This window comes from Psychrobacter sp. WY6 (assembly GCF_018448495.1).
Classification (GTDB): Bacteria; Pseudomonadota; Gammaproteobacteria; order Pseudomonadales; family Moraxellaceae; genus Psychrobacter.
Window position 1 is genome coordinate 1730144 of the sequence record NZ_CP049902.1, and the last position, 57671, is coordinate 1787814.

40 protein-coding genes and 15 pseudogenes (2 of these 55 running past the window's edge) are annotated in these 57671 nt (G+C 42.8%); 27 read left to right on the plus strand and 28 right to left on the minus strand.

The window, feature by feature from the left end:
• The 12 genes and pseudogenes from G7Y90_RS08570 to G7Y90_RS08625 all read left to right on the plus strand — a co-directional run.
• On the plus strand, positions 1 to 178 hold the 3' portion of the coding sequence (locus tag G7Y90_RS08570; protein ID WP_250162158.1) for a hypothetical protein. Its footprint begins 623 nt before the window's first position; the window shows 178 of its 801 coding nt (coding positions 624-801); its start codon lies beyond the left edge, outside the window; the stop codon is at positions 176 to 178.
• Between the two features lie 101 nt (positions 179 to 279).
• The gene (locus G7Y90_RS08575) at positions 280 to 687 is read left to right on the plus strand and encodes an ATP-dependent Clp protease adaptor ClpS (RefSeq protein WP_201559852.1); all 408 of its coding nucleotides are present in this window, start codon (positions 280 to 282) and stop codon (positions 685 to 687) included.
• Between the two features lie 719 nt (positions 688 to 1406).
• Positions 1407 to 3976, plus strand: a pseudogene (locus G7Y90_RS08580) (AAA family ATPase).
• Between the two features lie 180 nt (positions 3977 to 4156).
• Positions 4157 to 4893 (plus strand): annotated as a pseudogene (locus G7Y90_RS08585) (uracil-DNA glycosylase).
• 123 nt (positions 4894 to 5016) lie between these two features.
• Positions 5017 to 5472: a tRNA adenosine(34) deaminase TadA gene (tadA, locus tag G7Y90_RS08590; RefSeq protein ID WP_349773327.1), complete on the plus strand. Its 456-nt coding sequence runs from the start codon at positions 5017 to 5019 to the stop codon at positions 5470 to 5472.
• Positions 5473 to 5651: 179 nt separating this feature from the next.
• Positions 5652 to 6434, plus strand: a complete 783-nt coding sequence (cmk, locus tag G7Y90_RS08595; RefSeq protein WP_087816139.1) for a (d)CMP kinase — start codon at positions 5652 to 5654, stop codon at positions 6432 to 6434.
• A 310-nt stretch (positions 6435 to 6744) separates the two neighbouring features.
• Complete coding sequence (gene rpsA / locus G7Y90_RS08600) at positions 6745 to 8433, plus strand: 30S ribosomal protein S1 (RefSeq protein WP_250162159.1); 1689 nt, start codon at positions 6745 to 6747, stop codon at positions 8431 to 8433.
• Positions 8434 to 8758: 325 nt separating this feature from the next.
• Positions 8759 to 9064: an integration host factor subunit beta gene (locus tag G7Y90_RS08605; RefSeq protein ID WP_045445047.1), complete on the plus strand. Its 306-nt coding sequence runs from the start codon at positions 8759 to 8761 to the stop codon at positions 9062 to 9064.
• Positions 9065 to 9236: 172 nt separating this feature from the next.
• Complete coding sequence (locus G7Y90_RS08610) at positions 9237 to 9710, plus strand: lipopolysaccharide assembly protein LapA domain-containing protein (protein WP_250162160.1); 474 nt, start codon at positions 9237 to 9239, stop codon at positions 9708 to 9710.
• A 13-nt stretch (positions 9711 to 9723) separates the two neighbouring features.
• Positions 9724 to 10422, plus strand: a complete 699-nt coding sequence (gene pyrF, locus G7Y90_RS08615) for an orotidine-5'-phosphate decarboxylase (RefSeq protein ID WP_201559850.1) — start codon at positions 9724 to 9726, stop codon at positions 10420 to 10422.
• A 155-nt stretch (positions 10423 to 10577) separates the two neighbouring features.
• Positions 10578 to 11375: a metallophosphoesterase gene (locus tag G7Y90_RS08620; RefSeq protein ID WP_227675924.1), complete on the plus strand. Its 798-nt coding sequence runs from the start codon at positions 10578 to 10580 to the stop codon at positions 11373 to 11375.
• A gap of 145 nt (positions 11376 to 11520) precedes the next feature.
• Positions 11521 to 12384 carry a histidine phosphatase family protein gene (locus tag G7Y90_RS08625; protein ID WP_349773328.1) on the plus strand — a complete coding sequence of 288 codons (864 nt, stop codon included), beginning with the start codon at positions 11521 to 11523 and terminating at the stop codon, positions 12382 to 12384.
• A gap of 156 nt (positions 12385 to 12540) precedes the next feature.
• Here G7Y90_RS08625 and rpsT read toward each other — a convergent pair.
• Positions 12541 to 12814: pseudogene (gene rpsT / locus G7Y90_RS08630) on the minus strand (30S ribosomal protein S20).
• A gap of 741 nt (positions 12815 to 13555) precedes the next feature.
• Here rpsT and G7Y90_RS08635 point away from each other — a divergent pair.
• The 6 genes and pseudogenes from G7Y90_RS08635 to G7Y90_RS08655 all read left to right on the plus strand — a co-directional run bounded on the left by G7Y90_RS08635 (position 13556) and on the right by G7Y90_RS08655 (position 21486).
• A complete protein-coding gene (locus tag G7Y90_RS08635; protein ID WP_045451854.1) occupies positions 13556 to 14257 on the plus strand; it encodes an NAD-dependent epimerase/dehydratase family protein in 702 nt (233 codons plus the stop codon).
• Positions 14258 to 14360: 103 nt separating this feature from the next.
• Positions 14361 to 14893 (plus strand): annotated as a pseudogene (gene rraA, locus G7Y90_RS08640) (ribonuclease E activity regulator RraA).
• A gap of 238 nt (positions 14894 to 15131) precedes the next feature.
• Entirely contained in the window at positions 15132 to 18857 is a 3726-nt protein-coding gene (gene mfd, locus G7Y90_RS08645) for a transcription-repair coupling factor (RefSeq protein WP_250162161.1), read from the plus strand.
• Between the two features lie 277 nt (positions 18858 to 19134).
• Complete coding sequence (locus tag G7Y90_RS08650) at positions 19135 to 19566, plus strand: HIT domain-containing protein (RefSeq protein WP_045445060.1); 432 nt, start codon at positions 19135 to 19137, stop codon at positions 19564 to 19566.
• Positions 19567 to 20210: 644 nt separating this feature from the next.
• Positions 20211 to 20909, plus strand: a complete 699-nt coding sequence (locus G7Y90_RS17850; protein ID WP_284143702.1) for an adenylate/guanylate cyclase domain-containing protein — start codon at positions 20211 to 20213, stop codon at positions 20907 to 20909.
• Positions 20869 to 21486, plus strand: a complete 618-nt coding sequence (locus G7Y90_RS08655) for an adenylate/guanylate cyclase domain-containing protein (RefSeq protein WP_284143703.1) — start codon at positions 20869 to 20871, stop codon at positions 21484 to 21486. The genes G7Y90_RS17850 and G7Y90_RS08655 overlap by 41 nt, the downstream gene beginning before the upstream one ends.
• A 120-nt stretch (positions 21487 to 21606) precedes the next feature.
• On the opposite strand, the pseudogene fdx reads toward G7Y90_RS08655, so the two are convergent.
• From fdx to G7Y90_RS08695, 8 genes and pseudogenes are all read right to left on the minus strand, one after another.
• Positions 21607 to 21936: pseudogene (fdx, locus tag G7Y90_RS08660) on the minus strand (ISC system 2Fe-2S type ferredoxin).
• Between the two features lie 89 nt (positions 21937 to 22025).
• Positions 22026 to 23903 (minus strand): annotated as a pseudogene (gene hscA / locus G7Y90_RS08665) (Fe-S protein assembly chaperone HscA).
• A 274-nt stretch (positions 23904 to 24177) separates the two neighbouring features.
• Positions 24178 to 24759: a Fe-S protein assembly co-chaperone HscB gene (gene hscB, locus G7Y90_RS08670; protein ID WP_250162162.1), complete on the minus strand. Its 582-nt coding sequence runs from the start codon at positions 24757 to 24759 to the stop codon at positions 24178 to 24180.
• Between the two features lie 119 nt (positions 24760 to 24878).
• Positions 24879 to 25199, minus strand: a complete 321-nt coding sequence (iscA, locus tag G7Y90_RS08675) for an iron-sulfur cluster assembly protein IscA (RefSeq protein WP_045445072.1) — start codon at positions 25197 to 25199, stop codon at positions 24879 to 24881.
• Positions 25200 to 25446: 247 nt separating this feature from the next.
• On the minus strand, positions 25447 to 25857 hold the full coding sequence (gene iscU, locus G7Y90_RS08680) for a Fe-S cluster assembly scaffold IscU (protein WP_055124404.1): 411 nt from the start codon (positions 25855 to 25857) through the stop codon (positions 25447 to 25449).
• A gap of 202 nt (positions 25858 to 26059) precedes the next feature.
• Entirely contained in the window at positions 26060 to 27283 is a 1224-nt protein-coding gene (locus G7Y90_RS08685; RefSeq protein WP_250162163.1) for an IscS subfamily cysteine desulfurase, read from the minus strand.
• A pseudogene (locus tag G7Y90_RS08690) lies at positions 27280 to 27788 on the minus strand (Rrf2 family transcriptional regulator). Before G7Y90_RS08690 ends, G7Y90_RS08685 begins: the two are co-directional and overlap by 4 nt.
• Positions 27789 to 28217: 429 nt before the next feature.
• Positions 28218 to 28943: a hypothetical protein gene (locus G7Y90_RS08695; RefSeq protein ID WP_250162164.1), complete on the minus strand. Its 726-nt coding sequence runs from the start codon at positions 28941 to 28943 to the stop codon at positions 28218 to 28220.
• Between the two features lie 516 nt (positions 28944 to 29459).
• Here G7Y90_RS08695 and G7Y90_RS08700 point away from each other — a divergent pair.
• The 3 genes from G7Y90_RS08700 (at position 29460) to G7Y90_RS08710 (ending at position 31988) form a co-directional block, all read left to right on the plus strand.
• Positions 29460 to 29732 carry an HU family DNA-binding protein gene (locus G7Y90_RS08700; protein ID WP_045445077.1) on the plus strand — a complete coding sequence of 91 codons (273 nt, stop codon included), beginning with the start codon at positions 29460 to 29462 and terminating at the stop codon, positions 29730 to 29732.
• Between the two features lie 382 nt (positions 29733 to 30114).
• Positions 30115 to 31416 carry a SurA N-terminal domain-containing protein gene (locus G7Y90_RS08705; RefSeq protein ID WP_250162165.1) on the plus strand — a complete coding sequence of 434 codons (1302 nt, stop codon included), beginning with the start codon at positions 30115 to 30117 and terminating at the stop codon, positions 31414 to 31416.
• Positions 31413 to 31988: a hypothetical protein gene (locus tag G7Y90_RS08710; protein ID WP_250162166.1), complete on the plus strand. Its 576-nt coding sequence runs from the start codon at positions 31413 to 31415 to the stop codon at positions 31986 to 31988. Before G7Y90_RS08705 ends, G7Y90_RS08710 begins: the two co-directional genes overlap by 4 nt.
• A 202-nt stretch (positions 31989 to 32190) precedes the next feature.
• On the opposite strand, the pseudogene purH (G7Y90_RS08715) reads toward G7Y90_RS08710, so the two are convergent.
• The 11 genes and pseudogenes from purH (G7Y90_RS08715) to G7Y90_RS18975 all read right to left on the minus strand — a co-directional run bounded on the left by purH (G7Y90_RS08715) (position 32191) and on the right by G7Y90_RS18975 (position 40396).
• Positions 32191 to 33350: pseudogene (purH, locus tag G7Y90_RS08715) on the minus strand (bifunctional phosphoribosylaminoimidazolecarboxamide formyltransferase/IMP cyclohydrolase).
• Positions 33338 to 33770, minus strand: a pseudogene (purH, locus tag G7Y90_RS18955) (bifunctional phosphoribosylaminoimidazolecarboxamide formyltransferase/IMP cyclohydrolase); the annotation flags it as partial. The pseudogenes purH (G7Y90_RS18955) and purH (G7Y90_RS08715), both read right to left, overlap by 13 nt.
• A gap of 151 nt (positions 33771 to 33921) precedes the next feature.
• Positions 33922 to 34138, minus strand: a pseudogene (locus G7Y90_RS08720) (helix-turn-helix domain-containing protein).
• A gap of 415 nt (positions 34139 to 34553) precedes the next feature.
• A complete protein-coding gene (locus G7Y90_RS08725) occupies positions 34554 to 35630 on the minus strand; it encodes a DUF3426 domain-containing protein (RefSeq protein ID WP_250162167.1) in 1077 nt (358 codons plus the stop codon).
• Entirely contained in the window at positions 35596 to 35742 is a 147-nt protein-coding gene (locus G7Y90_RS08730; protein ID WP_250162168.1) for a hypothetical protein, read from the minus strand. Before G7Y90_RS08730 ends, G7Y90_RS08725 begins: the two co-directional genes overlap by 35 nt.
• 296 nt (positions 35743 to 36038) lie before the next feature.
• A pseudogene (prmA, locus tag G7Y90_RS08735) lies at positions 36039 to 36963 on the minus strand (50S ribosomal protein L11 methyltransferase).
• A gap of 122 nt (positions 36964 to 37085) precedes the next feature.
• Positions 37086 to 37889: a tetratricopeptide repeat protein gene (locus tag G7Y90_RS08740; protein WP_250162169.1), complete on the minus strand. Its 804-nt coding sequence runs from the start codon at positions 37887 to 37889 to the stop codon at positions 37086 to 37088.
• A gap of 154 nt (positions 37890 to 38043) precedes the next feature.
• Positions 38044 to 39444 carry a transglycosylase domain-containing protein gene (locus tag G7Y90_RS18960; RefSeq protein ID WP_502937425.1) on the minus strand — a complete coding sequence of 467 codons (1401 nt, stop codon included), beginning with the start codon at positions 39442 to 39444 and terminating at the stop codon, positions 38044 to 38046.
• Positions 39421 to 39721 (minus strand): annotated as a pseudogene (locus tag G7Y90_RS18965) (transglycosylase domain-containing protein); the annotation flags it as partial. The gene G7Y90_RS18960 and the pseudogene G7Y90_RS18965, both read right to left, overlap by 24 nt.
• Positions 39678 to 39974: a transglycosylase domain-containing protein gene (locus tag G7Y90_RS18970; protein ID WP_502937339.1), complete on the minus strand. Its 297-nt coding sequence runs from the start codon at positions 39972 to 39974 to the stop codon at positions 39678 to 39680. The gene G7Y90_RS18970 and the pseudogene G7Y90_RS18965, both read right to left, overlap by 44 nt.
• Positions 39971 to 40396 carry a hypothetical protein gene (locus G7Y90_RS18975; RefSeq protein WP_502937340.1) on the minus strand — a complete coding sequence of 142 codons (426 nt, stop codon included), beginning with the start codon at positions 40394 to 40396 and terminating at the stop codon, positions 39971 to 39973. The genes G7Y90_RS18970 and G7Y90_RS18975 overlap by 4 nt, the downstream gene beginning before the upstream one ends.
• Before the next feature lie 479 nt (positions 40397 to 40875).
• Between G7Y90_RS18975 and G7Y90_RS08750 the strand changes: the two genes are divergently transcribed.
• Complete coding sequence (locus G7Y90_RS08750) at positions 40876 to 43656, plus strand: heavy metal translocating P-type ATPase (protein ID WP_250162170.1); 2781 nt, start codon at positions 40876 to 40878, stop codon at positions 43654 to 43656.
• A 219-nt stretch (positions 43657 to 43875) separates the two neighbouring features.
• Here G7Y90_RS08750 and G7Y90_RS18980 read toward each other — a convergent pair.
• Positions 43876 to 44585: pseudogene (locus G7Y90_RS18980) on the minus strand (Bax inhibitor-1/YccA family protein).
• Positions 44586 to 44881: 296 nt separating this feature from the next.
• Here G7Y90_RS18980 and G7Y90_RS08765 point away from each other — a divergent pair.
• On the plus strand, positions 44882 to 45886 hold the full coding sequence (locus G7Y90_RS08765) for an NAD(+) kinase (protein ID WP_227675922.1): 1005 nt from the start codon (positions 44882 to 44884) through the stop codon (positions 45884 to 45886).
• A gap of 64 nt (positions 45887 to 45950) precedes the next feature.
• Positions 45951 to 46262: a YeaC family protein gene (locus G7Y90_RS08770; protein ID WP_201604723.1), complete on the plus strand. Its 312-nt coding sequence runs from the start codon at positions 45951 to 45953 to the stop codon at positions 46260 to 46262.
• Between the two features lie 122 nt (positions 46263 to 46384).
• On the opposite strand, the gene G7Y90_RS08775 is transcribed toward G7Y90_RS08770, so the two are convergent.
• The 6 genes and pseudogenes from G7Y90_RS08775 to G7Y90_RS08800 form a co-directional block, all read right to left on the minus strand.
• Complete coding sequence (locus tag G7Y90_RS08775) at positions 46385 to 46723, minus strand: HopJ type III effector protein (RefSeq protein ID WP_502937341.1); 339 nt, start codon at positions 46721 to 46723, stop codon at positions 46385 to 46387.
• A gap of 122 nt (positions 46724 to 46845) precedes the next feature.
• A pseudogene (gene csrA, locus G7Y90_RS08780) lies at positions 46846 to 47013 on the minus strand (carbon storage regulator CsrA); the annotation flags it as partial.
• Positions 47014 to 47382: 369 nt separating this feature from the next.
• A pseudogene (locus tag G7Y90_RS08785) lies at positions 47383 to 48668 on the minus strand (aspartate kinase).
• A gap of 325 nt (positions 48669 to 48993) precedes the next feature.
• On the minus strand, positions 48994 to 51663 hold the full coding sequence (gene alaS, locus G7Y90_RS08790; protein ID WP_250162173.1) for an alanine--tRNA ligase: 2670 nt from the start codon (positions 51661 to 51663) through the stop codon (positions 48994 to 48996).
• Positions 51664 to 51825: 162 nt separating this feature from the next.
• Positions 51826 to 52899: a DUF389 domain-containing protein gene (locus G7Y90_RS08795; protein WP_502937342.1), complete on the minus strand. Its 1074-nt coding sequence runs from the start codon at positions 52897 to 52899 to the stop codon at positions 51826 to 51828.
• Positions 52848 to 53600, minus strand: a complete 753-nt coding sequence (locus tag G7Y90_RS08800) for a prolipoprotein diacylglyceryl transferase (RefSeq protein WP_250162174.1) — start codon at positions 53598 to 53600, stop codon at positions 52848 to 52850. The genes G7Y90_RS08795 and G7Y90_RS08800 overlap by 52 nt, the downstream gene beginning before the upstream one ends.
• A 290-nt stretch (positions 53601 to 53890) precedes the next feature.
• On the opposite strand from G7Y90_RS08800, the gene G7Y90_RS08805 reads away from it, so the two are divergent.
• On the plus strand, positions 53891 to 54103 hold the full coding sequence (locus G7Y90_RS08805) for a hypothetical protein (RefSeq protein ID WP_087814154.1): 213 nt from the start codon (positions 53891 to 53893) through the stop codon (positions 54101 to 54103).
• Positions 54104 to 54218: 115 nt separating this feature from the next.
• On the opposite strand, the gene G7Y90_RS08810 is transcribed toward G7Y90_RS08805, so the two are convergent.
• Positions 54219 to 55658: a L,D-transpeptidase family protein gene (locus G7Y90_RS08810; RefSeq protein WP_060490730.1), complete on the minus strand. Its 1440-nt coding sequence runs from the start codon at positions 55656 to 55658 to the stop codon at positions 54219 to 54221.
• Positions 55659 to 55948: 290 nt separating this feature from the next.
• Here G7Y90_RS08810 and prmB point away from each other — a divergent pair, with 290 nt between their 5' ends.
• A complete protein-coding gene (gene prmB, locus G7Y90_RS08815; RefSeq protein WP_045451878.1) occupies positions 55949 to 57115 on the plus strand; it encodes a 50S ribosomal protein L3 N(5)-glutamine methyltransferase in 1167 nt (388 codons plus the stop codon).
• A 164-nt stretch (positions 57116 to 57279) separates the two neighbouring features.
• Positions 57280 to 57671: the beginning of a chorismate synthase gene (gene aroC / locus G7Y90_RS08820; protein ID WP_201501569.1), read on the plus strand. It continues 712 nt past the right edge of the window; 392 of the gene's 1104 nt are visible here — the first part of the coding sequence; the start codon lies at positions 57280 to 57282; its stop codon lies beyond the right edge, outside the window.

Genomic DNA, 57671 nt, shown 5'->3' on the forward strand with positions numbered 1-57671 from the left:
TCGTGGTCGTTTCATGATGCCATCAGGCTTTAAACCGTTACAAGTCAAACTTAGCTTACAAGCTGGCGGGCAACAAGTGGAGCAGCTCTATGATTGGAAGCTTGGCGACCGAGTTGATAATATGCCGTTATCACTTTTAGATTTACCTGAAGTCGACGAAAGTCCGATTGAGCCTTAATCTATTCATATTTAAGAGCGCTATAATAAGCATTGCATTTGCCAACCTCTGTTAGCGCTCTTTATTCTGTTATAATATAACCATTAATTTGTATGCCAATTATGATAAAACAAACCCTATTGCAAGCGTTGCCAACTGTTGCTGATTGGCACTTTCCAACCATACCTGCTAATCGTGCACAAGATGGTGATACGGACGGCGAGACCTCGCCACAAGCAGATGTACTGGTTGCAGAGCCAGAAGTGGCTAAGCCGCCTATGTATGCCGTCGTTATGTATAATGATAATTATACGCCGATGGAGTTCGTCGTTTATATTTTACAGTCTGAATTTCGTCATAGTATGGATTCGGCAGTCGAAGTTATGCTAACGATTCATAACAGTAGCAAAGGCATTGCTGGTATCTATCCGAAAGATATCGCTGAGACCAAAGCCAAAAAAGTAAACAGTCTGGCACATCGTGAAGGCTATCCCTTATTGACCCAGATTGAGCCACATCAAGGCGAATAAGAAAATAGCGTAAATATTTTAAAGTTCTATCTTCTTTTCGTGTCTCTATCTTATTATTTCCAATGGTTTTATCGTTTAGAAACCCTGTCACGCTCTAAAAACTGCTCGTTGTGAGCTTGATAGGTACTCTGTATCCAAGCAGTCACTCATAAATTCCTTATTATAAAAATTTCCTAACCTTGATTTTTCTTTAATATACCCTTATCTATATTAAGCAATCACATCAAACAGCTGTCTAAATTTTATAGAAATGATTGCTGCACTCGTATCATTTTCTAGTCATTTTATTAACTTGAATTTTTCTATAATTTAATCAGCTGATGGCTTAAAAAAGTCACTTGTATCCTTCACTCTCTCATTTATTATTCTATTACTGATTTCTCCTTTATTTGCTCAGTTTTTGAAGCTTTCATGCTATTTCTTTACTATAAATATTGATGCGCAGTACGCCTTGATACATTTTAGTCTGTGTTAATAGATTGACTCTTCTTAAGTATCGTGTTGAGATAAAGAAAAGCAAGTATGAGTGATCAAAACGCTTAATTGGTGATAAGTAGATAGCACTGCTACTTGAGTAATACATGGTCAATATCATTTAGCGCTGTCTTTTGATAATACAGATTTAGCCCTTGAACAATCCATCTGTCGCCCTGATTTACTTACTAACTCATTCATAAAGCTATCAATTATAAAGATAGGTATAACCGTAGGAAGTCGTTATGTTAAGTCGTCATCTTGAAGTTTCTTTGCGTTTAGCAATGACACTTGCGCGCCAAAAATCGCATGAGTACCTCACTGTTGAGCATCTATTATTGGCGTTATTAGAGAATACTCACGCTGCCAATACATTAACTGCCTGTAATGCTAATGTTTCAACGCTGCGCACCGAGTTAGAAGCTTATATCAATAAGCATACGCCAACGGTAGACGCAGACACCGAGCAGTCACCGCAGCCAACCCAAAGCTTTGATCGTATTCTGCAGCGTGCTATTTTCCATGTACAATCTATTGGTGGTGGTCGCCTTGTTGAAGGCTCAGACATTTTAGTATCTATGTTTTCAGAGCACGATACTTATGCCGTTTATTTGCTCAAAAAGCAGGGTATTAGTCGTCTTGAGCTGACCCAGTACTTATCGCATGGTCAAGATAAAGACGAGCCATCTGAGCCACGTGCTTCTATGACGGGCGAACGCCGTAGTGCCTCAGAAAAAACCAGTAAAGATCCCTTGGTTGAGTTTGCGACCAACCTGAACCAGCGTGCGGCTGAAGGTAAGACTGATCCATTGATTGGACGTGGCCCTGAAATTGAGCGAGCCGCGCAAGTATTATGTCGTCGCCGTAAAAATAACCCGTTATTGGTTGGTGAGCCTGGCGTCGGTAAGACCTCTATCGCTGAAGGCTTGGCGTGGTTGATTATTAATGATAAAGCACCGAAACCATTGAATGGCTGCGTGATTTATAGCCTTGATATTGGCTCATTAATCGCTGGTACCAAATACCGTGGTGATTTCGAAAAACGCATGAAGTCGCTGCTTGATGCGCTAAAGAAGAAGCCCAATGCGATCTTGTTTATTGATGAGATTCATATGATTATTGGCGCAGGGTCGTCAATGAGTAGCAATATGGACGTATCAAACTTGATTAAGCCAGCACTTGCTAATGGTGAGCTGCGCTGTATCGGCTCAACTACCTTTACCGAATACCGTCAAGTGTTTGAAAAAGACCATGCACTGTCACGTCGCTTCCAAAAAATTGATGTCAAAGAACCAAGTGTCGACGATACAATTGATATTTTGCGCGGTCTGAAGCCTCGTTATGAGGAATTTCATAATGTTGAATATACCGATGAAGCGTTGGTCACCGCCGTTCAATTATCTGCTAAGCATATTCACGAGCGTTTTACCAGATAAAGCGATTGATGTGATTGACGAAGCAGGTGCCTATAAGCGTTTAGGCGTGATTCCTGATGCTGATGATATTGATGCAGAAGAAATCTTCATTGCGGATATAGAGCAAGATTTTGATGCTCAGATTGATGCCGATGTTGAGGGTCTCGATGGCGACACGTATAGCGATAGCGAAATGCAGGATGAAGCGGAAACTGCAAAAGCCAATGATCGTGCCAAATCGTTCAGTGAGTCAAAAAGTGCCAAGGCTAAGAAAAAACCACCAATGAAAATCGATGTGGCAGATATTGAGGCGATTGTTGCCAAGCTTGCACGTATTCCGCCCAAGTCAGTATCGAGTGATGATAAGAGTATTCTTCAGCACTTAGATCGTGATCTTAAACACTTAGTGTTTGGTCAAGATGAAGCAATTGAAACATTAGCCGACGCCATTAAGCTATCACGTGCCGGTCTAAAAGCAACAGATAAGCCAATTGGTTCGTTTATGTTTGCCGGTCCTACTGGGGTGGGTAAAACCGAAGTTTCACGTCAATTGGCAAATTTGTTAGGCGTAGAACTGGTTCGTTTTGATATGTCAGAATATGGAAGCCCATACCGCATCGCGTTTGATTGGTGCGCCTCCTGGCTATGTCGGTTATGATCAAGGTGGTTTGTTGACTGAAAAAATCAATCAACATCCACATTGTGTTTTATTGCTTGATGAGATTGAAAAAGCGCACCCTGATGTCTTCAACTTGTTACTGCAAGTGATGGATCATGGTACGTTGACTGATAACAATGGTCGTGTGGCTATCTTTAAGCAAGTCATTGTGATTATGACGACCAATGTCGGTGCTGATAGTATTAGCCGCTCTTCAATGGGCTTTACTCAGCAAGACCATAGCCGTGATAATACGGAGTCGCTCAAACGTGTCTTTACGCCAGAGTTCCGTAACCGTCTAGATGCCATCATCCAATTTAACCCATTAGATACCTCCGTGGTGGTATCTGTGGTTGATAAATTCTTGGTTGAGCTACAAGTCCAGCTTGATGATAAACAAGTCACCTTAGAGATTGATGACGAAGTACGCGATTATTTGGCTCACAAAGGCTATGATCGCCTAATGGGTGCACGCCCAATGCAGCGTCTGATTCAAGATGAGATCAAAAAGTCATTGGCAAGTATGATTTTGTTTGGTGATTTGGTCAATGGTGGGGTAGTACATCTCACCTTAGAGCCTGAAGCTAATGATGAACAAGATGGTGATTCTGTTAAGCTTGATAAGTACAGTGGTAAGACGGATTATAACTCTACATATAAAGGATCAGCAGATAGTCGTATTATCTTGACGGTCGTTGAGACTCATGAGCCACATCCAGACTCTGAGTCACTCGCCAGCTAAGTTTTTGCTACTAATGTAATAACAACGGTTACCATGTTACTGTGGTAGCCGTTTTTTTATTGCTATAATTCATAACAAAACCAACGTATGAAATCGCGAGCTCCCATTCATGTGCGAGATTGGTTTACGCATCATTACTCGATATTTATCTAATTAATAACAAATATAACAGGACATACTATGGAATTATTCGATGAACAAACGCCAAAAACGCCAGCGCAAAAACAAGCAATTTTAGACAATGTGCGCTTGCCAGAAGATTGGAAAACGGCGTTAGCAGACGAGTTAACTTCTAACATATGGACGACTTGCGTGCGTTTTTAAAAGAAGCCTATCAATCAGAAAACAGTATCTATCCGCCAGCACCTTTAATATTTAATGCGTTAAACCTGACCCCTTTATCACAAGTTAAAGTCGTGATACTAGGTCAAGATCCTTATCATGGACCAGGGCAGGCAATGGGCTTATCGTTTTCAGTGCCCAAAGTCATTCCAAAGCCACCCTCACTCAATAATTTGTTAAAAGAGATGGCAAGTGACGTTGGTATCGCACCCTCAAAACATGGCGACCTGACTTACTGGGCGCAGCAAGGAGTTTTGCTATTAAATAGCTCTCTGACCGTGCGAGAAAGTGAGCCAAATAGCCATCAAAATAAAGGTTGGGAGCAGTTTACCGATGCGGTGATTGATGTGGTTAATGAACAAACAGAACATACCGTATTTATATTGTGGGGCAGTAAAGCACAGAAAAAAGGCAAATATATCAATACTGATAAGCATCTTATTCTCACCGCTGTACACCCATCACCACTTGCTGCCAATCGTGGTGGATTCTTTGGTTCCAAGCCGTTTTCTAAGACCAATGATTATCTGGTACAGTATGGGCAAACGCCTATCGATTGGCAATTACCGCAATAGTTGTCAAAATAAATGAAACATAAAAAAAATATAAGCTTGAAGCCATATCCAACTGCAAATAGTCAGTTAGTTATTGAAGATATGCAAGCCAGCGCATTTTGGTCACTTCAAGATATGAGCTGGATGAACATAGCTCTTAAACTTGCTAGGCAAGGTGCTGAGCGTGGAGAGGTGCCAGTAGGAGCGATACTGGTACATAATCAGCAGATTATTGGTCAAGGATTCAATGAGCCAATTGGTCGTCACGATGCGACCGCTCATGCCGAGATTGTCGCATTAAGAGAAGCGTGTGCGCGCTTAAAAAACTATCGTTTACCATTACAGACAACGTTATACGTTACCTTAGAGCCTTGTACGATGTGTATCGGAGCGCTCATTCATGCGCGGGTAGATAGATTGGTTTATGCAGCAAGCGAGCCACGAGCGGGTATGGTTGGTAGTCAGATAAATTTACCGATACAACCTTTTATAATCATGCTATCGAAGTACATAATGGCTTATGTCGTGAGCATAGTAGCCAGATGCTTAAGACCTTTTTCCGTGAACGACGAAAAGCGGCAAAAAAGAAAGACAATATAAGCAATTAACAAGATATCAGTCTTGCTGCTAGTGATGGGTAGGTTTCTTTGCTATAATATCGCCCTATTTGATGACGAAATGATGAATTAATTGTCAAGCGTTTGATAAATAAGTAAATATTATTCTGCAGCTAGCATGCACTAAGCCGTATCAGTATCGTCTACTATTAAGTGAGTATTATGACCGTTTCTACAGCTGATAACGCTATACTTGATAACTTTGGTGCTGGCAGTAATGATAACCAAGCGCCAGTGTTGCGCTACCCAGTTATCTGCATTGATGGACCAAGTGGGGCAGGTAAAGGTACGGTCACGTGGCGTTTAGCCCAAGCATTGAATTATCAACTGCTAGATTCAGGTGCTTTGTATCGTATCGTTGGACTCAAAGCATTTGAAGCGGGATTAGTTGCGGCAGATGGAAGCCAAGCCATTGACGAGATGGTTGTATTAGCATTAACGCAGCGCCTAGAGATTGCTTTTGTACCTAACAATGCATCAGGACGTGTTGATATTTTAGTGAATGGTGAAGCGGTTGGTGAGCAGGTTCGTAATGAAACCGTGGGCGGCTATGCATCACAAATAGCCGTATTTCCAAAAGTTCGTCAAGCATTACTAAAGTTGCAACAAGATATGGCAACTCGTTCTGGATTGGTCGCTGATGGTCGCGATATGGGAACGGTGGTGTTCCCAGATGCGGATGTAAAAGTGTATTTGACTGCCAGTGCTGAAGCGCGTGCCGAGCGCCGCGTAACACAGTTAATAAATGCTGGTCAGACGGCAGATTTTGACGCGATTTTAGCGACGATTAAAGCTCGTGATGATCGTGATGAGAATCGAGCGACTGCACCATCAAAGCCTGCAGAAGATGCTCTACTACTAGATAGCTCTAACTTAGATGCTGATGAAGTTTATGCACAAGTGAAAAGACATTGTCAGGATAAAGGTATTTTCTTTAATAGTTAATAAAAACAAGTTAGTAAGTATGAAAAAGTTTCCTATACGCTTGATTTTAGTATAAAATCACAGTAGTAGACGCTAATAATCTCTAGAGAGTGATAAAAATATTCTTTCTAAATCATAGAGATTTAAAAGTATAAGGCATTGCAATATAAGACAGTTGTTGCTAGTGAGTTTAATAAGTTATGTGCTTACTAACAACAAACGTTTTTATATATGATTGTATGGGATATAAAACCAGTATTCTCGTTTTATGCAATCATAAATTTGATCCGTACTGTGCTGGACAGGATACGGCTATACAAAGGTAGACATAATGGAATCATTTGCTGAACTATTTGAAGCGAGCATCGAAGAAACAGGTCTGGATATCGAGCGTGGCTCGGTTATCACTGGTACTGTTGTGGCCATTGATAACGACTGGATCACTGTTGATACTGGTCTGAAATCTGAAGGTATCGTCGCTCGTGAAGAGTTTTTAAGCGAAGAAGGCGAACTTGAAGTTGAAGTTGGCGATAGCGTTGATGTCGTGGTTGAAGCGGTTGATAACGGCATGGGTCAAACCTTGCTTTCACGTGAAAAAGCCAAACGTGTTGAAACTTGGAACTTCCTTGAAAAAATCGCTGATAATGATGAAATCGTAAAAGGTATCATCTCAAGCAAAGTTAAAGGCGGTTTCACTGTAGATATCGGTTCAGTACGTGCGTTCCTACCAGGTTCATTGGTAGATGTTCGTCCTATCCGTGACACCACGCATCTTGAAGGCAAAGAGCTAGAATTCAAAGTTATCAAACTTGATCAAAAGCGCAACAACGTTGTTGTTAGCCGTCGTGCAGTTATGGAAGCTGAAAATTCAGCTGAGCGCGAAGAGCTATTGAACAAGCTTGAAGAAGGCATCGAGATCGAAGGTATCGTTAAGAACCTTACTGATTACGGCGCATTCGTTGATCTAGGTGGTATCGATGGTCTATTGCACATCACTGACATGGCATGGCGCCGTATCAAGCATCCATCTGAAGTTGTTGAAGTTGGTCAAGACCTAAAAGTTAAAGTATTGAAGTTTGACCGTGAGCGCAATCGCGTTAGCCTAGGTCTAAAACAACTTGGTACTGATCCTTGGGATAACGTTGGCGGCACTTACCCAGTAGGTAGTGTGGTTAAAGCACGCGTCACCAACTTAACTGATTATGGTTGTTTCGCTGAGATTTCTGAAGGTATTGAAGGTCTAGTACACGTGTCAGAAATGGATCATACCAACAAAAACATCCACCCATCAAAAGTTGTTCAAGTGGGCGATGAAGTTGAAGTAATGATTCTTGATATCGATGAAGAACGTCGTCGTATCAGCTTAGGTATCAAACAAACTCTAGCTAACCCATGGGATGAGTTTGATAAGAAACATGAGCGCGGTGATAAAATCACTGGTACGATCAAATCAATCACTGACTTCGGTATCTTTATCGGTCTAGACGGTGGTATTGATGGTCTTGTTCATCTATCTGATATCTCTTGGAACGAAACTGGCGAAGACGCTATCCGTAACTACAATAAAGGCGACACCGTTGAAGCAATGGTATTGTCAGTAGATGCAGAAGCAAACCGTATTAGCCTAGGCGTGAAGCAGTTAAGCTCTGATCCATTCAACGAATACCTAGTCAACAATGACCGCGGTGCTATCGTTAATGGTAAAGTAAAAGAAGATGCTAAAGGCGCTACTATCGAGCTTGCTGACGAAGTTGAAGCGTATCTACGTGCCTCTGAAATTCAACGTGATCGCGTTGAAGATGCGACTAAGCATTTGAGCGTTGGTGATGACGTTGAAGCGAAAATCATCAGTGTTGATCGTAAAACTCGCAACATCAACTTGTCTATCAAAGCGAAAGACGAAGCTGAAGAGCGTCAAGCGATTAAAGAGCTAAGCAGCACTAGCACGACTAGTACTACTGCCAGTTCTGATGCACAGCCAAAAACAATTGGTGATTTGATCAAAGAGCAAATGCAGTAAGCTGCACGTTATTGATATAAGATTATAAAAGAAGCGACTATGGTCGCTTTTTTTTTGCTTAAATTTTAAGTGCACTATTTAATCAACGAGGTTTTTGCTTAAACGGGCAAACTCTTATTTCCATTTACCGTAATATCCGCTATCATTTGCAACATTGAGTAACGAGATGTGAATTATTACTTATTTAAGACACTGAGATTATTTTAGTGAATGGCTATTTATCCTTATGATCTTGATGTATAGCTTGTCTTAAAAGTAACCAGCTATCGAAAATGATGGTCCAATTCACAGTCATCTTATCCATTAATCAACAAGGCAAGCGTAAATGCAGCAAGCGATTAACAAGTCCGAATTTATTAGTAATTTAAGTGCGAACTGTGACAATATGACTGATACTGTAGTCGATGATGCAGTACGTGAAATATTAAACTTGATGACCGATACGTTAGCCAATGATGGACGCGTAGAAGTTCGTGGTTTTGGCAGTTTTTGTCTGCACCATCGTCGTGCCCGTATGGGTCGAAATCCTAAAACAGGAGAAAGCGTACCTGTACCTGCCAAAGCGATACCGCACTTTAAACCAGGTAAGGCATTACGTGAGGCAGTCAATGATACAGTAGCAAATAGCTAAGTGTGTTATAAAGTATTTATTGGGTAAAATTGCCAACAAGAGTGCTTGCCAGCCATTTTTGCTAGAACTTATCACTAGTGAGTTTATAAGCATATAAATGTTTGGGTTGATGAAGGTTTTAGAGTGCTATTTTTAAAACACTAACGACATTCCAAATCGAGGTAGACGTCTCATGCGCTTTTTACTATTTGTATTGCTGTTTTTGAGCTTTGCTTATTCACTTGGTTTGGTGTTGGCAAATAATACCGAAGTTGGCGTAAATTTATTATTCTCGCAAGCACCGACGATGAATCTAGGATTGCTGCTGATTTTATGCCTTATGCTTGGTATTGTTATTGGCATCTTGTTGGCACTGCTTATCTTCCGTGTCTTACAGAATAAGTGGGAAATCTCGCGTTTGCAAAAAGCGAATGTGAACTTGCAAGCGCAACTGACACAAGCCAACGCTGTCATTGATCGCCAAGCAACTGCACCAACGGTGGAAGAGGCTGTTTATGGTTCGACAGCGACCAATGTGCAAGTGCAAGACGCAGAAGTACTTACTGTAGATGAAGGCGCGACACTTACCAAACAAAACGAGACTAAATTATATTTTGTACTGACCTATGAGCAGTTCATATATAGTGTTTTGATAATTCTGATATAGATATGGTAAAACCATGAATAATACAATGAACTCCCCAGTCATCGTTGCCTTAGATAATATGACGATGGAGGCATCGGTAGCATTAGCTGATCAGTTAGATCCAACATCATGCCGCTTAAAAGTGGGTAAAGAGCTATTTACTCGCTGTGGTCCTGAGATAGTTAAGGCGCTACATCAGCGTAATTTTGACGTATTTCTAGACTTGAAATTCCATGATATTCCTAATACTACCGCTCAAGCGGTACTAGCGGCAGCTGAGCTTGGCGTATGGATGGTGAATGTGCATGCCAGCGCGGGCTTAGAGGCGATGTCATTGGCTAAACAGCGCTTGTTAGACGGTAACTTTGATACCTTGCTGATAGCCGTCACCGTGCTGACCTCTATGGATAATCAAGCATTGATGCAAACAGGTATTACCGATGGTCTAGATGCGCAAGTGAGTCGATTGGCACAATTAACCAAGAAAGCAGGTCTTGATGGTGTGGTCTGTTCAGCGCAAGAAGCTAAAACGCTCAAGACACTATGTGGTCAGGATTTTAAATTGATTACCCCTGGTATTCGCTTGCTAGACGACAATGCAGATGATCAAAAGCGTATTTGCACGCCAAAACAGGCGTTAGATGATGGTTCTGATTATTTGGTGATTGGTCGTTCAATTACTCAGGTAGCAGATCCTGCGGCTAAATTACAAAAGATACTCCGAGGTATTTAGATACTTATAAAATATTTGGATATTTACAAAGCGTTTAGCATTTTATAGTGTCAGCATGATAAAAAAGACAGCCTCATCCGCTGTCTTTTTTTAATTTTTGCGGGTATATCAAAAAGTGCTAAACTATTTACGTTTATTTAATGATATTAGAACTTATGAAATTACAGATTTTAAGTGACTTACATATTGACAGTTATGCGCGTCAGTCACATCCGCTAGGGCATATTCCCAAAACTGATGCAGACGTGGTATTAGTCGCGGGCGATACTGCTAACAGTGATAGTGGTATGCCATGGCTACAAGAGCAGGCAGCACGTTTGCAAGTGCCTGTGATTACGATAGCTGGTAATCATGAATACTTTAATGAAGATGTGCTACATTTTGATAAAAAGCTGGCGACTTGGGATAATTATAATGCCCAGTCGCAGCAAGGCGTCCGTTTTCTACAGTGTCAACATATTGATATTGGTGACATACGTATCCTAGGTTGTACTTTATGGACAGATTACCAATATCAGGCCAATGAAGATACTATAGCTGCTGCTATGCGCTTTATGCGTGACTATAAACAAATCTATGCTGGAGGAGAGCTTTTTTCACCTGAAGTATCGATGCAAATCCATGCTAAGCAGCGTCAATGGTTAAAGCAAGCATTGATCACCGCCAAAACACTTGGCAAAAAAACTGTTGTAATGAGCCATCATAGTATCAGTCCATTATCGGTGTCTGAGAAGTATGCGAATCTACCAAGTAACGCAGCTTTTATCAGTGATTTATCTGGCTGGATGCATGAAGATTGGGCGCCAATACTATGGGTACATGGACATACACACGAAGCATTTGATTACCGTATTGGTAATACACGAGTCATTGTCAATCCACGTGCGTATCCAAATGAGGTGAGCAGCACTGCATTAGCGTTCGCGTGGGACAAAGTCATTGATATCGGCTAAGTAATTTTAGCCTCTTGAAAGTAAATATCTTTTTAGTTATTTGTCACCTTGATTCGTATTTTTTAAAATAGTGAATATAAAATAGTGCTTATTTTAAAGTCTAACCGCATAGACTCGTAAGCAATATTACAATTGAACTGATATTTTGTTCATTCATATCAAAAAATCTGCTACGCTTGCTACCATGAGCAAATATCTCAATAACAATCCCTCAAAACTGTCTGCTGAAAAGCTTGCGAGTCATACTCCAAGTGCTCCGGCGCCTTCGCACTTGCCTGATAGTATGATTTCCTCAGTCAGCTTATTGCCTGAAGATAAACGGCTTATTTTATTTACCAGACATTCCTTACGTGAACGCTCTGATGGCAATGGTTTTGCCAGTTATCAATTACCCCTAACACCTAAAGGTCGAGTACTAGCGAAGTCTTGGGGGCGTTGGTTGGCAGGGCATTTACCGTACTCGCTCGATGTAGACAGTATCTCAAGTCCGATTGGACGCTGTATTGACACGGCGCAGCTGATGCAAGCAGGTGCGGGACTACAACGTGATATTACGCATCAGTCATTGTTGGTCGAGCCTGGTAGCCTAGTGACTGAGCCTGAAATAGCAAATCCAGTATTTAAAGAAATTGGTGTACTCAACTTTATCAATCGATTTTTGCAAGGCAATCTTGAAGGTACCAAAAACGCTTACCAAGGCGGTCTCGATATTTTATCGCTGTTTTATCAACATCAGCCGCGGCAAGGGCATCTCATGCTTGCTGTTAGTCATGATACGTTGTTATCTGCTTTTTTAGCAGTGATGTTTGATGTGGTCGAGATTGATTGGAATGATTGGCCAAAGATGATGGAAGGCGTGTTTTTGTGGTTTGATGATAAGCCGTTTGAACAAGCCAGTGCACACTTCGTTTGGCGCGGTGAAGTGTATGTGCGCCCGATTCATACTTTATTAGAAGACTACCGTGCTGCCGGCTTCATCCTAATACATTGCTCTTACCACCAGAAGTAAAATGGATTTAAATACTATTTAATCTAAATACTATTGAAAAGATTACTACTCATTTTTCAATCAGACATAAAAAAACCTTGCCCCAGTATTAGAACCAGTAACAAGGTTTTAGTCATCACGCTATAAAGGCGAGATGTGGTCTAAACGTTACCAATCTTAAGCTTGTAGGCCTTTGATGGTTTTGTTCAGCCGGCTCTTACGACGAGCAGCTTTATTCTTATGAATAATACCTTTGTCAGCCATACGATCAAGAACTGGTACCTTTCCTTTCTTTTTTGTAAGCTTCGGTAGCCGCGTCATAATCTTTAGCTGCGATAGCCGCATCAACACGTTTTAAGTAAGTACGAACCATAGAGCGTTGTGACGCAGAGTTCTGACGACGTTTGGTGTTTTGACGGGCGCGTTTACGAGCTTGTGCAGTATTAGCCACGCGAATCTCCTTGATAAAGACAGATAAAAATATGAATGTGGATTACAATAAAAAAGGGTTTAACCATCATCGGTAACGAGCAGCCGTCTCGCCAAACATGATGTCGATGTCTAATATTAAAGTACCTATCTGTTATTAAAGGCACCTAAATGAGCAATAGAGCATCGCAAGCGCCAAAACTGTTTGGAATAATTAAACAGCGTTAACGTGTAAAGCCGGTTATCTTAGCAAATTATCGCCCTTAGAACAATATATTTGATGATTAATGCTTAAAGAAGTTGTGTGATCATATATACGACAGTTTTTTGTGTCTCTGCTCAACTATTTCTTGAAATATTTATCAATATTGTTGCACTAAAAACCGCTTATGAGTGAATAAATCGCTTAGCCGATAAAATCTCTTACAATAAATTCTATAGAATACCCTCAGTTATGCGTTAATTTAGGTATGATACTAGGGCATGTCCTCAATTCAATCGATGGACATCTAAATGGGCTAAAAGTGGCTGAATCTTGCCAAACAATGTTAAAAAAAATGTCAAATAGCTGGTTAATATCCCGATACTATTTAACATTCTGATAGTATCTGCGCTATTTTCCTCATTTGACTATGATTTATCTCATTGTTATCACCATTTTAAAAATGAGGATACGCCCTAAGATGAAAAGCTTTGGTGATAGGCTTTAAAATCAGATTTTTCATTATCATCTATTTTCCAACACACTATAAATGGATAGGCTATGCAGCGAAAAGCAATTGTAATTGGCGCGACAGGATTGGTCGGACAGCATCTTGTCAAACAGCTTAGTGAGCTTTATGACACGTTAATTGTGATTGCAAGGCGTCCGCCACGCTATATCAATACCAGCATGCGTTTTTATCAGGTCAATGATTTTGATAATTTGGCTGAAATATTTGCCAGCGTTGGTGTTGATCGAAAGACGGACGCTTTTAGCTGTCTTGGTACGACTAAGAAGCAGGCTGGTAGCGATGAGGCCTTTCGAAAGGTTGATCATGATTATAATGTCAATTTTGCCAAACTGTGCCAAGAAAAAGGTGTTGAAAATTTCTTTTTGTTATCATCCATGAATGCTGATATTCATAGTCGGTTTTTATACAATCGCGTAAAAGCTGAAACTGAACAGTCTATTATGGCGCTAGGTTTTACGCAGCTAGTCATTTTCCGTCCGTCCTTGTTACTTGGCAAGCATAAAGGTCGTCCGCTCGAAAGTATTGGTCAAAAAGCCTTTCAGCTGATATCGCCCTTAGTTTCAGAATCATTGTCACTGCATCCCATTTCCGCTAAACGCGTTGCCAGTGCCATGGCGATGAGTGCGCATGATGTTTATCAGCGTAATAAATACCGTAATGAACCAGCTATCCAAACCACTGATATCATCGAAAATAAGCAAATGCTAGCGATGACTAAAGTTAAAAAATAGCCTAAGTATTAAGTTAAGGGAATAATTAAAATTAAGCCCTAGTCATAAATAGTCAGTCATAAATAACCAATCATACATAACAAGGAGCGTCACTATGTCAGACATGCCAGAATCAATAACAATGGATAAAGAGAACTTTGTGACCTGTGATTTATTGGATGCCAATCCTGAGTCGCAGGTGTGTTGCCTAATATCGAAGGTAAGTCTTTTCATAGCTTTGGAGGCAAAAAGAAATTCTGCGGTGAAATTGTGACGGTGAAATGCTTCGAAGACAATAGTCGCGTCAAATCATTGCTAAATAGCGATGGTAAAGACAAAGATGGTAACGGTAAGGTATTGGTCGTTGACGGCGGCGGTTCGATGCGTTGTGCGCTGCTAGGCGACATGATTGCGCAGTCAGCGATTGATAATGGCTGGGCGGGGGTTATCGTATACGGCTGCGTCCGTGACGTTGATGATATGGCAGCAATGGACATCGGTGTTATGGCGCTTGGTTGCATTCCGCGTAAATCGAATCGCCGCGATGAAGGTCAAACCGATATTGAAATTAGCTTTGGTGATTTAACACTAAATTCTGGTATGTTTGTCTATGCCGATAACAATGGCATTATCGCTAGCGACAAGCCATTAATTTAAAAATGGCTTGTCATTTAACACTAGCTTAATAAATAGCACTCTAAAACCTCAGCTTAGCCGTTGAGGTTTTTACATTTAATCATCCTGTCTTTATATACGAATATAATCTTGATCAGCTATTTGGCTATTGGTTTTTTAATAAAAATGCTAAGTGACAAACCGTTACGGCATAAATTTTGGTAATTGCTGAAATATTCGTATAATAGCTCTCTGACTCTTAACATTGATCCTACTCTTTATGCCTATCATTGCTTTGACTGACGCCTTTGAACCAATTAACCAGCAGTTGTTTCCTATCCAGAATGCCGAGCGGCGTTGGCTGGCACCTGTGCATGGTGCAGTCAGCAGCTTGTGGCTAGCAAGTCTGGTGCAAACACCGCTATGGAATGTTGCCGACCGATTAAAAGTTGTGGTGACGCGTGACCAAAACCAGCTCAATCAGATAGAGACGGAATTGGCATTTTGCGGCGTCGATGCTTATGTGTTCCCCGATTGGGAGACGTTGACCTATGATGAGCTGTCACCGCATCAAGATATTGTTAGTGAGCGTATCAATCTATTAACGGATATGCCAACGACAGGCGTACTGCTAATCTCGGTACAGGCATTAATGCATCGCGTAGCACCGCCAAGCTGGTTGATTGGGCAGCATTTTGATTTGAGCGTTGGTGATCGATTTGATATCAATACCCAGCGCGGATTGCTGGCAAAGGCAGGCTACCGCGCCGTTGAGAATGTATTTGAGCCGGGTGAATTCGCGGTACGTGGCAGCATCATTGATATCTTTGCCATGGGTCAGCCGTTTCCACTACGTTTAGATTTGTTTGATGATGAGATTGAGACCATTCGTTTTTTTAATCCGCAAACCCAGCGGACATTGACCGTTGATGACCTCAAAACCATGATGAGTGGCAACGATAGCAGTATGGGCAAAGAGTCACTATCACTGCTACACAAGCTGCCAGATATCTCAAAACCTATCGAACAATTCCAAATACTACCCGCCAAAGAGTTCCCGCTTGATGAAGGGCGTGAGACGTTTCGTACCAACTTCGCCACGATGTTCCCTAATGCGAGCAGCCGTAAGTTTGAGCTACATAAAGACGTAATGGCAGGTATCGCTAGTAGCGGACTTGAATATTATCAGCCGCTATTTTTTGATTTAAAAGCGTGGACAGCAGAGAGTAGCTTGTTTGCTTACTTACCAAGCGATGCGCTGTTTATCACTGATGAACTGATTAATGAAAAACAGGTAGATTACTGGTCACAAATTCAGCGCCGTTATGAAGAGCGTCGTCATGATATCGATAAACCTATTGTCGCGCCTGAATGGTTATATTTGCTATCGAATACCTTAAATGGGCACCTTAATCATTATCCACGCGTGATTCTCAGTGCGCGCAATGAGCTGGCTAGCATGACGGATGTCGCTGCGATTGACAGCGGTGATTCGTTGTTAGCAGACAGTTCATTGTTACAAGTTGAACACCAATCAGATTTACAGCCACAATTGCCGCTGACGGCAAATAAGCAGCAAGGCTTGGTGACGCTCAGTGCGCAAGAGCCGCCACAATTGACCGTTAACCACCAAAAGGCTGAGCCTCTTACCCAGCTATTAGAATTTTTAGAGCTGCAAGCACAAACAGCGACGCCAGTATTGATCGTTGCTGAAACAGCGGGTCGTCGTGAGATTCTTATTGAGCTGTTCAAAGGCAAGATTGACATTAAGGCTTATGACAGCTTTGCAGCGTTTCTAGCAGCGGACAAAACCAACAGCGTTAAAGGTAATAAGCTGCCGCAGGTTGGTTTAACCGTTGCGCCCATTGAGCGCGGGGTTTATGTTCCTGAGCGTTTGGTGCTGATTAGTGAGACGCAGTTATTTGGTCGGCAAGTCCTGCAAACACGCCGTCGTCGTCAAAGTGGCGTGTCTGAAGAGTTTTTGGTTAAGAGTGTTACTGAAATAACCGAAGGTAGCCCAGTGGTGCATATCGAGCATGGTATTGGGCGTTACAATGGGCTGATTACGTTAGATGTGGGTGATGGCGAGCAAGAGTTTATTCACTTAAAATATGCCGATGATGCCAGTATTTATGTGCCCGTTGCTAATTTGCAAATGATTAACCGTTATAGTGGCGGTGATCCAGCGCTTGCGCCATTGCACAAAATCGGTAGCGGAAAATGGGATAAAGCCAAGCAAAAAGCGCTTGAGCAAATCCATGACGTAGCGGCTGAACTGCTTAATATGCAGGCGCGTCGTGAAGCTAAAGTCGGTATTCATTTTAAAATAGATGCGTCACAGTATGAGCTCTTTGCCAGTCAATTTGCCTTTGAAGAAACGCCGGATCAAGCCAATGCCATTCATGCGGTGATGGAAGACATGCGACAAAACCAACCAATGGATCGGCTCATCTGCGGTGATGTGGGTTTTGGTAAAACAGAAGTGGCTATGCGGGCAGCATTCATTGCCGTCAGCGCCGGTTATCAGGTAGCGGTGCTAGTGCCGACGACCTTGCTGGCCGGTCAGCATGAAGACAATTTCCGCGACCGTTTTGCTGATTGGCCAGTGCGTATCGAGACGCTATCGCGCTTTGGCGGCAAAAAGCATCAAGAAACGGTGTTGACAGATTTAGCAGCAGGTAAAGTCGATATCGTCATCGGTACCCATAAACTGTTACAACCTGATGTGAAGTTTTCTAATCTAGGTTTGATGATTGTCGACGAAGAACATCGCTTCGGGGTGCGCCATAAAGAGCGTATCAAGGCGATTCAGACTGATGTGGATAGTATGTCGATGACAGCAACCCCCATCCCTAGAACGCTCAATATGGCGCTCTCAGGTATGCGTGACATGTCAATTATCGCGACACCTCCAGCACGACGTTTGGCGATTAAAACCTTTGTCATGCAAAAAACGGATGCGTTAATGAAAGAGGCTATCTTGCGTGAGCTATTGCGCGGTGGGCAGGTTTATTTATTACATAATGATGTGGCGAGCATTGAGCGTATGGCAGAAACCATACGTGAATTGGTGCCTGAAGCGCGAGTAGGCGTGGCTCATGGGCAAATGCAAGAGCGCCAACTTGAGCAAGTGATGCAGCAGTTTTATCATAAAAAATTCAACGTCCTGATATGCTCTACCATTATCGAAACCGGTATTGATGTGCCCAATGCCAATACTATCATCATTGAGCGCGCCGATAAGTTTGGCTTGGCACAATTACATCAGCTGCGTGGTCGTGTCGGTCGTAGTCATCATCAAGCGTATTGTTATCTACTTGTGCCTTCTATCAAAGGTCTAAAAGGCGATGCTAAGCGCCGATTGCATGCGATTGAACGTGCCAATACCTTAGGTGCAGGTTTTATGCTGGCTAGCGAAGACTTAGAAATTCGCGGTGCTGGCGAAATACTTGGTAAGCAGCAAAGTGGTAATATGCAGGCGATTGGTTTTAGCTTATATATGGACATGCTGGAGCGAGCGACAAAAGCCATTAAAGCGGGTAAAGAGCCTGATTTAAGCACACCGTTGTCGCTGACTAGTGAGATTAATCTGCATAGCTCAGCATTGATACCAGAAGAATATCTACATGATGTCCATCAGCGTTTGTTATTTTATAAGCGTATCAGTAATGCCGATGATAAAGAGGCATTGATTGATATTCGTACCGAAATGATTGACCGTTTTGGTACATTACCAGAGCAAACTAAGCAGTTGTTCGCCATCCACGGACTGCGTATACAAGCTGAGCCGCTGAAGATTAATAAGATTGATGCCAATAGTAATAGCATGACATTAGAGTTTGCGCCTGATACCCCAGTCGATGCCTTGGCGATTATTAAGTTGATTCAATCAAATGGTCAGCGTTATCGTATGAACGGTGCTTCTGGTATTCGTTATCAAGATGCTGATAAACTGGCAACGCCGCAACAGCGTCACCGCGATTCAAGAGTTATTACGCTATTTTAGCGAGCATATGGTGGCAGAGTCAGCGTAGTTGTTTTGGTATTTCGGCATTTTGAGAGCTTAGCAATGATTTTCGGTAGATTCAATCAGCTCAATAAGTCAGCTAGCCAGTGCCCAAGTAGGACGTCAAGACAATGAGTCATAGCGCTATTTTATCGGTCGGATAACTGATAAAATAGCAACATCCTATATTTAGCCTATTGTTTTTTAGTAAATTAAATTCTGCTTTTCTAGATTTATATTCCTTTTATCTGAGTGTCATAACAAGAGAACCGTCATTATGTTCCAACTTCATCATAAACTTGCTGCCGATAGTTTTTTAGTGGGTGATTTCCCATTATCGACTTGTCGTTTAATCAATGATTGCCAGTTTCCTTGGTTAATATTAGTGCCGCGCGTATCAGGTATCAAAGAGTTATATGAGTTATCTGAAGCCGATCAAACACAGTTTTTACGTGAGTCAAGCTGGTTGTCGAGTCAGCTAGCCAAGACCTTTCAAGCTGATAAAATGAATGTAGCTGCACTCGGTAATCAAGTACCACAGCTACATTTTCATCATATCGTTCGCTATCAAAACGACATGCAATGGCCAAATCCAGTATGGGGAGTTCCTGCTATTCCTTATACTAAAGAAGTGTTGGCGCAGATGCAGCAGACGTTAATGATGGCATTGCGTGGTCATCATCAAATGCCGTTTGACTGGCAAATGTAATAAATACCTGATTAGTAACAGGTCGGTAAGTTGATTGGCAAATTGATAATGATACTCTATTGGCGAGGTATTGATTAACTGGGTATCGATTGACCCATCAAAATAACTGGAAAAATGGCTAAACGTTTAAAGTTAGGCTTTATTTTGGTGTCTTAGTCGTTTTACGGTTATGTGCCAACGTTATGCTCAGTTATTACAGCCCCTAATTTTTATATATTAATAGGTTTTAAGTATTTGAAATCCAGATAAATATTATCTGGATTTTTTGTGTTTGGTTTAAACGATATGTCTTATAATCCCGATTTAGTAGCATATTAAGACAAGATGAGTGATGAGTGGTAGGCTTTTGGCTATCAGTGACATGGGTTTTGTTGCATTTAAAAAGTATAATGTAATCATTGATTAATTTTATACATAACTTGGCATAGAGGTAGGTAGTACGCGTGTGCTATCCTCAAGCCTTTTAGTTTCTTACATAGCCTGTTTTACGTAAGCGAATACTTCATATGCCTTTTTTAGACACGCTGAGACCAAATCACTCTTCAAAAAATGAAGGGATTTATCGATTTGACTATCCAGAAGTCTTCGTTTTAATGCTTACGGTCATACTCCTCGCTGTACATTTTAATTTTAGACCTACTTCAATGGCACTGCTCGTTATTGTTTGTCTGCCAAGTTTAATGATTTTGATTTATAACTATCGCCGCCAAAAAAGCTTTTGGACGTCTAACATTGTTATCATTTTACTATCGGTAGTTATTGGGTCGATACAGTTTTGCACGGTTATTTCGCTTAGCTTAGCCGCGCTTATAGCACTCAGAATTATTATCAGTAGCCCTGAAAATCATTTAAAACTGATTGCCGTCTCTATAATCACCGTCATTGTTTTCTATTATGTTAGCGTTACCCTAAGCAGTGCTGATATAGATTGCCATGAAGGCTGGACCACACCAATAATATTATTAGCCAGTATGATCGTCATACTGTATCAGTTTTGGCATGTGTACCAAGAGTATATTGGTTATGAAACTCGTGCTCATCAGGCTGTTGGACGATTAAGCACGATGGTCTCCGTCATTAATAAGTTGACGCGCTTCATACCTCCGCAAGTTTGGGAGCCTATCGTAAAATCTGATAGCCCAGTTACTGTTGCTAATAAGCGTGCTAAGCTGACGATTATGTTCTCAGATATCGTTGGCTTTACGGAATTGTCAGATAGTTTGAGCGCTGACAATTTGGCTGATATCTTAAATACTTATATGCATTGTATGACATTGATAGCAAACAAGCATGGCGCCGTACTTGATAAATTTATTGGTGATGGCATGGTGTTTTTTTGGTGAGCCAAATAGTCGCGGTGCGCGCCAAGATGCTTTAGACTGTATTGCAATGGCAATAGATATGCGTCGCGAGATGCGAACTTTGAGGCAGAAATGGCGATTGATGGGCTTTGAGGGATTGTACATCCGCATCGGCATCAGCACAGGTTATTGCCATGTTGGTAATTTTGGTAGTAATAATCGTCTAAGCTATACTCTTATTGGTAAAGAGGCCAATCTAGCGGCAAGACTTGAGTCGAGCGCTGGTAAAGATGAGATACTGGTCAGTGAGAGTACTTACGATTATATCTGTCATAACTATGACTGTCAGCATGCGGGTGCGTTCAAGTTAAAGGGTTTTGATAGCAAGGTAAATGCATGGCAAGTGCTGGATCCAGATACGTATAAAGGTCATTTATCAAAGTGGGTTGATCACACACTACCAGGTTTCAATTTGCATCTAAATTTTAAAGATATGAAGGATAATGATTATCAAGATATCAGAGCACGCTTAAATTTTGCGCTTGAGCGTGTCGAGCAGGAGCAAGAAAAAGTGGCAACTGACATAGCGGCAGCAAGCAAACGTAATGACAATCAATGACAATCGTCATAAATAATCATCCAAAAATAATGTTTATAAAATCAAGCACAAAAAAGCCAGCTATTATTATGATAGCTGGCTTTTGCAATATAACAGTCAGATGAATTTCACGGTTAGCGTTTAGTGGTTTTCTTTTGCATGGTTGAGCGTATATTTAGGAATCTCAATGGTTAAGTCTTCATCATCGAGCATGACCTGACAAGATAGGCGTGAGTCAGGCTCTAATCCCAAGCACGATCCAATAAATCGGCTTCAATATCCATTTCATCTAAACTATTAAAACCTTTACGGACGACCACATGGCATGTGGTGCAGGCTTTTGACATCTCACATGCATGTTCAATTTTAATGCCTTTTTCCAATAGCGTTTACATAAGTTGCTGCCAGCTTCTAGCTCGACTTCAGCGCTTCAGGGCAAATTTCATGATGGGGTACGGTAATTTTTGGCATAAATCGTCTTTCCAGTGCTAATCAATTAAAGAATAAAATATAAGAAATGAGCTTAGTATGGTGACTAAGTCACATTTTAAATGTATCTGCTACCAATCTTGGGCATTCGTGCCTGCCATGCTGGCTTTGACGCTTGATTCATATACGGGCAGCAAAAGCATCACTGTGAGGCTTGAGCTTTGCTTGCTGTGCTTCGATAAGTGCCAAATCATCAGTACTGAGCGTTGTCTGCAACACTTGTATTTGCTCAGCCAATGAATGCTGCTCCTCAGAAGACAATAAAGCTGCAAATTCTTTAAGGGCAGATTGTAGCGCTAATACTTCACGCTCCGCTTCTACTCTGGTCTCGATTAAAGAACGTGTATTTTTATCTTCTTCTGCATGCTTGAATCCTGCAACGAGCAACTGCTCTTTTTGCTCATCTGATAACCCATAAGAAGGCACAATCTCAATCTTACTTTCTGTCTTGGTTGTGGTTTCCTGTGCGCTGACGGTTAGCTGTCCATTCGCATCAATACTAAAGGTGACTTCAATACGAGCAAATCCAGCTTTCATCGGCGGGATACCATATAGCTCAAAACGACCCAATGAACGGCAGTTATCTACTGTCTCGCGCTCGCCCTGTACCACATGAATCACCATGCCTGTTTGCCCATCTTGATAGGTGGTAAACACTTGGCGTTTTTTGACAGGGATAGGCGTATTACGTGGAATCAGTACTTCAACTAAGCCGCCCATGGTCTCAAGACCAAGCGATAGCGGCGTTACGTCTAACAATAATAGGTTGTTATTACTATCGCCATTGACCAATTGATGCGCCGTTTGGGCAGCACCCAAAGCCACGACTTCATCGGGATTTAGACGACAAAGTGGTTGCTTGGCAAAAAACTCTGTCACGACTTGTTGTATAGCAGGCATACGAGTAGAGCCACCGACCAAAATTACTTCGTCTAGATCAGCACTCAAAAGCTTGGCATCACGCAGGACTTGTTCGCATACGCTCAATGTACGGCGGCTCACTGGCTCTGCAATAGCCAGCAAATCTGTACGGCGAAGTACACCTTGATAAGATTGCTCATTCACAGTGATATCGATATCAACTTGTTCATCGTCAGTCAGGGCTTGTTTATAAGCTTTGGCTTGTTGCGCCAGTATTGACTTGTCATGACGACTCACATCTTTAGGATCGATATTTAATTGTTTGATAAGCCAATTGGTCATTAGACGATCGATGTCATCACCGCCTAATGCACTATTACCGCCAGTTGCCAATACTTCAAAGACGCCATCAGTCAGCTTTAAGATAGAACGTCAAAAGTACCGCCACCCAAATCGTAAATTAAATAATAACTTTCTTTATCGCCGTTTTGCGTTGACTGGTCGAGACCATAGGCGACGGCAGCAGCAGTAGGCTCATTTAGCAGACGTAAAACATTAATACCAGCCGCTTGGGCTGCATCTTTGGTCGCTTGACGCTGGGCTTCATCAAAATAAGCAGGGACAGTAATGACCGCACCCTCGATACTGTCTGCAGGCAATGCGCTAGCTGCCCGTTGCTCAAGCGCTGCTAAAATACGTGCTGATACTTCAACAGGCGATACTTTACCCTGAGCCGTCACAAATGCTGGCATGTCATCTTTGCTGCCGCTTAACTCATAAGGATGAGAGAATTTGATATCAGCTTGACTACGCCCCATAAAACGCTTAGCCGAGACGATCGTATTTTTTGGATCATCCGCTAAGTGAGCTAATGCATCAGAGCCAACTAACGGCTTACCTATACTTGGATAATAGACCACAGAAGGTAATAAGGTATCGGTAGCTGCGCTTGCCTCTAAGACTTGCGCCTTGCCTGAGCGTACTACCGCGACCAATGAGCGCGTAGTACCAAGATCAATTCCTAGGCCAAAACGATGCTGATGGGGTTGGGCGCTTTGATTGGGTTCGGCAATTTGCAATAAAGACATAAAATAACTCAAAGATAAAATGAAAGAGATAAAATTAATAAGTGAAATGAAACAAATATGATAAGCGCACTATTGTGGTTTAACTGCTTTGTATGCACGTGAAAACGAAGATACTTAGCGATTAAAAGTGCTTAAAATAAGGGATTATACGGCATCGCTGTGACTATTTTAACCATCGCTTATAATATAGTTTTCAAATAAGCGTCATAAGCTAATAGCATTTATAAATAAATTTGGCATATAAAATAAATTAACAAGCTTATACGTCAGTTAGTTAGACGTATAAATCATCATCATCTGAATGCTCAGCAGTCGCTAAATCATCGATACCAGTAGTCACGTCAGCATTTAATTTGACTAAGAATTTCAGTTTTTGTGTCGCATCAATCGCCGTTTGCCAATCTTGTTTTTGGTAAGCATCGTTAAAACGCTTAGACTGTTTTGCCAGTCGCTCGGTGATTTGAGGGTGTAGTTGTTGCAATGTCGCACGATTTTTACCCTCTATAGCGTCATCTAAATCCATGCGCATCTGCATCGCATCTTCTAAAAAGTCCAAGTCTGCAATTGAATGCTCTAGATTCTGTGCTTGATCTGCCATGTCTAGTAGATAGCTAGCACGACTATCAGGCGCACTTAACGCTTGGTAGGCTTGATTGATTAACGCTGAGGCCTGCTCAGACTGCTGTTGCGCTTGCGTAGTATTGGCTAGATTCTTGATGACATTATCAGGATGATAACGTTTTTGTAGCAGACGTAGATGCTGATCGAGACTCTCTTGATTGACTTCAAACTGTACAGGCTGCTCAAATAGGGCAAAGAAGTTATCAAACTGGGCTTCTGCAGTAATGTCTGTCATATCATACGCCTTGCTTGTTATTTATTTGGAAAGTTTTCTTTAGCTGAGAACATATTTATTATGGCTTGAATATAGAGTTAGGAAAATCTAAACTCAAGGGTTTTTTAACCTTTGAACCATTAAACGGTAAAAGACTCGCCGCAACCACATTCGCCTTTTTGATTGGGATTGGTGAACTTAAAGCCTTCGTTAAGACCTTCTTTTTCGTAGTCCATCAATAAACCATCTAAATAGACCAAACTTTTAGGATCAATAAAGATGTTAACGCCGCGGCTTTCGTAACGCGTGTCATTTTCATCAGGGGTATCTACAAACTCTAAAACGTAAGCTAAGCCTGAGCAACCCGCGGTACGGATACCCACTCGAATACCTTCGCCTTTGCCGCGATTGTCCAAAAAGTCTCGAACATGCTGAGCGGCGCGTTCTGTCATTTCAATCATGCCAACTCCCATTGACTATCAATGATAAATATCAATCAAAAAAATCTGTATAAACTGGCAATGAAAATAGCGCACTTGCCAAAAAATCTTAATAACGACCAGTTAAGAATTACTAGAAAATAAAAGGTGACAATTACATTAGCGTTATTGTCACCTCTTTAGCGTTAGTAGCTGTTCAATACATCGACTACTAAAGTACGGCCATTAAGACCGTGTACTTAGAAGTACAATACTTACGCTAATAGGTTTAGCTAGCCGCTTCTTCTGTCTCTACTGCTGCGCTATGCTTACCTTTATAGTCGCTAATAGCGGCTTTAATGGCGTCTTCAGCAAGTACAGAGCAATGCACTTTTACTGGTGGTAAGGCCAACTCTTTCGCGATATCGTTGTTTTTGATTTCGCCCGCTTGATCCAAGCTTTTGCCTTTTAGCCACTCAGTCACGAGCGAGCTTGAAGCGATTGCTGAACCACAGCCATAAGTTTTAAAGCGTGCATCTTCAATGATGCCGTTATCATCAACTTGAATCTGTAGGCGCATTACATCGCCACAAGCTGGGGCACCAACCATACCAGTACCAACGTTTTTGGCATTTTTATCAAGATTGCCGACGTTGCGTGGATTTTCGTAATGATCAATAACTTGGTCACTATAGGCCATGGGGTTTTCTCCTAGTTAGATGATGAGTAGTCAATTACTGACTTTAAATGTCTAACTACTCATCGATAATTGGGGTCAAACATTTAGTTAATAGAAACGGTATTTATAAAAACGGTATTTATAAAAACTGGATTTATAAGTGTCTGATCAATCGTTTAATGGTTCTGTTTGATAACTATGTCTGTCGTTGTTTTCGGTAATTTTAGTGCTCAGCCCATTCGACTGAATCTAAATCAACACCTTCTTGGTACATATCCCAAAGTGGTGATAAGGCACGTAATTTATCGACTGCTTCATGCATTTGTTTGATGACAGTATCGATGTCTGCTTCTGTGGTATAACGACCAAAGCTGAAACGAATTGAGCTGTGTGCCAATTCGTCTGGGCGACCGATAGCGCGTAATACATATGATGGCTCAAGCGTCGCTGACGTACAGGCTGAGCCTGATGATACCGCTAAATCTTTGAGCGACATCATGAGAGACTCGCCCTCAACGAAGTTGAAGCTGATGTTTACGATGTTAGGTACGCTGTGCTCAAGATCACCATTTAGGTAAATCTCTTCGATATCTTGTAGACCGTCCCACAGTTTTTGGCGTAGCTTGGCTGCATGTGCATGGTCTTCTTCATAACGCTCATTGGCTAAAGCAAATGCTGCTCCAAGACCAACGATTTGATGCGTCGGTAATGTACCTGAACGCATACCGCGCTCATGACCACCGCCATGCTGCTCTGCTTTCAAGCGGATACGTGGCTTACGGCGAACAAATAATGCACCAATACCTTTAGGACCGTAGGCTTTGTGACCTGAGAAGCTCATCAAATCGATCTTCGTGGTTTCAAGGTCAATTAATACTTTACCAACAGATTGTGCGCCATCGACGTGGAAGACCACACCCGCTTCACGAGTAATTTCACCAATGGCAGCGACATCAGTAATCGTACCAAGCTCATTATTCACCATCATGAGTGATACTAAGATAGTATCGTCACGTAATGCTTCTTTCACTTGCTCTGGTAAGATTAGCCCAGTGCTTGGCTGTGGCTCAAGATAAGTAATCTCAAAACCTTCTTGCTCAAGCTCACGGCACGTATCTAATACGGCTTTATGTTCGATCTTACTGGTAATGATGTGCTTACCACGAGATTGATAGAAGTGGGCGGCACCTTTAATCGCTAGGTTGTCTGATTCTGTTGCACCAGAGGTAAAGACGATTTCGCGTGGATCAGCATTAATGACTTCAGCCACTTGTTGACGCGCTGTTTCTACCGCTTCTTCTGCTTGCCAGCCATAGCCATGCGAGCGCGAGGCTGGGTTACCAAAGATGCCATCTACTGTCAGATACTCGCTCATCTTAGCAGCTACTGATTTTGCAAGTGTGGTGGCGGCATAATCTAAGTATATAAGGTTGTTATGTTGGCTCATGCTGGGTTTGCCTCGCTGTTCGATAGGGTAATAGTGTTGATATCTTTTATGGAAATCTCTTTGGTAGAGCTGTGCTGACGCTCTGACACTGACTGCACATTTTCCATGTCTAATAATTGCGCTAATGTTTATTTTTCAAGTACTGTTCGATATGATTGGACAGTGCACACCATAAATCATGGGTTAAGCACATTGTACCACCTTGACAGTCGCCACGTCCTTCGCACTGCATCGCATTAACCGACTCATCGACGGCAGATATGATGCTCATGACGTCTATTTCATGCAAGGGTTTGGCTAGATGATAGCCGCCTGCTGCACCTCGGATGCTAGTGACTAGACCACGCTTACGAAGTTTGGAAAACAGTTGTTCAAGGTAAGAGATAGAAATTGATTGCCGCTTGGCGATATCAGATAAGGAGACTGCAGTGTCTTGTTGGCTGGTTTGTAATGCCAAATCCAGTAACGCAGTAACGGCATATCTGCCTCGAGTAGTCAAACGCATGTGTTATCTCCAAACTTTTAAGTCATTTTTATTTAACAACGACCTTAGCAAAATGATAGTGGTGGCAGCTTGTAGCGCAATATGAAAGCTACTGATGGAATCACATAACCGCTAAGTTGTGTCTTATCGTTAAAACAGCAGATGATGAACCCGATGTGTGCAACGATTAAGCCAATTATACTTAATCCTGAGTAATTTAGTCAAGATTAAAGTGTGGTTGAATGGTTAATCGAGCTTATCACTATGATTGATAAAAACAATGGTATTAAAAGGAGGGGCTATAAGATTGAAAATATTGATTCCTAGCATTTTTGAAATACTAAAATACAGTCTTAAGGTTTGAGTCAGGCATTTTTTTAACTTCTATCAATTATATTAGGACGTACTGAATGGTCAATACGCCCTAGTCATTTAAGCTCTTAATATGCTTTAATCGGCATCAAACGCATTTGGTAAAGTAGTAAGCAGCCTTTCATTGTTAAGCTGACATTGGTAAGTCGTTGTTGGCGAAATTAATTCATTAATAGCGCGATAATGGCTGCGATCATAATGACAAGAGCAGCCACGGTGACGATTATCAGGGTTTCTGTTTGCTCTGTAACTCTTTAACCGTGATTTCAAGCTCACGGTTTTAATAGTCAAGGTGTTTATTTGGGTTTGTTGCTCTTTGATGCGTAATTTATAGCTGTCCTTTTTGTCAGCCATTTCAGCTTCAGTAGGCTTGGTCTTACCTTTGCCACCTTTTATCTTTTTAATAAGACCTTGAATTAAGCTGCCAAGACCGAGTTGCATAATAAACTGCTTGACCAACTGTACTTGAACAGACTCGCCGCGCATTTGTAGTTTTTCGGTGGTTTCGCTGTCATGAGTGGTGATCGCATTGATCACTTGGATGCTATAAGCATTAATGATGACGTCAGGTTCGCTGCGGTCAATAGGTAACTCTGCGTCTAATAATACGCCTTTGGTGCTAAAAGTGGCAAACACCTCAACATGCGGTAGATACAAGCGTAGCGCCACGACAGTACCTTGCTTGGCAAGTGGGTAAGCGGCCTTACGTAGTTCGGGATCTAAACGTAACAATAGTGTCAGCGCCGACTCGATGAACACCAGCATGATATTAAGAAAAGAGTGAGACAACGTAGAACGCTTCATGTAAATAATCCGTTTTATATTTGGCAAATTAGAGGCAAAAGACAAACAAGAGTCAAAATTGACCCAAAAGGTGCAGTGATATTTTGCTTATAGTAACGCCTTTATAATAAAAAGTAACGCTAGTTTCTGTCAGTTGGAAAATTATTACTTTACAATTTGGTAATCAACAAGGACACAGATATTTATGACTGGCGATGCCTCAGTATGAGATGACATCTTTGAACGATAAGGCAGTATAGAGGTTGACTCGCTAAGTCGAAGTTAGGAAAAGCCAAGGTTACTAGCAGTTATGACCGTTGCAGAGGCTTTGCGTAACATTGAGTGTCAAATACGTAGTACAGTAGGCAAAAATATGTAAAATCGCTTGCGCTCCTTATGCTGCCTTGATATAAAGACGATAACAAAGCGAAACCTTTTAATACGCCAGTCAGGCAGTTTTTATTGCTTAAATGCTATGAGAGCGTTACAATGCTTGGCGTGAGCGTTTATTATCCCCCTTAAACTTGAAGGAAATTTATGAATAAGTCAGAATTAATTGATAGCATCGCAGACAAAAGTGGCCTAAACAAAACCCAAGCTGGCGATGCATTGAATGCTGTTATGGAAAGTGTTGGTGAAGCGCTAGAAGCTGGCGATAGCATCTCATTGGTTGGTTTTGGTACTTTCAGCGTAAAAGACCGTAAAGCACGTACTGGCCGTAACCCTAAGACGGGTGAAGAGCTTAGCATTCCAGCAAGTAAAGTACCAAGCTTTAAAGCGGGTAAAAACTTGAAAGAGCGTTTAAACTAAGCCGTTTTATTAAAAACGGATGCTGTATAACGACGTGATATACGAATTAACACAGCATTTACTTAGTAAAGTACTATATGGTTTATAGTATGGCTGAGAAGTTATAATATGAATCATAAGAAAGCACCTAAATATTAGGTGCTTTTTTTATCGCTATAGTTTGTATCATACCACGTGAATATTTTGAGTCTGCATCAAAAATCACGTATCATAGGGCGCGCGATAGATGCGTTGTTTAAATAAGGCCGTTTACTCAGTCTTGTTATTCTATATCAAATTCACACTTTCTTATTCTTACCATTGCCTGCTTAGATAGCATTGATATTAATAGTAATATTACAATGGTTTTTCATCAATATAGGTTTATAAAGCAGAGATAACTATGGATAAATTGCGCGATTTCTTAAAAAGCTGGCCAGGTCGCATTTTATTGATTTTATGCCTATCGCCGCTCGCTCTATTGGGTGTCGAAAGCTATTTTGGAGGCGGGGTCGATCCCAACCAAGTCGCTCAGGTGGGTGAAGCAAGCGTAGGGTTGTCCGAGTATCAGACTGCCGTAAATAACCGTCGTACTGAAATACTAGAACAAGTTGATGATGCCAGTCTATTAAATGAAGATGTGTTGCACGAGCAGGTGCTCAAAGGTCTCATTGATCGTACGCTATTGGAGCAGCAAGCGGGCAAGCTTGGTATGACAGTCTCTGATGACACGATTAATCGTTTGTTGCGTGAAGAAGAAATTTTTAAGGACGCAGAAGGTAATTTTTCTAACGACCAATTTTCAAACTTCTTGCGCCAGCGAGGCATGACTAAAGATCAGCTATTTGCTGAGTTTCGTAACCAGTTAAGCCTCGACCAGCTCAATGCCAGTATTGTTGGCACGGCAGTATATCCCATGCAAGCGGTCAGTCAATTGATTGACTTACAACTTGAGTCGCGCAATATCTGGCTGCATCGATTTAATTGGCAAGATTACGCAGATCAGGTCAAGTTAAGTAAAGGCGATATACAAGCCTATTATGATGCCAATAAAGATACGCTAAAAAGTGCGGCGATGGTAGATTTGGCATATTTGCAATTAAGTCCTAAAACCATTCAAGTGAATGAGGTTACGGCAGAGGATTTGCAGCAGCAATATGAAGCTTATAAGCAAGGGTTAGCGGTCGTCGATGAACGTAAAATCAGTCAAATCCTATTGACGGGTAAAGACGCGAAGACCAGAGCGGCCAAAATCAAAGCCCGCTTGGATAAAGGTGAGTCTTTTGCGGCATTGGCTAAAGCCGAGTCAGATGATCCATCAGGAGCAACAGGTGGCGATATTGGCACCTTTAATCCCTCTGTATTTGGTAATGATGCCGCAGCGGTTGAGCAAGCTTTAGAGGGCTTAAGTGTGGGTGATGTAACAGCACCTATTAAGACCAGCTTTGGCTATCAGATATTTACTGTAACCGAAGATAACGGTAGTAAAATCCCAAGCCTAGAAAGCATGCGTGCAGAGCTGACAGCAAAAGCGAAAGAATATAAGCGTCAAGAAATCTATGCAGATAAAGTGACAGCGATTAATGACTTGGCAGCAGATGGCTTTAGTATCGAAGACATCGCTCAGCAAGAGAACGTAACGCTAAAACGTATCAAGGATTATCGTAAAGAAACAACAAGTCGGAGCTATCACAACCAGCAGTGATTAAGCAGGCTTTTGATGAGTTTACCATTCAAGATCAGGCAGTAACCGCAGGTATCGAAGTCGGTAACGGTACGGTATGGGTGCAGCCAAGCAACTATCGTCCTACGAAAACGCTTAGCTTAGCTGCTGCTACGCCAAAAATTACTCAGATATTACGTCAAGAAAAGGCAACGGCATTGGCGCTAAAAGAGGCGAAGAAACTAGCCGCTGGTATTAAAACGCCTGCTGATATCAATAAACAGCCAGTACGTTTTCAATCATTAGGTGAAGTTAATCGCCAAACCACTCTATTGACAGAGAAAGAACGCGGATTAGCCTTTAGTCAGCAAGCAGCTAATAATGGCGTCGTTGCCATTGCCAGTGAGACTGAGATGGGTGCGACTTTGTTGGTCGGTGATCGTATTAAAACAGAGGAGCAGTCGCCATTATCTGATGTGCAAAGAGCACAAACAGCTGCAATCATTCGTGATAACTTGGGGCAAGATCAGCTACAAGATTACTTGGATTATCTCCGCTTGGTATATAAAGTTGAAGTTAATGACGCCAATATAGCAAACGCGCAAGGGCGTTAGAAATAAAGCTATTAAGGAAAACTTGAGATACTTACTTAGTCATTCTTTCTGAATAACCTTTTCAAGTTTTAAGCATAAAAAAGCCACTGTCTACAGTGGCTTTTTTAATGAGTATTACTTTTATCATAAAGATTTAGCATTAATGGCGATACAAAATTCAATACTGCTATCAATGCTACTATTCAAAGTGATACGGAACAATTTAATGGCGGAAATGACGCATGCCAGTGAATACCATCGCGATGCCATGCTCATTTGCCGCAGCAATGGTTTCGTCATCACGCATAGACCCACCTGGCTGGATAATAGCAGCAATACCGACTTGGGCAGCGTTATCGATGCCATCACGGAATGGGAAGAAGGCATCTGATGCCATAACAGCACCTTCAGTAGCCAATCCAGCGTGCTCAGCTTTGATAGCAGCGATACGCGCTGAGTTGACACGGCTCATCTGACCAGCACCAACACCGATAGTACGCTGACCTTTGGCATAAACAATGGCATTAGATTTGACGTATTTTGCTACATTCCAGCTGAATAATAGATCGGCGATTTGCGCTTCTGTTGGTTGTACATCAGTGACAATCTTTAAGTCATTGGCTGTAATCAAACCAAGATCTTGCTCTTGTACTAGCAGTCCACCGTTGACGCGCTTGTAGTCAAGCTGACTATCGCGTTGATCTGGCGCTGGCAGTTCGCCGCACACCAATACACGGACATTTTTCTTAGCAGCTGTCGCTTCAAGCACACCATCTTCGATGCTTGGTGCAATAATAACTTCTACAAACTGATTGTCGATAATGGCTTTAGCAGCTACTAACGTCAATGGGCGGTTAAAAGCAATGATGCCGCCAAAAGAAGACTCAGGATCAGTACTGAAGGCAGTGTTATACGCGGTTACTTGATCGTTATCCACAGCGACACCGCAAGGATTGGCATGCTTAACGATTACGCAAGCAGGGGCGCTAAAGGCTTTCACGCACTCAAGAGCAGCATCAGTATCGGCGATATTGTTATAAGACAGCGCCTTGCCTTGCAGTTGCTTAGCAGTCGCTATAGAAGCTTGTTGGCTTTTTAGCGGATGGTTTTCTGTATAAAAAGCGGCGTTTTGATGTGGTTTTCGCCGTAGCGTAGATCCTGTGCTTTTTCGAGCTGCACATTAAAGGTACGTGAGAAATTCTCAGGCTGCTGGCTTTCATTGACACGGCTACCTAAGAAATTGGCAATCATTCCGTCGTACTGTGCAGTATGCTCAAAAGCCTTAACCGCTAAGTCATAGCGCAAAGCAGGTGTCAGCTCGGTGCCATCACCTAAAGCGGCAAGTATGCGCTCATAATCTGCTGGATCAGTCACGATACCCACATGAGCGTGGTTTTTCGCCGCAGAACGCACCATCGTAGGACCACCGATGTCGATGTTTTCGATAGCATCGTTCATGGTGACATCCGCACGAGCAATAGTTTCAGCAAACGGATATAAATTCACGACAACCAAATCAATACGCTCAATCGCATGCTCACTCATGACGGCATCGTCTGTACCACGGCGTCCTAAGATGCCACCATGAATTTTAGGATGTAGCGTTTTGACACGGCCATCCATCATTTCAGGGAAACCTGTGTAATCGGATACTTCGGTCACAGCAACATTGTTTTCTGTGAGTAAACGATAAGTACCGCCAGTAGACAGTAAGCCAAAGCCTGACTTAATAAGGCCTTGCGCAAATTCAACGATATTAGATTTATCAGAGACTGACAATAGAGCAAGTGGGGTTGTACTCATAAGAAAATTTCCATAAAAAAAGCCTGACGTAAACGTCTGGCAAGGTAACAATGACAATTTTTGCAGACATATCATGGTGGATAGCGTCAAAACGTTAAATTGCCATACATAATGATTGGTAATAAAGACAGAGAAATGCATATAGCAGATGCTACATTAAGTCATAAGTTTTGAGTTTTTTGCGTAAAGTGCCACGATTCAGACCTAAGATTTGTGCACACTTGGTTTGATTGCTCGCGTTTTTTCAAGGACAACCGATAATAGTGGCTCTTCAACTTGTTTTAAATAAGCTCATACAAGTCGGTCGGCATCTCATCGCCTAGCATCGCGAAGTACTGTCGTACCACACGCTCCACATGTACGCGCAGTGGTTCATGACGCTGGCTCGCATCGCTGTCTAATGAGGAGTCAACATGACGAGTTGAATGATGGTTAGCTGTACTATAATCGGCAGGATGCTCAGAGCTTGTGGCAAAATGATTGGCATTATGCTGTGCATGAGGTGCCATAAGATAATGTCCTTGGGATTGGAAAGAGTCAAACCATAAGATATCAGGGTATTATATCAAATTAATATCGTTTAGCGCTGACAGATTAACCTTATATTGGCAGCAGTATGACTAGGGTATATGCTTACTATTATAACATTGCCACAAATATAACTGGCTGGGTCGCACTTGCATCACTACTGAACTTGCGACCTGTCTACGTTTTTCTGACGATTGAAGTTTTAAAAGACAAGGTTGTTTATAGATAGACAATATTTTGTTGGTAATTATCCATTCAATACAGAGGACTTATAGTCACTTCTCGAATTTGTCTATTAGCAACAGGGATGGTAAATAATATGTTTCGACTACTGTTCGCCGCTAATTGGCTTTGCTTGCTTAATAGATAATCAGCTGGCGTGGCGATGAATTCTCCAATCATATCATTTGCGCCGTATACGCTGACTTTAACATTCGGATACAGCTGTGCTTTGGCACTTTGATTGTTTAATGTGGCACTGACATCGCTCGACTTTCCATCCATCTTAATCTTACTCGATTTATGATTAAGGTTGGTAATCGTGAATGCTGTTAGATCGGCACTAGGTAAACTACAGGCAGCCACTGCACATACTGATTGTAAGCGCTCTGCATGCACTGGGTTTTTCATCAAAGTTTCTAGATTAAAAATGACGTATTGAGCAAAAAGTAGCAGTGCTAATACTAAGCATCCTAGCGTCCATAGTAAGGATGCGATAGAACGTCTCTGCGGCGTAGGTGTAAACTTTGCTTGTGCTTTTCTCACACGCTCTTCGGAGGTTGATGCTTCATCTTTAATTGGTACACCCATATCGAGCAACAGTTGTGATAAGTCGGTATCGTCTTGTCGAACCTCTTCGCTTTTATTTTGGTCTTTTAGGAGTTTTTCGAGCCAAGAATTGTCCGCAGTATCATCCACATTGGCATGAATATCATTAGCGGCTGCTGAACTGAGCGCCATTTGTGCTGATGAGGAATTTTCTGTTGTCGCATCAGATGATACTTTCGCTGATGACGCGTTGTTTTTATCTGTTTTTTTAGAGAGGTTGCTTGTTGGTTGGTTGTCTGCTGTAGAAGTATAACTGCTATTATTCATATTGCTTGCTTGAGTCAGCCAAGCATCCATACTATCTAGAGAATCATACTCTAAAACACTTTCTTCTGGCTCATCGCTATCCATATCATCATAGATTAAGCCGTCATGAATCAAATCGTCCCCAATTAAAGTATCAGATGAAATATTTTTTAAATGTGGAGGAGTGAGTGGTGACTTAGAAGCGCCTGCTGCATGTTGATTTTTATTGATTGTCAGCGGTTTGTGCAGAATGTCCATTTGAATCGGATAGCGTATTGGTGTCAGTCGTTGTGTTTTCTTGAATAGTGGAAGTACTGACAGCATCGGCAGTGAGGATAAGATGTTTATTGACCAAAAACTCTGTTGGCATTGATCATAGCTAACAGTGGCGTTTACTTTATTCAACTGTGTTTGCTGTATTTTAAAGCAAGCTTGGCAATGAGGGCACTGAGTTTTTATGGGCGTGGTCATAGGGTCGAATCCAAAAATTATGGTTATCAATACCGCTTAGCCACTCGCTAATAGTTGCCTATAGTGCTAATACTGCCGTTTGTATCAGCTTTAAATATTAGCTGTAAATGTCCATAAATCATGAATAAGGACAGAGTGGCGTCAAATGCATGACATTTGACTGCCCTCTATCGTAACAGATGTAATTAAATGTTGCTAGCCTGTAAATGTACCAGATAAACGCTGCCAATGTTGGTCTTCTTGCGCTGTAAAAGCATGCTTTGCATCAAGCGCAAAATAAGGTTGATAAGCCGCCGTTACCTGTTCGGTTTGTGACTCTATTAGACCAGCCAAGACAATGCGACCTTTTGGTGCGATTAAAGTGGCGAAGTAAGGCGCTAAGCCAATAAGCGGCTTGGCTAGAATGTTTGCAACGATTACGTCTACAGGTAACACATCATTTTGTGCGCAGTAGTCAGTGAAGTCTTCTGGTAAAAACGCTTGCAGACGATCCCCAACGTGATTGCGTGCGGCATTTTGATTGGTTGCCAGCACTGCTTGTGGGTCGATATCGACGGCATATACGTGGCGTGCACCTAATAACAAAGCAGATGCCTAAAATACCTGAACCACAACCATAATCAATGACCACTTTGTCTTTTAGATCTTGTTCTGTTAACCAGTCAAGACATAAGCGGGTAGTGGCATGATAGCCTGTACCAAAAGCTAGGCCCGGGTCCATAATAATGTTAGTCGCCTCAGGATTGGGCGGCGTCAGCCAGTTGGGTACAATCCATAAATTATTGGCACATTCGATAGGATGGTAATTGCTCATCCATTCGCGCTCCCAGTCTTTATCATCTACAGCCGTGAGCCAGATACGAGTGGCTTGCACTTGTGCTGCGATTTCATGACTGAGCTGCTCGACTGCCTGACGACTGCCAGCATCGGTGGTCGCATCAAATAGCCCTGTCAAGATAACTTCATCCCATAGCGGTGATTCACCAGGTAAGGGCTCAAATAGAGGTTGGTCACCTGCGTCGTCTAAGGCGATGGATAATGCACCTGCTTCTAGGAGCAGTGCCTCAGCCAAATCGACGTTTGCTTTTTCACATTGTAAATGCAGTTGTTGCCATGCCATAACGATAACCTTAATTAAAAATAAATGTCTATTTTGGATAAATGATGCGTATGCATAATATAAAAAGTGAATAGAGACCAAATGATAAACTTGGTCTCTATTCACTTCGGTATGTCTTGATATTAGCGTAAGGCTTGCTTCGCTTCACTGATGACGCGAGCGTTGCCTTGGGCTTGTCCTGATTGCAAAATAATTTGCCACAGCGCGCGGCGACGACTGGTATCTTGAGAAACACTCAGACCACGGCGTGCCATGGCTTCTGCCTTGCGCGGCTGGTTCTTTTTCAATGCCACTTGTGCCAAATAGAAATACACCGCAGAAGATTTAGGTGCTAGGCGCTGAGCACGGGTAAAGCTGTTTTCAGCATTGGTCAGTTTGCCAGCTTTTAGTTGACTGATACCTGCTTGCATCAAATTGCGAAATGCTGGCAGGTTGCTATTGTTGGTGGTAGCTTGCTGTGTCCGTTGCTGCGAGTTTTTTCTTGCCTGCTCTAGCAATTCGTTGTGTGACGGTGCTGATGGCTCAGAGATGATGTAGTCATCACGCGAAGGTATGATAATAACTGGATCAGGTTGGGTCAACACAGGACTAGATGGTGTAAATACAGGCGTCTCTTGAGTCAACGGATTGGTTGCTTCGGCTGGTTCATAGGAATTATAAGGCTCAATGGGGTAGTCGTCCTCTGTTCTGACAATGGGCGTTTGCGTCACAGTCGCTATGGAGGCTTTAGCTGTATGCGATGATGGCAGCGTTTGAGTCGGTACCGTTTTTATCGCGGTAGATGCAGTCGGCGCAGTCTGGCAAGCGCTCAAACTCAACATGCCAGCTAGAGCACTGACTGCCAGCATCGTATTGGCTGGCTTGATTTTGATAGACCGCGTTATGACGGCTGACCTAGCTGATACAGTTTGCTTGAGAGATAACATTAAGTTGAGACCTTTTTTAAGTTTCACAAATAACTTTAGAACCATTCAACGGCACGATCATACCAAGTATCGGCACGACTTTCTGCATCATTACCATTTGAGCCATCACTGTTTTCTTGGTTGTCGCTATCAACAGCTTCGCCATTTGGAATCTCTAAACCTTCACTACGCGCTGCTGGTTTTGTTCACGAGCACGATCTTGTTGATATAAGCCGACAGCGCAACTGCTGGCTTCTTCTGGTAAATATGCCGACAAGACAGGCAGATAGCGTGCATCTGCACAGCGCTCATTAGACAGCTTGCCTGAGTTGTTCTCTAACCACAACCATTCAATACCTTCAGGCTCTGGTAGAGCCACAGGCGTCAGCTTCAAGCGATTCATATAGTCAACCCAAACTGGCAATGCGCCAGTACCGCCGCTTAAGCCAATTGGCTTGTTATCATCACGGCCAACCCAAACCACACTGACATAGTTGCCACTGTAGCCTGCAAACCAAGCATCGCGGTAATCATTTGTGGTACCTGTTTTGCCAGCAAGATTTAGATTGCTACCAAGTGATTGCACGCGTTTGGCAGTACCGTTTTTGACCACATCTTGTAAAGCATAGTTAATTAAGAAGTTGGTTTCAGGCGGAATACTACGCTGAGTGTTGAGTCCAGTACGTTGTAAAATACGACCACGGTCATCAATGACGGTGCGAATACTATGAATAGGCGTACGGAAGCCGCCAGTTGCAAAGACTTGATAGACACCAAGCATGTCCATTGGGCTAAGATTAACAGAACCTAACAATGCTGACGGGTAGGGTGGTATTTTTTCTTTAATTCCCATGCGCTGTAACTGCTTGGCAAAGGTATCGACCCCAAACTCCATACCTAAGCGTACCGCTGCTTGGTTATAAGACTTTGATAAAGCGGTGGTAAATGGCACATAACCATGGTCACGATTGTCATAGTTCTTGGGGTTCCATTTAGTACCATCGCTTAGATTCACGGTAATCGGTGAGTCATCGACTGAGCTTGCAAGATTATAGCGCCCACTTTCAAGCGCTGTCATATAAATAATAGGCTTCAATAAAGAACCCACTTGGCGCTTGGCATCGACCGCACGGTTAAAGCCGGTAAATTCACTGCCACTACCCACTACAGAGACCAGCTCACCAGTCTCAGGATTGGCACTCACTAGAGCACCTTGCAAGTCTTTAGTTTTGCTACTGTTACGACGCAGCTCACCCAATTTTCTATCAACTGCTTTGTCTGCGGCTAATTGTGCAATAGGGTCTAAAGTACTGATAATGATAAGACCTTCATTCTTGAGGTCATCAGAATAGTACACGGTATTCAGCTCGCGCTTGACGATATCCAAAAAGTCAGGGAATTGACTTTTGCCTTCGACAGGTTTGTCCACGACACCAAGTGGCTGCTTTAGCGCTTTTTCATAGTCTTCTTGACTGAGTGAGCCAACGGCCAGCATGTTGCCCAGCACGACGTCACGGCGCGCTTTTGAATCGTTTGGATGGCGACGTGGGTTGTAGATACTCGGGCCTTTTGCCATACCGACTAACAGGGCTTGCTGATCCAAGCGCAGCTCATTCAGTGGTTTCAAAGTAAAACTGTGATGCCAAGCCAAAACCATTAATAGAGCGGTTGCCGTTTTGACCCAAATAAATCTCGTTGAGATACGTTTGTAGAATTTCATCTTTGCTATAATGTAGCTCGAGCAATACTGCCATTAACGCTTCGTTGGCTTTGCGCTTCAGCGTACGGTCTGAATTGAGATAGAAGTTTTTAATCAGCTGCTGAGTGATGCGAGCCGCCTTGTCTAGAGCCACCAGAGAAGTTGTTCAGTACGGCACGTGCAATGCCTCGTATAGAGACGCCTTTGTGCTCATAAAACGCACGGTCTTCCGTGGCTATTAACGCATCAATGAGTGGTTGTGGCACTTCATCTAACGAGACGACCAAACGATCTTCATTACTGTCAGGATAAATACCACCGATACTCACCGGCTCTAAGCGAATGATGCCGCTTTTGGCAGGCAAAGTGCTTTGTACGGACTCAATCTTATTACCAGCAATGGTCATTTTATGACTTGCTCTTTATCCACATCGTTGGCGCTATAAGTAAAACCGCGAGTATGAATAAAGTAGGTATTACCTGATCTATGATAAGTTCCCGTGCGATCATAAGCTTTGTTGCTTTGATAGTTCAGCAACTCCAGCCATGTCTTCATCGTATCTTTGTCGACACTCGCGCCTTGATACAATTCAAGCGGCTGCGAATACACTTTAGCAGGAATATCCCAGCGCTTACCCTCAAACTTATGAGTAATGGTGCGATCAAGTTTGATTAAATATAGCGCCAAGAGCACCATGCCAGCAATAATGACAATTAAGATAAGACTACTAAATACCAACCCACGCTGCTGTGAAGGGAGCGTGTGGTTAACAGATTTAGAGGACTGTGTTAACTTGGTATTTGGTAACTTGGAATTGGATGTTTGCACTGATGTCGCACCATTTTGGTATAAAAAACTGCCTCATAATGACGCAAATTGACAAATTTTTCAATCTATCATCGTCAACGCAGGCATTCATTGATTTTAAGCTGTGCGTGGTTATGCTCTTCACAGCACTTGCTTATAGTATAATCTCTGTTAAAACACGGTCATTGCTAACAAAGCATTAAAAGCTTTAGATTGGCAGTATCATTGTTATATAAGTGTCATATAAGTGTCATATTAGCTTCATGTCACCATGTCACATAGCCATGCACGATAGCAGTTTAGAGACACACCAACGATGTGTTTTTTATGAATTAACCGCTACTGTTATTGTTTTATTTTTGTGAGCCGTGCTGAGAGTTATTTAAAATAGCTGTTTTAGATAGGTCTTCTGCATAGGCGTTGAGTCTCGTTAATGATAGTAAGTTTACTTAAAGCGAATAAGGTTCGAGCAAACCTGTCTAAAGGAAGTAAGCGCGATTATGTCCAATGTCCCATCATCAATGGCATCGACCACCAGCCAGTATTATGAAGATAACTCTATCACCGAAGGTTTAGTACTGCCACTCGCAGGTCACTGTTTCCATTGCGGTGATCCTGTACCGCAGCCGCCGTTCCATGCCAAGATATTGGGTAAGCCGCGTGAGATGTGCTGTATGGGCTGTCAGTTAGCCTCTCAAAGTATCGTAGAGGCAGGGCTGGAGCAGTATTATCTGGACCGCTCAGAGATTAATCGTACGGCAAGTCTACCAACGCAGTTGACTCGCCTTGAGGCGTATGACCATGATGAGATCAAATCACAATTCGTCTATGCTCAAGACGGACTGTCGGTTGCAGAGCTGTCCGTCAATAACCTACGCTGCGCGGCATGTACTTGGCTAATTGAGTCGCGTCTCGATGAGTTAGAGGGCATCAGTAAATGTCAGGTGAATTTGACCAATCAGCGTATGCGTGTGATTTGGAACGAGGACAAGCTGCCGATTAGCCGTATTCTTGCCACCATTAATGAAATAGGCTACGAGGCCAAGCCTTATCGTCAAGATACGCATGAGGCGATGCTGGCGCGTCATAACAACCAAATGCTGATACGTCTTGGCATTGCCGCGTTGGGCTCGATGCAAGCGATGATGTATGCCGTTGCCATCTATTTTGGTGAATACAGCGATATGCTAATATTTCAGCGCGATTTTTTGCGCTGGGTGTCTTTATTTGTCAGTACGCCCGTTTTCTTCTATGCGGGTATCCCGTTCTTTACCTCAGCGTGGTCGGCAATTCGTGCCCGTCAAGTCAATATGGATGTGCCCGTCAGTATCGCGCTGATTGTGACTTTTTTCGCGAGCCTATATGCCACCATCACTGGGCAAGGGGAAACCTATTACGATTCGGTCAGTATGTTTATTTTCTTTTTACTGGCAGGGCGTTACATTGAGCATAATGCACGCCTAAAAGCCGCCACCATGGCCAATGACTTGGTCGTGGTTGAGCCAGTACTGGTACAAAAAATTGCGGAAGATAAAGAAGCCGCCGAGCTTATATTACAGCAGTTAAAGAAAAATGAGCTCGAGAAAACAGCTGTAAATGAAGACGTGAGTAATCAAGTCAGTAATTTGGATACAAATGAGGTGAGCACATCAGCCAATCCAACGCCTAATTTTATGCAAAGCATGGATGCGAATGTTCATCGGCTCACATCAAAAATTGCACAAGACTGGCAACGCGCGCGTACTCAACAATCAGCCATATCAACAACAGCAGATGAGGCAAAAGAAAAACAAATGGTCACCGCCCATAGTTTGCAAGTGGGTGATATCATTTTAGTTGAATCTGGCTCTGAAATCATCAGCGATGGTATTTTGCTGAGTCAGACCGCTACCGTGTCGCAAAGCCTGTTGACGGGTGAGGGCGACTTGATTATCAAGAGCCAAGGTGACTATATCGTCGGCGGTGCACAAAACGATAGCCAACCGTTTGAGATGCTGGTCACAGCATTGCCAGCAGACAGTCAAATTGGCTTGATTGATCGGCTGATGAACCGTGCCATGAGTGAAAAGCCCAAACTGGCGCAGCAGGCCGATAAGCTGGCACGCTGGTTTGTTGCGCGTATTTTGGTCTTGTCTGTCTTGGTATTCATTGGTTGGTATATCGTTGACCCAAGCCAAGCGATTTGGGCTACGGTCGCGGTATTGGTCGCGACTTGCCCTTGTGCACTGTCTTTAGCGACGCCGATTGCGCTGACGGTCGCGACCAATCGACTGGCAAGCTATGGCTTTTTGACGACGCGTGGACATACGCTACAAACGCTCGCTGAAATCACTCATGTCGCCTTTGATAAAACAGGTACTCTCACTTATGGTAAGCCTAATTTATTAAATATTGAGCTGCTGAAAGATAATGATACTGCAACGGCTACAGACGAGCAAAAAGATACGCTATTAGCAATCGCTGCGGCTCTAGAAGTAGGGAGCCGTCATCCTATCGCACACGCGCTGCTTACCGCTGCCTATCAGTTGCATTTGCCATCGACGCAGGCCTTACAGCATTATCCAGCAGGCGGTGTCGAGGCAGTGATTGATGGCGTATTATATCGAATTGGTCATGTGGATTTTGCATTAAACGATGCTGATAATGATATAGTCATTGATTTAGTATCACAGCGCGCCAGCTCAGCGGTGGTTTTATCTTGTCAACAAAATGACTCGGTCACTTGGCAAGCGCTGGCATGTTTCTATTTCAATGATAAGGTGCGTGATAGTGCTAAAGCCATGCTCGATACGCTTAAAGAGTTGGGTATTGAGACAGTTATGTTGACTGGTGACCCAAGCCCGCAAGCGCTGGTATTGGCTGAAAGTTTAGGAATGCATTCTGCTTACAACGGTCTGTCGCCAACAGACAAGGTCACTCACATTCAAAAGCTACAGGCGGAAGGTGGCGTAGTGTTGATGGTGGGAGACGGTATCAATGATGCGCCAGTGCTAGCCGCAGCAGATGTCTCGACTTCTATTGCGGGGGCGGCAGATTTGGCACAAGTATCGAGTGACAGTATTATATTAAATGGTCAAATCGACGCTATTACTGCGGCTAAGCGTATCTCTGATAAAACGGAACGTATTATCAAACAAAACTTCCGCTGGGCACTCATTTATAATGGCAGTGTGCTAATACCAGCAGCATTAGGCTATGTGCCACCTTGGCTGGCTGCTATTGGTATGTCATTAAGTTCATTGTTTGTGGTTTTAAATGCGCTGCGCTTAAAACGCGCTTGATACCCATTCAAAAAAACGGTTAGCTGCGTCAAACTCACTTAGCCTATTAATGTAGTACTTGAGCTTGTTTTCCTTGCCAATCAAGTTTTTGCAAACAGTATGTCTATCATAAATATTTAACTTTACCCATAAAAAAACCGCCTTTAACTATATACATAGCTAAGGCGGTTTTTTTTTAAATAACGATCTGATTTAAATAATGATTAACTGGTTTTTAGATTAGTCTTGTAGGTAGCTAAGCAAACGCATAAATTCAATGTACATCCATACGAGCGTGGCAAGAATACCAATACTAAATAACCATTCGTAGTCTTCAGAGACACCCATCGCCACACCGCGATCGATATTATCGAAGTCTAGTAAAAGCGTAAAAGAGGCGATGATAATCACAAATAAGCTAAAGCCGATAGCGATAGCGCCACCTTCAAACAAGAAAGGTAAGCTTGAACCAAACGCTAAAGAAAGTACCCATTGCGCCACTAAACCAGCATATATTGCATCAATGCTGAAGTCACAATTGAGCGGAACTTTTCAGTCACCTTGACCAGACCTGAGCGATATAGCCCTAGCTAACGGCTGCCGTCACAAAAGTGGCACACATAGCGGTCACTGGTACACTCGGATCATCCGCATAAAGAACAGCGAGATGCCGCCTAAAATATGCCTTCTAAAGTGCATAAGGCACCGCAAAGGTTTGGCTTTGTGTGGTTTAAGTGATAAAAGCGCGAGACCAAAAGCGCACATACTCCGAAGGCAGCCATCGTGATAAAGCCTTGCGACAAACCTGCCATAAGGGCATAAAAGAAAAAGCCCACACCAGTGATCGCAGATAATCCAAGTAATAGACTGGTCTTTTGAATCACGCCTTTGACCGTCATTGGCTTACCGCCGATCGCAAGTTCTGCGCGACTGACAATAGGATTGGCCATAAAGTTGTCCTTAATAAAATTAAATATAGTGATTCTAGCTACTTTAGCAAAACAGCCATTATTGTCAACTGTGTTTACGTGACAGCCATTAAGGCCTCAAGACCTTATAGAGCTATTATTAGTTGATGTATTTTGGCATATTGCCTAGCTAAACAAACACGTTTAAGAGTAACGTGCGATGGTTTTATATGGGGTTGATTACGACAGTTAACAACGATAATTCATAAACATGCTAGTCTAAACGCTCGTTTATCGCTATCATTGGCGAGTACTTTACCGTTATGCCGAGTCGTTTTATGGAAAACTCAGCGCAATCCGCAAGATTGCCGCACTTACATGAATCAGAGCTGTTCCACGCTATCAAAAACCCTGCTTTTAGGCGTATTGGGCTTATGGGCCGCGCTGGTAAACGCAGTGTCACTCAAAGCTTGGTGCAAATTGCCCAGACTATCAATGAGATGAATCTCACATTGATTATGGATGTGCAAACGGCGAACTTGCCCACTTTGAACCTTACTGAGATTGAAAAGGTTAAAATCGTTAAGCGTAGTCTAATCGGCGAGATTTGTGATTTAGTCATCGTTGTTGGCGGTGATGGCTCGATATTGCACGCGGCTGAAGCGTTGGCACGCTACCGTGTACCCGTGCTCGGCGTCAACCGTGGTCGGCTTGGTTTCTTAGCGGATGTAAAACCTGATGAAGCGGCGTTTAAATTGCGCCAAGTATTGATGGGTGATTATCAGTTGGATCATCGGTTTTTATTGACGATGGAGATACGAGAAGGGCGCACTATCATTCATGAAGATATGGCGCTCAATGATATCGTATTGCATGCGGGAAAATCGGTACATATGATAGATTTTCAGATGAAAATCGATGGTCAAGATGTCTACCGTCAGCATAGTGATGGTTTGATTGCAGCAACGCCTACCGGTTCAACGGCTTATGCACTCTCTGGTGGCGGTCCCATTATTCACCCGAGTATGGATGCTATCTGTTTGGTGCCCATGCATCCCCATACGCTGTCTAGCAGACCGATTGTGGTGAGCGGTAATAGCGAAGTATGCATTCGCATTCACGAAGACAATCGCACTCAGCCGATGGTCAGTGCCGACGGTAAGCCAAGCGTGCCACTTGAGCAAGAGCAACGGCTCTATATTCGTAAGCATCCAGATAAGCTTACTTTATTGCACCCGCCAGGGTTTGATTTTTATGAAGCTTGTCGCACCAAATTGCACTGGAACGTCCATGCTGAGGAATTCAGTCTTGACGTGGATGATGATATTATGGACGACGAATAAGTGTCTCTTTTATAATAACGTTATAAAAATATGTTATAAAAAATAGTGGTGGAGAGTAGATAGGATGGACAAGCAAACGATATTAGCAAGTTTAACGCCAGAAGTGGTGGATAAATTCCGCATGGCGATTGAGTTGGGTAAGTGGCCTGATGGTCGCAAGCTGACCGCTGAGCAGCGCGAAACCTGTATGCAAGCGGTGATGGTGTGGGAGCACGAGCATCTACCACCTGCTGAGCGCACAGGCTATATTCATAAGCCAGTCAAAGAAGATGGTTCTATCGTCGGGGCAGAATGTGATGTCGAGCATGAGCATCATTATCCAAACATGCCTAATCCGAAAGGCGCAGTCCAACCGGTTAAGTTTCGTGATAAATAGGCTGATGGCTAAGTTTTATGATAAAAAATGAAGCAAATAAGAAAAGGCCACGCTAATCAGCGTGGCCTTTTCTTATTTAATAACTTTTTAAAGCGCCGTCGTATCAACACTAGGGCGAACCGTTAATGGGTTTTTTGCATCAAAAACCCTTGCCAGCCCCAATGTAAAAAGTTGCGGATATTGGCATGGTCAGTACCGTTAGGAGTTGCTTGAACTTTGGCATAATGCTCGCCAAACAGTTTTAGCGTGTCCAATTGATTCAAACCATGGTGCTTGGCAAAGCCAAAAATTTTCGCACTACCTTCATTTTCACCAGCTGCATTGTGTACCATGCCGTTCACAAACGGGGCAGGTGCGTAGCGATAAAAATCATCAATAAAACTGATGACATCATTGAATCCAATGGCTTTTTTATCCAAACCATTAAGTAGAGCCGATACATCTGATTGGCGGATACTCATAAATAAATGACCTCAGAGCAGATTAAAAAAGTGAAGTATGTAACTTAGCGATTGAAATAGTCTTCGTCATCAAATGAAGGCGCAAAATTGCCTTGCTCAAGATGTTGCATTTGCGACTGTACAGAACGCTCATGCTGAATACGTTGGTAAATCTCTTCGCGGTGTACGGCAATATCTTTCGGTGCATTTACACCGATACGTACTTGATTGCCTTTGACACCTAGGACGGTCACACTGACCTCATCACCAATCATTAGCGTTTCGCCCACGCGGCGTGTCAAAATTAACATGCGTCACACTCCTTATGTCGCATCAACAAATTATTACTCATCAGATTACTTCTCAATTGCAGGACATTACCTCAGCACTAGAAAAACAATGTATCAATGACAACCACAATGCTTACTATTGTGCCAATAGCGGTAATGATAGGTAGATTCATTTAGCCCAAATGAAAGCCCCATTATAGGGGGCATAACAGAGACTGTCACGGGTTTTCACAAAACTATTGGGTAAATAGTTACCCTAGCAATAATAAAAAATAAAAATAGGATCTAAAAAGACCCTATTTAATTTAATACATTGTTGAAAGTAAGTGATACTGATTTAATGCATAACTGTTGATGCTAAATCGATTATTTTAAGCGTTTTAAAATAAGTTATAGCCCAGCGATTTTACTTTCGCCATCTTCACGATCCAGACCAAATGCGGTATGTAGTGATTTAACGGCTTTTTCTAAATACTGTTCTTGGATAAGGACAGACACTTTGATTTCGCTGGTTGATATCATTTGAATATTGATATTGTTTTCAGCAAGGGTTTGGAACATGAGGCTCGCAACACCAGCATGAGAGCGCATGCCGACTCCGACTAAAGAGACTTTAACGACTTCATCATTAGCCAATATCTCTTTAGCACCGATCTCATCTTTGACTTCATTCTCTAGTACTTTCATGGTTTTGTCCATGTCAGTACGGTTAACAGTAAAAGTAAAGTCGGTGGTGCCGTTGGTAGAGAGGTTTTGCACTATCATATCAATTTCGATATTGGCACGACCAATCGGGCTTAGGATAGCAGAGGCAATACCAGGATGATCAGGTACACCGCGCACGACTATTTTTGCTTCGTCTCGATTAAAAGCGATACCTGAGATGATTGCCTGTTCCATATTGTCTCCTTCGTCTATCGTAATTAGGGTGCCGACATTGTCTTGAAATTCTTGGTCGAAGCTACCATCGTTGTTTTCATCAAAGCTAGATAATACGCGTAGTGGTACACCATATTTACCGGCGAATTCTACCGAACGAATCTGTAAAATCTTAGAGCCAAGACTTGCCATCTCTAGCATTTCTTCAAAGGTAATTTTTTCAAGTTTCTTGGCTTTTGAGGTCACACGAGGGTCAGTGGTATAAACGCCATCAACATCGGTATAAATCTGACATTCATCAGCACCCAAGGCAGCAGCAATAGCGACACCTGTGGTATCAGAGCCGCCGCGCCTAATGTGGTCGCATTGCCTTCGTCGTCAATACCTTGAAAGCCTGCGACGATGACGACATTGCCTGCATCGAGTTGCGCGCGGATATTTTTGTCATCGATACTTTCGATACGGGCTTTATTGTGCGCATTATCGGTTTTAATCGCGACTTGACGACCAGTAAATGAACGAGCGCCTACCCCAAGCTCTTTAATCGCCATAGCAAGCAATGAAATCGATACTTGCTCACCGGTTGAGACCATTTGGTCGTATTCACGGGGATCAGGCTGAGTGCTAATTTGGCGTGCTAGATCAATCAAACGGTTGGTTTCGCCGCTCATAGCAGAGACGACAACAACTATTTGATGACCGTTGTCATGCCAGCGTTTGACTCGTTTGGCGACGTTTTTGATGCGGTCGATACTGCCCATCGAGGTGCCGCCGTATTTCTGTACTATTAACGCCATAAAAATCTACCTATTATTCATTAATGGCCTTTTATTATCATCAATGAGAGCCAATATGCGGATGTGACGCTCAATCAATGCTTGTATAGATAAAGCCGTATTATAAGAATTGCGCCCATGCTTTTTGTTTATGTATTCAGTAGTGCTGACTAGGTAATGCACGCACGATGCATATAAACGTTGACCTTTATATCATATCTACGTCACAACGTTAAGTGCTCGTAGCGCTTAGATACATGGCGATTGGTTATGACCGTTATAACCAATCGCGTATCTTATGCGTAGTAGACTTAAGTGATGCTCTGTATTCATGTCTTTTTTAGGACTAGCTAAGCTGAGTTTCAATCCAAGCAGGTAGGGCGTTGATAACTGCGGTACTGTTGGCAGACTTTGGCGCGCCGCCTTGTGCGTAATCTGGCTTACCACCCCCTTTACCGCCCAGCTCACCTGCCAAATGACGAATGATATCACCAGCTTTTACTTTCGCAGTCACAGACTTTGCCACGCTTGCGGCTAAGGCTAACTGTTCGTCTTTATCACCAATTAATATAATCACGCTATCAGGAAGTTTAGATTTAATATCATCCATCAATGTGCGAATAGATTTGCCGTCGATACCGCTTAAGGTACTGATAAGCACGGGCGTGCCTGCGATGGTCTGTACTTCATCGAGTAAATTTGCCGCTTGGGCGCTGGCGATTTTTTGCTCTAAACGCTCTAGTTGTTTCTCAAGTTCGCGCTGCTTATCCGCCATGGTACGCACGCGCTGTGCCACTTCAGGACGTTTTACTTTTAGCTGACTGGCAAGCTCGCTCAGCTGCTGCTCACTTTGCTGAATGTTTTTAATTGCATTCATGCCAGTGACCGCTTCAATACGGCGGATGCCAGCAGCAATACCTGATTCGCTGGTAATTTTTAGCACACCAATATCACCAGTACGTTTAACGTGCAAACCACCACAAAGCTCAATAGAGAAGGGCTTGCGCTGACCATCGACGATACTGTCAGTGCCCATGGTTAAGACGCGAACGTCACTGCCATATTTTTCGCCAAACAATGCCATCGCACCTTGTTTCATCGCTTCGTCGATAGACATATTCTCGATGCGAGCAAGGGTGTTGGCTTGAATTTGCTCATTGACTAAGCGTTCGATACGCATAATTTCAGCAGTGCTGACAGGCTTGTCATACGAGAAATCGAAACGTAAGACTTCGCTTGATACTAGCGAGCCTTTTTGCGTGACCGCGTCGCCCAATACTTCTCTTAATGCGGCATGCAATAGATGCGTGGCAGAGTGGTTTTTAGCACTGGCTGCGCGAATACTCGACAAGACTTGCGCATCGGCGGGTTTGGTGTTAATGTCGCCCATGGTCACAACACCATAATGGATGATGGCTTGACCAGATTTTTTGGTATCTTGCACTTCAAAAACGCCCGTTGCAGTGCGAATTTCGCCAAGCTCACCAACTTGACCACCACCTTCGGCATAGAAAGGTGTACGGTCAAGAACTATAACGCCTTCCATGCCCTCAGCTAAGCTATCGGCTGGATTGCCATCTTGATACAGCGCATCAATCGTGACGCCTTCTTCTGCAAGCTGCTCATAACCGATAAAGGTCGTTGGGTTTTCTACTTGAATGACGCTGCTATAATCGACGTCAAATTTGCCAGCATCACGCGCACGCTCGCGTTGCGCTTGCATATGCTCGTCGAACTCCGCTTCATCAATGACAATACCGCGCTCACGAGTGATATCCGCAGTCAAATCGATCGGGAAACCATAAGTATCGTACAGTTTAAATGCGGCTTCCCCAGATAGCGTGTCGCCATCTTTTAGACCTTCCAGCTCACTGGCAAGTAGACGTAAGCCTTGTGCCAAAGTTTTGGCAAACTGTGCTTCTTCTTTTTGAATAGCATTTTCGATGACGCTTTGTTTGTCTTTTAGCTCAGGGTAGGCGGTGCCCATCTCAGCAACCAACGGCGCGACCATTTTATAAAAGAAATCGCTATCTGCACCAAGTTTATTACCATGACGTACTGCACGGCGGATAACACGGCGCAATACATAACCACGACCTTCGTTGCTTGGAGTAACGCCATCAGCAATCAAAAATGAAACAGCGCGAATATGATCAGCGATGACTTTTAATGACGATTGTTGCTGGTTTTCAATCTCTAAAATCTCAGCTGCCGCATCCATTAAATGTACAAATAAATCTATCTCGTAGTTGCCATGGACGCCTTGCATGATGGCGCTGATACGCTCAAGCCCCATGCCAGTATCTACGCTTGGCGCTGGTAGTGGTAGCATAGTGCCATCTTTTTGACGATTAAACTGCATAAAGACGCAGTTCCAAATCTCGATATAACGGTCGCCATCTTCTTCTGGTGTGCCCGGTAGGCCGCCTTCGATATCGGCACCATGATCATAAAAGACTTCAGTACAAGGGCCGCAAGGACCAGTGTCACCCATCGTCCAAAAGTTGTCTGAGGCGTAAGGCGCGCCTTTATTATCGCCAATACGGATAATGCGCTCGCTAGGAATACCGATGTCTTTATGCCAAATATCAAAGGCTTCGTCGTCAGTCTCATAAATGGTCACATACAAGCGATTTTTATCGATTGCTAGCCATTCATCTGAGGTCAAAAACTCCCAAATATATCCAATACCGGCTTGCTTAAAATAATCGCCAAACGAGAAGTTGCCTAACATTTCAAAGAAGGTATGATGGCGCGCCGTGTAGCCAACATTGTCCAAATCGTTATGCTTGCCGCCCGCTCTTACACATTTTTGTGAGGTTACCGCACGGGTATAATCACGTGGCTCCATACCCAAAAACGTTTCTTTAAATTGATTCATGCCGGCATTGGTAAATAGCAATGTCGGGTCATTGTGTGGAATCAAACTCGATGAGGCGACGGGGGTGTGCTGCTTGCTTATGAAAAAATCGATAAAAGCTTGACGAATATCGGCTGAGCGAAATGGCTGGCTCACAGCGGCTCCTTACTGGCGAATAGAATTGAGTAAAATAATTTTGCAAACGATTTTAGCACAAACGCCCAAGCTCTTGGTACAAGAGTTACAACGGCTAGGTTATTCTGCGCATGTAGATGCTCGATGGATTTGTAGCGCATCAAAGCCAGTGGGTCAAAAAAGCTAATTGGTCAAAATCGCCGCATCAGTCTCGTCTAGTTTATCTTGTATCAATGGATTGGACTCAATGACTTGTACTGGCAAGTAGCGTAGCTGTAGCTTAATGGGTAAATATTCAGGGAAATTCTCTGCCATATCTTGAGTGATGACGGTTTCGATTTGCCGTACATCGTATGAAGTAGGCGTCGTCTCTCCGCGAATGACCGCACGTACGACCTTATTTTCTTCTGAAGTATCAAACTGAGTATTGGTCAGTACGTTGCCTTTGTCGATAAAGTAGCTATTGATAGCTTCTTTGACGCTACTCTCAAAAACCTGTTGTTTGGCATTGGTCTGTAGATTGATGGACAAATACGTCCCTAAGCCACCTAACAATAATAACGTCACCGCATTACGGCGTAAAAAGGTCAAATAGGTGCTGGATTTATAATCATCATCGACCAAACGGCGAAAGCCTAATAACCAAAGTACTAAAGCATTGGTAAACTGGATAGCAATAATATTGGTTAGTGCCAGTAGCAGTGCCCCAAGTCCAAGCTGCGTCTCGCCATTGGCGAATAATATCCCACTCGCGGCAAGAGGTGGCACCAATGCAGTGGCTACCGCCACGCCGACCACTGCCACAGATAGGTGCGGTGAAACCATCGCATAAGCACCAGCAGTACCACCCGCTAGAGCAATCATTAAATCCATCGAGGTTGGCTGAGTGCGCGATAATATCTCTGCGGTCAGTGGCTGATCTTTGTGTAACCAGCCGACGATAAAACCAACCAATACCACTAAGGACACACCAACGATAACCGTAATCAGTGATTTACGTAGCAATGGCATACGATGATCAATAATCGCTAACGCTATGCCAGTAATGGGACCTAACATCATGGCAACCAACATGGCGCCAATGACGACGGCAGCTGAATTGGTCACTAACCCATAACTGGCGATGATGGCAGAAAGTATAATAATGAAATACATTTTGCTAGGCAGCGCGTTGGCCTCGATTCTGACCCGTACTTCTGGATAGTCTACCTTTTGATTGCTAAATTGCTCGGCAACAAATTGCTTATAAGACTCCAATTTAGCTTCTTTTTTTCTTTAATCTCGTCTTCTAGTTCTTCCTGATTATCGACTTTATCTTTCACAGTACTTTTTACGATAGTGTCATTATTTTTCGGTGTGTCTGGCTGTTTATCAATTGAGGACGGTTTTGTGTTGTCACTATTTGCTTTGCTTTCTTGCTGAGGGTTATCAGAGATAGGATAAGTGCTCTGTGCATCAGCGGGTGCAATATCCTCTGCCTCTACCGTTATCTCAGCATCAGCGTCAGCATCTTTTTGAGAATTTTGCTCTGAAGCGTTATCTTCTTCTTGAGCATGTTCTGCTGATGCATTTTCTAGATTTTTATGATTGGGCGCTGTTGTGGATTTTAACGATTCATTGGATAGTGGTGTCTCAGGCTCAGTGATTTCAAGTTTAGTTATTTCAGACTCATTGTTGGGCTTGGCGGTTTCTAACGTTGCTACTACCTCGTCAGCACCAATGGACTTTATCGCTATCGTTGTTTCAGGAGGCTGTGCACAAGCCATATCCTCGCCACAGTCATTGTCATCATGAGTCTCTGAGCTTTTTGAAGGCTCAGTATGTTCGACAGTGCTATCTAGTACAGAGCTACCATCTGCGTCAGTTAGCGCCGCTTTTTTGTCTGGATGATTGGCTGTGCTTGAAGCATCTTTTATAACTGAAGAATCATTAGAGAGTTCGTTTTCAGATGAGGTCATGGCGGATGGCTTTCTTAAAAAGTAAAAGAAAGACATTATTGTAATGATAAAAACAGGACAACGTATGGTTTTTTTACGACTAAATAGAGCGCAGTGTCATTAAATAGTAATACTTAAAATAGTAAAATTATGCATCATTAACTAATAACAATAAAAACCTTAACTCTAACAGGGTTTTCATGCTTAGTCACCTACTATAGCTGGCTCGCAGGTTTATAGGAAATACTTACTTTCTTTGTGGGTTTAGTGTATAAAGGTACTATATCCACAATAAAAATGAGGAATAAGTTATGAACTGGCCATTATTCTCTGTTATCTATTCAATCGCAGCAACCGTTACCATTGGCGTTTTTATGATTGGCGCTTTAGTCACAGGTTTTAATGAAATACCTCATATCCAAATAGCAGTAGCATTAGGCGTTTTGGTGTCTATCCCTGCAGGCATGTTTTTTACCAAAAAAGTTGGTAGCATCACTGGTAATGAAGAAGGCTATAAAGCATAAAAGCGAATAATGTTGTCAATTTAAATGAATAAATCCGATTATCAGCCATAAAAAAAGACCTTGATAGCAAGGTCTTTTTTTATTCATCGTTTATGACTTATTAGTTAAGCCAAATTTACTTAAGCTCAACGGTTGCGCCATTTTCAATATTGGCATAAACCTCTAATACATCCCAGTTGGTCAAACGCACACAACCTGCAGAGGCTTGGCGACTGATGCCTTCAGGCTTTGGTGAACCATGAATACCATATGAAGGTTTAGACAAGCCCATCCATACGACGCCAACAGGGCTATTTGGTCCTGGTGGTAGCATATGTATTTGTTTGTCTGCGCCTTTACCAACGGTTGCTTTATACCAAGGCATTTTCACCTTGTTAATAATTTTAAACGAACCTTGTGGCGATGGTGTGGCATCGCTACCGATTGTCGTTGGGTAAGTAGCCACCAGTTTATCGCCGTTATAAGCATATAATGTCTTATCGGCTTTATTGGCAACCACACGGTTAATGCGCTGCTTAAGTGGTGCACGGGTATTTAAAACAGTGATGGTTTCGCCCGCTTTATACTGCTTATTTTTATTAAGCTTATCTAAATAACGTACATCCATATGGAAGCGCTCACCAAACATCTCTTTAATGTCTTGATAGTATAAGCCTTTCATTTTTGACTTAGCTTCTGAACCTGCAGGTGTGCTGGCAAAGTTGGTCTTAATATCATCTTCAGTGATGGTGTAAGTCACGAGCACTGGTTTATTCGCTGGGATATTTTTATTTAACGCATCCCACGTTTTTTGATCCATTTTACCTGTGGCTGGCAAGCCTTTCATGGTTTGGAAGTTGATCAGCGCTTTTTTACTGTTCATGCCCCAGCCGCCATCGATGGCACCAGGAGAAGCATGGTTCCAATCAAGCAGTGCCTGCATTTTGATCGTCATTGCTGAGTTAACTTTCATATTCGGTGTCCATGTGGCACCGTTTACCTGTTTGGCGTAATTCGACAAATTCAGCGTGGTATGTTTTTTACCATTAACATCTTCGATGCTTTTGATAGAAGTATCTGCTGGGCTAGCATCAGATATGGCTGCGGTAGGGGCAGCGACGGCTTGACCTTCACTAATATCGTCAGTGCTATCAGACTGCACATCTTTACGAGCCAGCTCTTCTACCGTCATATTATCAGCACTGACTGCTTGTTGCGCTGTCTCTACATCGACTTCCTGCTTTTCGTCAATCAGCTGAGTCATACGGTCAGGCGTATTAGGCTTTAAAGCAGGCGTGGCTACGACAGGAGCACGACCATCGATTGAGCTACTGCGATTCTCTTGTACATCAAGGCTAACTTTTTTGGCAATGCTAGGCATTGAGTCAGCGGTTCGTACTGGCAAGGTGCGCGTATTATCAGCAGGTGCGGCAACGGCGCTGACACTGGCAGTAACGATAGCAATTGATATAGCGGTAATAAGAGGCTTCATTTTCATCATATTGGGATACTTATGGTTATAACTAATGGGGCTATTATGCGCATAATTTGAATGCTTCGCAAACTTTTGACACATCTTTTTTCATTAAAGTCTTGCCAAACGTCAACCGTTGACGTATTCACTACAGTTGGGCAATAACTGAGCGAGGGTATGCATAAGATGACGCGCTATTATTACTTACAATCCTCATTATTCACGTTGTTTTTAGAACCATTTTTATGAATATAAAACTGCAAAAATTGGCGCAACTTAGCGTTTATGTCTATAATGGTGAATAAATTTTTATTTAATAGATCGGCTTTTAATAAAAGGCGTTTTAACCCATCCGCATGTAGTCAGTGAACATGTAATCAGCAAGGTGCGATATGTCAGAAGACCAAACAATGAGCGCAGAAGAGTTTCAAAATCAATACTTCAATGACGATGGTCTAGAGAGTGAAATGGTGTTTGATTTAGAGAGTGGGATTCTGGGTGAAGACGATCAATTTGCCAATTTGCCTGCAGAATTAGAAGAGGCTCGCGAGCAACTGGTCAGTATTCGTGATTTTATTCGCTTTTCGGTCACCCAGCTTCGTAATTATGATGTGGTCGTTGCACAAGGCACCACCGATGAGTTTGCTGAAGCATCCGCCATTGTTTTGCATTCTCTGGCTTTAGACTGGTCAGCCAATGAGCAGATTCTCGATTGTCGCTTGACCACATCAGAGAAGCAGTTGGTACTGAGTTTGTTAGAAGAGCGTATCGCTGAGCGTAAACCATTAAGCTATTTGATCAACTTATCATACTTCTGTGATTTGCCTTTTTATGTCGATGAGCGGGTGCTAATTCCAAGATCGCCTATCGCAGAATTGATTCGTCAGCAGTTCCATCCATATTTTGATGTCAATGAGCTTGCCAAACCACTTGGTAAGAGCGTCAACGAGCAGGCTGCTGCATTTTATGATCACGGTTTAGAGGTCAAGCAGCTGTCGCAGCCTGAGCGTATTTTAGATTTATGCACTGGCTCTGGTTGTATTGCTATTGCACTTGCGACGCGTTTTGTTGATGCGCTGGTTGATGCTGTTGATATCGATAAAAGTGCGCTTGAAGTAGCCATGGTTAACGTCGATCATCATGATCTTGGGCATCAGGTTAATGTGATTGAGTCCGATCTGTTTGCTAAGATTCCTGCTGAACACCAGTATGAGTTGATAGTCACCAATCCGCCGTATGTTGATGCGGCTATTATGGCAGAGCTGCCACCTGAATTTTTATATGAGCCAGAGCATGCGCTAGCCGCGGGTCAAGATGGGCTGGATTTGGTGCATCGTATTTTGTTTGAAGCGCCAGATTATCTGAGCCCTGAAGGCTTGTTAGTTTGTGAAGTAGGTGATAGTGAGTGGGCATTAAAGCAAGCCTATCCTGAAATTCAGTTTGATTGGTTGAAATTTGCCCACGGTGGTCACGGTGTCTTTGCGATTACTTATGATGAGCTTATGGCACATCGTGAGCTGTTCAATGCTTACGTACAACTGTTAGATAGCATTCAATAGAGCTATAAAGTAACAAAGCTATCAAGCAAGAGAACTATTGAGCAATAAAACCATCGAGATTTACGCGATACTTAAAAATCGACTTCATTACTTAAAAATCGACTTCATTACTTAAAAATCGACTTCATTACTTAAAAATCGACTTCATTTGTTTAAGGATAAATATGGCAGGCAATAGCATTGGACAGGTTTTTACAGTCACGACTTGTGGTGAGTCGCATGGTGCAGGTCTTATGGCAATCGTCGATGGCGTGCCGCCTGGCTTAGCCTTATCCGCAGATGATTTGCAAATCGATTTAGATCGCCGCAAACCGGGCACGTCTAAATACTCTACCCAGCGCCGTGAGTCCGATGAAGTTGAGATTATTTCTGGTGTGTTTGAGGGTAAGACGACCGGCACCTCTATTGGCCTGCTGATTCGTAATACCAATCAAAAGTCCAAAGACTATGGCGAGATTAAAGACACGTTTCGCCCCGGTCATGCCGACTATACCTATAGCATGAAATATGGCTTTCGTGATTATCGTGGCGGCGGGCGTTCCTCAGCGCGCGAGAC

What these genes read in the sequence shown, in the direction of transcription:
- G7Y90_RS08575 (WP_201559852.1), top strand. Translation starts at nt 280, where the DNA reads ATGATAAAACAAACCCTATTGCAAGCGTTGCCAACTGTTGCTGATTGG.
- tadA (WP_349773327.1), top strand. Translation starts at nt 5,017, where the DNA reads ATGAACATAGCTCTTAAACTTGCTAGGCAAGGTGCTGAGCGTGGAGAG.
- cmk (WP_087816139.1), top strand. Translation starts at nt 5,652, where the DNA reads ATGACCGTTTCTACAGCTGATAACGCTATACTTGATAACTTTGGTGCT.
- rpsA (WP_250162159.1), top strand. Translation starts at nt 6,745, where the DNA reads ATGGAATCATTTGCTGAACTATTTGAAGCGAGCATCGAAGAAACAGGT.
- G7Y90_RS08605 (WP_045445047.1), top strand. Translation starts at nt 8,759, where the DNA reads ATGCAGCAAGCGATTAACAAGTCCGAATTTATTAGTAATTTAAGTGCG.
- G7Y90_RS08610 (WP_250162160.1), top strand. Translation starts at nt 9,237, where the DNA reads ATGCGCTTTTTACTATTTGTATTGCTGTTTTTGAGCTTTGCTTATTCA.
- pyrF (WP_201559850.1), top strand. Translation starts at nt 9,724, where the DNA reads ATGAATAATACAATGAACTCCCCAGTCATCGTTGCCTTAGATAATATG.
- G7Y90_RS08620 (WP_227675924.1), top strand. Translation starts at nt 10,578, where the DNA reads ATGAAATTACAGATTTTAAGTGACTTACATATTGACAGTTATGCGCGT.
- G7Y90_RS08635 (WP_045451854.1), top strand. Translation starts at nt 13,556, where the DNA reads ATGCAGCGAAAAGCAATTGTAATTGGCGCGACAGGATTGGTCGGACAG.
- mfd (WP_250162161.1), top strand. Translation starts at nt 15,132, where the DNA reads ATGCCTATCATTGCTTTGACTGACGCCTTTGAACCAATTAACCAGCAG.
- G7Y90_RS08650 (WP_045445060.1), top strand. Translation starts at nt 19,135, where the DNA reads ATGTTCCAACTTCATCATAAACTTGCTGCCGATAGTTTTTTAGTGGGT.
- G7Y90_RS17850 (WP_284143702.1), top strand. Translation starts at nt 20,211, where the DNA reads ATGGCACTGCTCGTTATTGTTTGTCTGCCAAGTTTAATGATTTTGATT.
- hscB (WP_250162162.1), bottom strand. Translation starts at nt 24,759, where the DNA reads ATGACAGACATTACTGCAGAAGCCCAGTTTGATAACTTCTTTGCCCTA.
- iscA (WP_045445072.1), bottom strand. Translation starts at nt 25,199, where the DNA reads ATGATTGAAATGACAGAACGCGCCGCTCAGCATGTTCGAGACTTTTTG.
- iscU (WP_055124404.1), bottom strand. Translation starts at nt 25,857, where the DNA reads ATGGCCTATAGTGACCAAGTTATTGATCATTACGAAAATCCACGCAAC.
- G7Y90_RS08685 (WP_250162163.1), bottom strand. Translation starts at nt 27,283, where the DNA reads ATGAGCCAACATAACAACCTTATATACTTAGATTATGCCGCCACCACA.
- G7Y90_RS08695 (WP_250162164.1), bottom strand. Translation starts at nt 28,943, where the DNA reads ATGAAGCGTTCTACGTTGTCTCACTCTTTTCTTAATATCATGCTGGTG.
- G7Y90_RS08700 (WP_045445077.1), top strand. Translation starts at nt 29,460, where the DNA reads ATGAATAAGTCAGAATTAATTGATAGCATCGCAGACAAAAGTGGCCTA.
- G7Y90_RS08705 (WP_250162165.1), top strand. Translation starts at nt 30,115, where the DNA reads ATGGATAAATTGCGCGATTTCTTAAAAAGCTGGCCAGGTCGCATTTTA.
- G7Y90_RS08725 (WP_250162167.1), bottom strand. Translation starts at nt 35,630, where the DNA reads ATGGACATTCTGCACAAACCGCTGACAATCAATAAAAATCAACATGCA.
- G7Y90_RS08730 (WP_250162168.1), bottom strand. Translation starts at nt 35,742, where the DNA reads ATGCCAACAGAGTTTTTGGTCAATAAACATCTTATCCTCACTGCCGAT.
- G7Y90_RS08740 (WP_250162169.1), bottom strand. Translation starts at nt 37,889, where the DNA reads ATGTTATCTCTCAAGCAAACTGTATCAGCTAGGTCAGCCGTCATAACG.
- G7Y90_RS18960 (WP_502937425.1), bottom strand. Translation starts at nt 39,444, where the DNA reads ATGGCAAAAGGCCCGAGTATCTACAACCCACGTCGCCATCCAAACGAT.
- G7Y90_RS18970 (WP_502937339.1), bottom strand. Translation starts at nt 39,974, where the DNA reads ATGACCATTGCTGGTAATAAGATTGAGTCCGTACAAAGCACTTTGCCT.
- G7Y90_RS08750 (WP_250162170.1), top strand. Translation starts at nt 40,876, where the DNA reads ATGTCCAATGTCCCATCATCAATGGCATCGACCACCAGCCAGTATTAT.
- G7Y90_RS08765 (WP_227675922.1), top strand. Translation starts at nt 44,882, where the DNA reads ATGGAAAACTCAGCGCAATCCGCAAGATTGCCGCACTTACATGAATCA.
- G7Y90_RS08770 (WP_201604723.1), top strand. Translation starts at nt 45,951, where the DNA reads ATGGACAAGCAAACGATATTAGCAAGTTTAACGCCAGAAGTGGTGGAT.
- G7Y90_RS08775 (WP_502937341.1), bottom strand. Translation starts at nt 46,723, where the DNA reads ATGAGTATCCGCCAATCAGATGTATCGGCTCTACTTAATGGTTTGGAT.
- G7Y90_RS08800 (WP_250162174.1), bottom strand. Translation starts at nt 53,600, where the DNA reads ATGACCTCATCTGAAAACGAACTCTCTAATGATTCTTCAGTTATAAAA.
- G7Y90_RS08805 (WP_087814154.1), top strand. Translation starts at nt 53,891, where the DNA reads ATGAACTGGCCATTATTCTCTGTTATCTATTCAATCGCAGCAACCGTT.
- G7Y90_RS08810 (WP_060490730.1), bottom strand. Translation starts at nt 55,658, where the DNA reads ATGTGTCAAAAGTTTGCGAAGCATTCAAATTATGCGCATAATAGCCCC.
- prmB (WP_045451878.1), top strand. Translation starts at nt 55,949, where the DNA reads ATGTCAGAAGACCAAACAATGAGCGCAGAAGAGTTTCAAAATCAATAC.